This is a genomic window from uncultured Tissierella sp. (assembly GCF_902479755.1).
Lineage (GTDB): Bacteria > Bacillota > Clostridia > Tissierellales > Tissierellaceae > Tissierella > Tissierella carlieri.
In genome coordinates, this window is record NZ_CABSQO010000027.1 from 1 (window position 1) to 56,700 (window position 56,700).

57 protein-coding genes are annotated in these 56,700 nt (G+C 30.8%); 38 read left to right on the forward strand and 19 right to left on the reverse strand.

Annotated features, from left to right (window positions below):
- The first annotated feature begins 91 nt into the window (after window positions 1–91).
- From RDK80_RS13865 to RDK80_RS13900, 8 genes are all read left to right on the forward strand, one after another.
- The gene (locus RDK80_RS13865; RefSeq protein WP_308524585.1) at window positions 92–1,177 is read left to right on the forward strand and encodes a DUF5711 family protein; all 1,086 of its coding nucleotides are present in this window, start codon (window positions 92–94) and stop codon (window positions 1,175–1,177) included.
- Between the two features lie 65 nt (window positions 1,178–1,242).
- The gene (locus tag RDK80_RS13870) at window positions 1,243–1,872 is read left to right on the forward strand and encodes a hypothetical protein (protein ID WP_308524586.1); all 630 of its coding nucleotides are present in this window, start codon (window positions 1,243–1,245) and stop codon (window positions 1,870–1,872) included.
- Window positions 1,873–2,164: 292 nt separating this feature from the next.
- A complete protein-coding gene (gene yedF, locus RDK80_RS13875; protein WP_094898660.1) occupies window positions 2,165–2,767 on the forward strand; it encodes a sulfurtransferase-like selenium metabolism protein YedF in 603 nt (200 codons plus the stop codon).
- Window positions 2,768–2,776: 9 nt separating this feature from the next.
- Window positions 2,777–3,043, forward strand: coding sequence for a DUF3343 domain-containing protein (locus RDK80_RS13880; protein ID WP_308524587.1), 267 nt, complete (start codon window positions 2,777–2,779; stop codon window positions 3,041–3,043).
- A 16-nt stretch (window positions 3,044–3,059) separates the two neighbouring features.
- Complete coding sequence (locus RDK80_RS13885; RefSeq protein ID WP_308524588.1) at window positions 3,060–3,947, forward strand: mechanosensitive ion channel family protein; 888 nt, start codon at window positions 3,060–3,062, stop codon at window positions 3,945–3,947.
- A complete protein-coding gene (locus tag RDK80_RS13890) occupies window positions 3,934–4,167 on the forward strand; it encodes a DUF951 domain-containing protein (RefSeq protein ID WP_308524625.1) in 234 nt (77 codons plus the stop codon). The genes RDK80_RS13885 and RDK80_RS13890 overlap by 14 nt, the downstream gene beginning before the upstream one ends.
- A 204-nt stretch (window positions 4,168–4,371) precedes the next feature.
- On the forward strand, window positions 4,372–5,718 hold the full coding sequence (locus tag RDK80_RS13895) for a hemolysin family protein (RefSeq protein WP_308524589.1): 1,347 nt from the start codon (window positions 4,372–4,374) through the stop codon (window positions 5,716–5,718).
- A 76-nt stretch (window positions 5,719–5,794) separates the two neighbouring features.
- Window positions 5,795–6,943, forward strand: coding sequence for an AI-2E family transporter (locus tag RDK80_RS13900; protein WP_308524590.1), 1,149 nt, complete (start codon window positions 5,795–5,797; stop codon window positions 6,941–6,943).
- 48 nt (window positions 6,944–6,991) lie between these two features.
- Here the strand turns inward: RDK80_RS13900 and RDK80_RS13905 are convergent, their stop codons facing one another.
- On the reverse strand, window positions 6,992–7,747 hold the full coding sequence (locus RDK80_RS13905) for a TraX family protein (protein WP_308524591.1): 756 nt from the start codon (window positions 7,745–7,747) through the stop codon (window positions 6,992–6,994).
- Window positions 7,748–7,978: 231 nt separating this feature from the next.
- On the opposite strand from RDK80_RS13905, the gene RDK80_RS13910 reads away from it, so the two are divergent.
- Window positions 7,979–9,163 (forward strand): PLP-dependent aminotransferase family protein, encoded by a 1,185-nt coding sequence (locus RDK80_RS13910; protein WP_308524592.1) that lies wholly within the window; start codon window positions 7,979–7,981, stop codon window positions 9,161–9,163.
- Window positions 9,164–9,294: 131 nt separating this feature from the next.
- Here RDK80_RS13910 and RDK80_RS13915 read toward each other — a convergent pair whose 3' ends face one another.
- The 7 genes from RDK80_RS13915 to RDK80_RS13945 all read right to left on the reverse strand — a co-directional run bounded on the left by RDK80_RS13915 (window position 9,295) and on the right by RDK80_RS13945 (window position 15,382).
- Window positions 9,295–10,470 (reverse strand): ATP-binding protein, encoded by a 1,176-nt coding sequence (locus RDK80_RS13915; protein ID WP_308524593.1) that lies wholly within the window; start codon window positions 10,468–10,470, stop codon window positions 9,295–9,297.
- Between the two features lie 3 nt (window positions 10,471–10,473).
- On the reverse strand, window positions 10,474–11,151 hold the full coding sequence (locus RDK80_RS13920) for a response regulator transcription factor (protein ID WP_308524594.1): 678 nt from the start codon (window positions 11,149–11,151) through the stop codon (window positions 10,474–10,476).
- Window positions 11,152–11,317: 166 nt separating this feature from the next.
- Window positions 11,318–11,983, reverse strand: coding sequence for a phosphate signaling complex protein PhoU (gene phoU, locus RDK80_RS13925; RefSeq protein ID WP_094898668.1), 666 nt, complete (start codon window positions 11,981–11,983; stop codon window positions 11,318–11,320).
- 39 nt (window positions 11,984–12,022) lie between these two features.
- Window positions 12,023–12,790, reverse strand: a complete 768-nt coding sequence (pstB, locus tag RDK80_RS13930) for a phosphate ABC transporter ATP-binding protein PstB (RefSeq protein WP_308524595.1) — start codon at window positions 12,788–12,790, stop codon at window positions 12,023–12,025.
- Window positions 12,783–13,610, reverse strand: coding sequence for a phosphate ABC transporter permease PstA (gene pstA / locus RDK80_RS13935; protein WP_308524596.1), 828 nt, complete (start codon window positions 13,608–13,610; stop codon window positions 12,783–12,785). The genes pstB and pstA overlap by 8 nt, the downstream gene beginning before the upstream one ends.
- Window positions 13,611–14,468: a phosphate ABC transporter permease subunit PstC gene (pstC, locus tag RDK80_RS13940; RefSeq protein ID WP_308524597.1), complete on the reverse strand. Its 858-nt coding sequence runs from the start codon at window positions 14,466–14,468 to the stop codon at window positions 13,611–13,613. It lies immediately after the preceding gene.
- An 11-nt stretch (window positions 14,469–14,479) separates the two neighbouring features.
- Window positions 14,480–15,382, reverse strand: a complete 903-nt coding sequence (locus tag RDK80_RS13945) for a substrate-binding domain-containing protein (RefSeq protein WP_308524598.1) — start codon at window positions 15,380–15,382, stop codon at window positions 14,480–14,482.
- 222 nt (window positions 15,383–15,604) lie between these two features.
- Between RDK80_RS13945 and rpsF the strand changes: the two genes are divergently transcribed.
- The 14 genes from rpsF to RDK80_RS14015 all read left to right on the forward strand — a co-directional run bounded on the left by rpsF (window position 15,605) and on the right by RDK80_RS14015 (window position 27,746).
- Complete coding sequence (gene rpsF / locus RDK80_RS13950) at window positions 15,605–15,886, forward strand: 30S ribosomal protein S6 (RefSeq protein WP_308524599.1); 282 nt, start codon at window positions 15,605–15,607, stop codon at window positions 15,884–15,886.
- 20 nt (window positions 15,887–15,906) lie between these two features.
- On the forward strand, window positions 15,907–16,338 hold the full coding sequence (locus RDK80_RS13955; protein ID WP_094898673.1) for a single-stranded DNA-binding protein: 432 nt from the start codon (window positions 15,907–15,909) through the stop codon (window positions 16,336–16,338).
- A 15-nt stretch (window positions 16,339–16,353) separates the two neighbouring features.
- Window positions 16,354–16,578: a 30S ribosomal protein S18 gene (gene rpsR / locus RDK80_RS13960; RefSeq protein WP_094898674.1), complete on the forward strand. Its 225-nt coding sequence runs from the start codon at window positions 16,354–16,356 to the stop codon at window positions 16,576–16,578.
- Between the two features lie 107 nt (window positions 16,579–16,685).
- The gene (locus RDK80_RS13965; protein WP_094898675.1) at window positions 16,686–17,006 is read left to right on the forward strand and encodes a MazG-like family protein; all 321 of its coding nucleotides are present in this window, start codon (window positions 16,686–16,688) and stop codon (window positions 17,004–17,006) included.
- An 11-nt stretch (window positions 17,007–17,017) separates the two neighbouring features.
- Window positions 17,018–17,974, forward strand: a complete 957-nt coding sequence (locus RDK80_RS13970; RefSeq protein WP_308524600.1) for a DUF2232 domain-containing protein — start codon at window positions 17,018–17,020, stop codon at window positions 17,972–17,974.
- A 10-nt stretch (window positions 17,975–17,984) separates the two neighbouring features.
- Complete coding sequence (locus tag RDK80_RS13975; RefSeq protein ID WP_308524601.1) at window positions 17,985–19,985, forward strand: DHH family phosphoesterase; 2,001 nt, start codon at window positions 17,985–17,987, stop codon at window positions 19,983–19,985.
- Entirely contained in the window at window positions 19,982–20,428 is a 447-nt protein-coding gene (gene rplI, locus RDK80_RS13980) for a 50S ribosomal protein L9 (protein WP_094898677.1), read from the forward strand. The genes RDK80_RS13975 and rplI overlap by 4 nt, the downstream gene beginning before the upstream one ends.
- Window positions 20,429–20,441: 13 nt before the next feature.
- Entirely contained in the window at window positions 20,442–21,776 is a 1,335-nt protein-coding gene (gene dnaB, locus RDK80_RS13985; RefSeq protein WP_308524602.1) for a replicative DNA helicase, read from the forward strand.
- Window positions 21,777–21,813: 37 nt separating this feature from the next.
- On the forward strand, window positions 21,814–23,241 hold the full coding sequence (locus RDK80_RS13990; RefSeq protein WP_308524603.1) for a hypothetical protein: 1,428 nt from the start codon (window positions 21,814–21,816) through the stop codon (window positions 23,239–23,241).
- A gap of 66 nt (window positions 23,242–23,307) precedes the next feature.
- Window positions 23,308–23,901: a GNAT family N-acetyltransferase gene (locus RDK80_RS13995; protein WP_094898680.1), complete on the forward strand. Its 594-nt coding sequence runs from the start codon at window positions 23,308–23,310 to the stop codon at window positions 23,899–23,901.
- 22 nt (window positions 23,902–23,923) lie between these two features.
- On the forward strand, window positions 23,924–25,018 hold the full coding sequence (locus RDK80_RS14000) for a DnaD domain protein (RefSeq protein WP_308524604.1): 1,095 nt from the start codon (window positions 23,924–23,926) through the stop codon (window positions 25,016–25,018).
- Window positions 25,019–25,020: 2 nt separating this feature from the next.
- On the forward strand, window positions 25,021–26,001 hold the full coding sequence (locus RDK80_RS14005; protein ID WP_308524605.1) for an ATP-binding protein: 981 nt from the start codon (window positions 25,021–25,023) through the stop codon (window positions 25,999–26,001).
- A 134-nt stretch (window positions 26,002–26,135) separates the two neighbouring features.
- Window positions 26,136–26,660, forward strand: coding sequence for a transcription repressor NadR (locus RDK80_RS14010; RefSeq protein ID WP_216558046.1), 525 nt, complete (start codon window positions 26,136–26,138; stop codon window positions 26,658–26,660).
- A 66-nt stretch (window positions 26,661–26,726) separates the two neighbouring features.
- The gene (locus tag RDK80_RS14015) at window positions 26,727–27,746 is read left to right on the forward strand and encodes a PTS sugar transporter subunit IIC (RefSeq protein WP_308524606.1); all 1,020 of its coding nucleotides are present in this window, start codon (window positions 26,727–26,729) and stop codon (window positions 27,744–27,746) included.
- 160 nt (window positions 27,747–27,906) lie between these two features.
- Here RDK80_RS14015 and RDK80_RS14020 read toward each other — a convergent pair whose 3' ends face one another.
- The 7 genes from RDK80_RS14020 to RDK80_RS14050 form a co-directional block, all read right to left on the reverse strand.
- Complete coding sequence (locus RDK80_RS14020; protein ID WP_216558040.1) at window positions 27,907–28,584, reverse strand: GntR family transcriptional regulator; 678 nt, start codon at window positions 28,582–28,584, stop codon at window positions 27,907–27,909.
- Window positions 28,585–28,690: 106 nt separating this feature from the next.
- On the reverse strand, window positions 28,691–29,665 hold the full coding sequence (locus RDK80_RS14025; RefSeq protein ID WP_256310838.1) for a C-terminal binding protein: 975 nt from the start codon (window positions 29,663–29,665) through the stop codon (window positions 28,691–28,693).
- A gap of 12 nt (window positions 29,666–29,677) precedes the next feature.
- Window positions 29,678–31,342: a M20/M25/M40 family metallo-hydrolase gene (locus RDK80_RS14030; RefSeq protein WP_308524607.1), complete on the reverse strand. Its 1,665-nt coding sequence runs from the start codon at window positions 31,340–31,342 to the stop codon at window positions 29,678–29,680.
- A 32-nt stretch (window positions 31,343–31,374) separates the two neighbouring features.
- Window positions 31,375–32,544 carry a pyridoxal phosphate-dependent aminotransferase gene (locus RDK80_RS14035; RefSeq protein ID WP_256310836.1) on the reverse strand — a complete coding sequence of 390 codons (1,170 nt, stop codon included), beginning with the start codon at window positions 32,542–32,544 and terminating at the stop codon, window positions 31,375–31,377.
- A 32-nt stretch (window positions 32,545–32,576) separates the two neighbouring features.
- Window positions 32,577–33,842: a TRAP transporter large permease gene (locus tag RDK80_RS14040; protein ID WP_216558029.1), complete on the reverse strand. Its 1,266-nt coding sequence runs from the start codon at window positions 33,840–33,842 to the stop codon at window positions 32,577–32,579.
- A 3-nt stretch (window positions 33,843–33,845) separates the two neighbouring features.
- Window positions 33,846–34,331 carry a TRAP transporter small permease gene (locus tag RDK80_RS14045; protein WP_216558026.1) on the reverse strand — a complete coding sequence of 162 codons (486 nt, stop codon included), beginning with the start codon at window positions 34,329–34,331 and terminating at the stop codon, window positions 33,846–33,848.
- Between the two features lie 18 nt (window positions 34,332–34,349).
- Window positions 34,350–35,369, reverse strand: a complete 1,020-nt coding sequence (locus RDK80_RS14050) for a DctP family TRAP transporter solute-binding subunit (RefSeq protein ID WP_308524608.1) — start codon at window positions 35,367–35,369, stop codon at window positions 34,350–34,352.
- A 331-nt stretch (window positions 35,370–35,700) separates the two neighbouring features.
- Between RDK80_RS14050 and RDK80_RS14055 the strand changes: the two genes are divergently transcribed.
- From RDK80_RS14055 to RDK80_RS14110, 12 genes are all read left to right on the forward strand, one after another.
- A complete protein-coding gene (locus tag RDK80_RS14055; RefSeq protein WP_308524609.1) occupies window positions 35,701–36,492 on the forward strand; it encodes a TraX family protein in 792 nt (263 codons plus the stop codon).
- A 66-nt stretch (window positions 36,493–36,558) separates the two neighbouring features.
- Window positions 36,559–37,269: a response regulator transcription factor gene (locus tag RDK80_RS14060; protein WP_308524610.1), complete on the forward strand. Its 711-nt coding sequence runs from the start codon at window positions 36,559–36,561 to the stop codon at window positions 37,267–37,269.
- A gap of 1 nt (window position 37,270) precedes the next feature.
- On the forward strand, window positions 37,271–38,683 hold the full coding sequence (locus RDK80_RS14065) for a HAMP domain-containing sensor histidine kinase (RefSeq protein ID WP_308524611.1): 1,413 nt from the start codon (window positions 37,271–37,273) through the stop codon (window positions 38,681–38,683).
- Between the two features lie 570 nt (window positions 38,684–39,253).
- Window positions 39,254–40,528, forward strand: a complete 1,275-nt coding sequence (gene serS, locus RDK80_RS14070) for a serine--tRNA ligase (protein ID WP_308524612.1) — start codon at window positions 39,254–39,256, stop codon at window positions 40,526–40,528.
- Window positions 40,529–40,617: 89 nt separating this feature from the next.
- Entirely contained in the window at window positions 40,618–42,126 is a 1,509-nt protein-coding gene (locus RDK80_RS14075) for a M1 family metallopeptidase (RefSeq protein WP_308524613.1), read from the forward strand.
- 252 nt (window positions 42,127–42,378) lie between these two features.
- Window positions 42,379–43,572, forward strand: coding sequence for a D-alanyl-D-alanine carboxypeptidase family protein (locus RDK80_RS14080; protein WP_308524614.1), 1,194 nt, complete (start codon window positions 42,379–42,381; stop codon window positions 43,570–43,572).
- A complete protein-coding gene (locus RDK80_RS14085; protein WP_256310828.1) occupies window positions 43,569–44,294 on the forward strand; it encodes a LytTR family DNA-binding domain-containing protein in 726 nt (241 codons plus the stop codon). The genes RDK80_RS14080 and RDK80_RS14085 overlap by 4 nt, the downstream gene beginning before the upstream one ends.
- A gap of 133 nt (window positions 44,295–44,427) precedes the next feature.
- Window positions 44,428–45,018, forward strand: coding sequence for a GHKL domain-containing protein (locus RDK80_RS14090; RefSeq protein ID WP_308524626.1), 591 nt, complete (start codon window positions 44,428–44,430; stop codon window positions 45,016–45,018).
- 87 nt (window positions 45,019–45,105) lie between these two features.
- Window positions 45,106–46,941 carry an ABC transporter ATP-binding protein gene (locus tag RDK80_RS14095; protein WP_308524615.1) on the forward strand — a complete coding sequence of 612 codons (1,836 nt, stop codon included), beginning with the start codon at window positions 45,106–45,108 and terminating at the stop codon, window positions 46,939–46,941.
- Window positions 46,934–48,790: an ABC transporter ATP-binding protein gene (locus tag RDK80_RS14100; RefSeq protein ID WP_308524616.1), complete on the forward strand. Its 1,857-nt coding sequence runs from the start codon at window positions 46,934–46,936 to the stop codon at window positions 48,788–48,790. Before RDK80_RS14095 ends, RDK80_RS14100 begins: the two co-directional genes overlap by 8 nt.
- A gap of 140 nt (window positions 48,791–48,930) precedes the next feature.
- Window positions 48,931–49,188: a type II toxin-antitoxin system RelE/ParE family toxin gene (locus RDK80_RS14105; protein WP_308524617.1), complete on the forward strand. Its 258-nt coding sequence runs from the start codon at window positions 48,931–48,933 to the stop codon at window positions 49,186–49,188.
- A gap of 14 nt (window positions 49,189–49,202) precedes the next feature.
- Window positions 49,203–49,412, forward strand: a complete 210-nt coding sequence (locus tag RDK80_RS14110; protein ID WP_308524618.1) for a hypothetical protein — start codon at window positions 49,203–49,205, stop codon at window positions 49,410–49,412.
- Window positions 49,413–49,565: 153 nt separating this feature from the next.
- Here RDK80_RS14110 and RDK80_RS20120 read toward each other — a convergent pair whose 3' ends face one another.
- The 4 genes from RDK80_RS20120 to RDK80_RS14125 all read right to left on the reverse strand — a co-directional run bounded on the left by RDK80_RS20120 (window position 49,566) and on the right by RDK80_RS14125 (window position 53,155).
- Complete coding sequence (locus RDK80_RS20120; RefSeq protein WP_374041674.1) at window positions 49,566–49,775, reverse strand: LuxR C-terminal-related transcriptional regulator; 210 nt, start codon at window positions 49,773–49,775, stop codon at window positions 49,566–49,568.
- Window positions 49,723–51,225: a WG repeat-containing protein gene (locus tag RDK80_RS14115; protein WP_308524619.1), complete on the reverse strand. Its 1,503-nt coding sequence runs from the start codon at window positions 51,223–51,225 to the stop codon at window positions 49,723–49,725. Before RDK80_RS14115 ends, RDK80_RS20120 begins: the two co-directional genes overlap by 53 nt.
- A 518-nt stretch (window positions 51,226–51,743) precedes the next feature.
- Window positions 51,744–52,343 (reverse strand): response regulator transcription factor, encoded by a 600-nt coding sequence (locus RDK80_RS14120; RefSeq protein WP_308524620.1) that lies wholly within the window; start codon window positions 52,341–52,343, stop codon window positions 51,744–51,746.
- A 5-nt stretch (window positions 52,344–52,348) separates the two neighbouring features.
- The gene (locus RDK80_RS14125; protein ID WP_308524621.1) at window positions 52,349–53,155 is read right to left on the reverse strand and encodes a histidine kinase; all 807 of its coding nucleotides are present in this window, start codon (window positions 53,153–53,155) and stop codon (window positions 52,349–52,351) included.
- Between the two features lie 374 nt (window positions 53,156–53,529).
- Between RDK80_RS14125 and RDK80_RS14130 the strand changes: the two genes are divergently transcribed.
- The 3 genes from RDK80_RS14130 to RDK80_RS14140 form a co-directional block, all read left to right on the forward strand.
- Window positions 53,530–53,694: a hypothetical protein gene (locus tag RDK80_RS14130; RefSeq protein ID WP_308524622.1), complete on the forward strand. Its 165-nt coding sequence runs from the start codon at window positions 53,530–53,532 to the stop codon at window positions 53,692–53,694.
- Window positions 53,695–53,865: 171 nt separating this feature from the next.
- Window positions 53,866–55,509 carry a hypothetical protein gene (locus RDK80_RS14135; protein ID WP_308524623.1) on the forward strand — a complete coding sequence of 548 codons (1,644 nt, stop codon included), beginning with the start codon at window positions 53,866–53,868 and terminating at the stop codon, window positions 55,507–55,509.
- Between the two features lie 721 nt (window positions 55,510–56,230).
- Window positions 56,231–56,700 (forward strand): hypothetical protein (locus tag RDK80_RS14140; protein WP_308524624.1); only part of this gene is annotated, 470 nt, incomplete at its 3' end.

The window sequence follows — 56,700 nt, forward strand, 5'->3', positions numbered from 1 at the left end:
GTATAATAGCAATAATTGTTAAATTGTTATACAATTTGAGTATATGATATAATAAATTAAGATAATAACTACTGATTTAAGGAGCGGTTATATGGAAGAAAATAAGAAATCAAGTCTTAAAGGCTTTAAAATATTTATTATGGTATTCCTTATATTAAGTATATTCTTATTAAAAGAAGAAAATCAAAAACGATTGGCTAAAATATTAGACTTCATTGGGGGCAAAGAAAAGGTTTTAGAGTTAGTTAACTCTTTTGAAAATGAAGACGATATACAAAATATAAATATATATAATGAAACAGTTGTAAAATACAATAATAACAAAATATCTTTTATGGAAACCGATGGTACACTTATCTTGGAAAAGGAATTTAATTTTGAAGATCCATTTGTTCATTATGGAGATAAATATATCTATGTAATGGACAAGTCTACTGGCGACATTTATTCTTTTGATAAAGATGGAAAAACTATAGATAGGTTGCAATTTGGTAAGGAGATATTTAATTTAAAGGAAAGCCATCAAAACCTTATTTATCACATAAAAAATTCAGATGTGGAAAGTATAAAGATATTAGATAAAGATAGAGTAACGTTTGGAAATTATTCATACGAGGATAAGAATATTCTTACCTGTGTTTCAAATATAAATGGAACAAGAGCTGCTATATCCTTGTTAAATCTAAATGAAGGAATATTAAAATCACAAATAGAATATTATGGTGAAAATGAGGAAAAGTTAGGTTCACTAGATATTGAAGGAGAAATAGTGGTATATCTTAATTTTACATCGAAGAATGAGATTATTGCATTAAGTGATCGTTCTTTATACTTCATTAAAGATGATAAAATAATGTGGAAAAAAGAATTTGATTTAATAAAAGATATTTATCTTGGAAAAGATAAAATTTATATTTTATATAGTAATTACTTAGAGACCATAGATTTCAATGGAAATACAGAAGAAAAAATTGGATTTACAGAGGATTATAAGAAAGTATTGCCATTTGAACAAAGGTTTTTACTCTATGGAGACGATAATATAATTATAGTAGAAGGAAAAAAGGAGATATTAAAACATAATGATAATATAATTGAAGTATTTACTTCCAAAGATCAGATACTAATATGGGGACCAGAAGAAATAAAGACATATAGGATATCAAATAAAAAATAAGGTGAAAAATGTCTAATTATGGGTATATTCATTAGTATAATGAGTAATTAAATGGGAGGGGTAAAATGACTAGAAAAAATTATTCTTTAGGTGTAATATTAATATTTATAGGTTTAATGTTTTTACTTATGAATTTAAGTCTACTTACTTTTGATTGGCTATTATTTATATTGGCAGTGGGACTAATAGTATGGGATTTAATAAAAGGTAATATGGTCTATTTAATAGCAGGTTTACTTCTCCTTGGAATATCATCTGTAGCTCTTATAGATGAATACTTATTTACAGCTATTAGTGTAAAATCCTTTATATATCAATTGACATTTGGTATCATATCTTTAGTACTATATGGAAAGCATGGAAATAAAGGTTTTCTAATATTAGGAACTTTACTATCTGCCATGAGTATTAACAGTTTAATTGAGGAAACAGCTACAACTGATGTAAGCTGGACAAGGTTTTTATTGTTTGCTATTGCTTTCTTTATTTCATATGTTATAGGATATAGAAAAGAAAGCGTAGATTGGCCAAGAAATATATCTGTTATAATGTTAATTGCTTCTGCTATATCTTTATTAGGATCTAAGGATTTATTAAAAATTGGATTTTGGAAATTTATATCGTATTTAGTACCTGCCATCATTATATTATTTGGAATTAAGATAATATATAGTGGAATAAAGGAATCAAGATAATCCCAGAACAACGGGATTTTCTTTCTTATAATGAATAGAAAAGTTCTATTTTTATAATTTAATTTTAAGAACTTGACCTAAATGAGTTTTAATCAGATTGCCGAAATCTTTGATTCTGTGCAAGTTGCTTATACAGTAATCAATAAAAGCCGTCTCTAATGCTTTAATTAGGAAGCTTTTACTATTAATTATATCTATACTAAATAAGAATATATAACATTTATAAATACTTTTATGGTCAATATATAAAACTAGTATAATATAATTAATTGAAAATATAGGAGGAATAATAATGAGAATAGAAGTAGATGCAAGAGGACAAGTATGTCCAAAACCAGTTATAATGACAAAAAAGGAATTAGATAATTTATCTAGTGGAATAGTAACTACTATTGTAGATAATGAAGTAGCTAAAGATAATGTTTCAAAACTAGCTGCATCCTACGGATATAGTTTTATAATTGATAAAGGAAAAGAAAATGAATATTACATCCATATTACTAAAGGCGGTATAGGAGAGGAACCAAATTCAAATGTATGTATTCCAGATACATTTAAGGATTTAACTATTGCTATTGGTTCAGATAAGATGGGTGTTGGCGGAGAAGAATTAGGTAAGATTTTAATGAAGAGTTTTATCTATACAGTGAAAGAAACTACCCCTTGGCCAGCAACTATAGTTTTCTTTAATTCAGGAGTTTATTTAACTTGTGAAGGCTCAGAAGTTCTAGAGGATTTAAAAGCATTGGCTAATGAAGGTGTTGAAATTATATCCTGTGGAACATGTTTAGATTATTATAATATAAAGGATAAACTTCAAGCTGGAGAAATAGGAAATATGTATAGCATATATGAAAAAATGAGAAATGCAAATAATACCATAAACATTGGATAGGAGACAGCAATGAGAAAAGAGACTTACGGAGTAACTACCTATAAATCTACTCATCACACAATACAGGCTGAAGGAGTATTTAAGGAAAAAGGAATAAGTTTTAGAACTATACCTACGCCTAGAGAAATTACAGTTAGCTGCGGATTAGCTATTATTTTTGCACTAGATGATCTTCCTAAAGTAAAGGAAATGGTAAATAGTAATGAAGTAAATATAGACGGCATATATAAATATACTAAGGATGGACAAAAGAATAGTGCTGAAAGGATAATATGATATTGAGGTTGATTATATGGAAAAGGTCAGACATATAACAAATACTATCAGGTATTTTACTGATGATTACTTGAAAACTAGTAATGGACAGTTGAATATCTTAGGAAAATTATTGAAGATATTGATAATAATAATAGCAATAAAGATAGTTATCTCCTTAACTAATAAACTTATAGATAAGGCTCTAAGAAATAAAAAGGGAAATAATATTTTTATAAGTAATTGGAGAGCTAATACCATCGGTGAGGTACTAAAAAAGATTGTTAAGTATGTCTTATACTTCATAGGTATAATGATGATTTTAGAAATGTTCAACGTCAATACTACATCAATATTAGCTACAGCAGGGATCGGGGGATTAGCTATAGGTTTTGGTGCTCAATCCTTAGTCAAAGATATTATCACTGGATTCTTTATTTTATTTGAAGATCAATATGCTGTAGGAGATTATGTTAAAATAGAATCTTTAGAAGGCACTGTGGAGGAATTAGGTTTAAGAGTTACAAAGCTTAGGGATTTTTCTGGAGATTTGCATATAATTCCTAATGGAAGAGTTCAGGTTGTAACAAATAAAACTAGAGGAGCCATGAGGGCATTAGTAGATATATCTGTGACATATGAAGAAAATATAGATAGGGTAGTTAAGATACTGGAAAAGGTTTGTGCAGATATTAAATCTAGTAATGATGCTATATTAGATGGACCTACTATATTAGGCATTACTGATTTAGGAGAATCTAGTGTATCAATTACAATTATAGCTAAGACTAAGCCCATGGAACAATGGGCCGTGGAGAGAGAGATTAGGAAAAAGGTAAGAGAAATCTTCCATAGGGAAAATATTGATATACCTTATCCAAGAAGAGTAATATTTGGAGGGAAAGATAATGATACTAAAATATGATGTAGGAGATGTAATAACTTTAAAAAAAGGGCATCCCTGTGGAGAAAACAAATGGGAAATCCTACGAACTGGTGCAGATATAAAGCTCAAATGCTTGGGATGTGACAGACAAATTTGGATACCTAGAATAGATTTTGATAAACGGATTAGAAAGATTTTAGTAGATGATAAGTGGATTAGTATAGTTCATTACAAGGGGAAAGAGAATGAAGAAGAATGAATAGTATAAAAACAAACTATACAATTAATTGTATAGTTTGTTTTTTAGAATATATATTAGTAAATAATAATAAAATAGGTCATAATTAAAGTGTAGAAAATCCTTATTTGACTTATTTGAATTGACAAACAATATAAAATATGATTTTATATTATTATATATAATATTTACATAGATATTTTACTTAAAATTAGGAGGAAAGAAATGGGAGATGAATCTGGGGCCCCGATAACAGGACAATTGCTTTTAATTTTAGTGTTGACACTATTAAATGCTTTTTTCGCTGCATCGGAGATGGCAATGGTATCAGTTGATAAGAAAAGGTTAAATGTACAAGCAGAAGAGGGTAATAAGAAGGCGAAAATGTTAATAGAACTTTTAAAAGAGCCTTCAAGATTTTTATCTACAATACAAGTAGGAATTACATTTGCAGGATTTTTCTCATCTGCATCTGCAGCTGTAGGAATTTCAGATGATTTTGGAAGGTTGTTGGCAAGCATTGGAGTACCTTTTGCAAAGGATGTTGCTTTTGTATCAGTGACTTTAATATTGTCATATATCACTCTTGTATTTGGAGAGCTTGTGCCAAAGAGAATAGCTCTTCAAAATGCAGAAAAATTTTCAATGTTTGCAATTAAAACTGTAAGTATAGTAGCTAAGATAATGAGTCCTTTTGTTACTTTCTTATCTTTTTCTACGAATGCAATTATGCGTCTTTTTGGATTTAGTACTGTTGGTGTAGAGGAAAAGATTACATTAGAAGAGATTCGTTCAATGGTAGAGGTTGGACAGGAGCAGGGTGTAATTAATTCAATAGAACGAGAGATGATAGATAGTGTAATAGGCTTCGATGATAAACTAGCAGAAGAGATTATGACTGCCAGAACTGAAGTTTTTATGATTGACCTAGAGGACCCGATAGAGGAATATCTTAGTGAATTACTAGAACTGAAATATTCTAGAATCCCTGTATATGAAGGGGATGTAGATGATATACTAGGTATACTCTACATTAAAGATTTCCTACTAGAAGCATATAAGGCTGGATTTAATAATGTAGATATCAGAAAGATTCTTCGTCCAGCATATTTTATACCTGAACGTAAGAATATTAATGATTTATTTAACGAGCTTCAAAGTAAAAGAAAGCATATGGCTATTTTGATAGACGAATATGGTGGATTTTCAGGAATCGTCACTATGGAAGATTTGATTGAAGAAATAGTGGGAGATATAGATGATGAATATGACCATGATGAGCCAGATATTAGAAAAATAGACGATATGACTTTCATAGCTAAGGGAGCAATATCGATTAAAGAGTTGAACAGTAACCTTGGTACAAAATTAGATGAGGATTCAGAAGATTATGATACCCTTGGAGGTCTGTTAATAGATATAATAGGTTATATACCTGATGATGGTGAAAAGGTAGTTGTTGAATATGAAAATATTGAATTTCATATAGAAGAAATTAACGAGAAAAGAGTACAAATGGTACGTATAATGCTTACAAAAACGGAAGAAAATTGTTTTGAAGAAGAAAAATAATTATAATTAGTCAGGTACAATATTAATGTTGAAGTACCTGACTTTTTGGTATATTAAGCTAAGGGAAGGTGTCTTAATGGATATTAAATCGAAACATATGAAGAATGCTGTATTTTTAATTTCTTTTGCAATTATATTGATGTGGTTATTAGAAAATATTTCAGTAGTTTGGATGGGAATATCTAGGATGTTTGCAATATTTTCTCCATTTATAATAGGATTTGCAATGGCAGTTGTACTTAATAATCCAATGAAATTTATTGAGACAAGGTTATTTGGAAATAAGGGAATATTTAGAAAAACAAAAGAAAAATTTAAGAGACCAGTAAGTTATTTACTTACACTACTTATATTTATAGCTATTATTTTTATTGTCTCATTTATTATAGTTCCAGAACTAGTTAATACAGCTCAAGATTTGGCTGAAAAATTTCCTTCCTATTGGGCTAATTTACAAGTCTTTATAAAGGAAAATCTTGAAAGTAATAAACAAATAGTTGAGTGGGTAAATAATATAAATATCGATTGGGAAGCCATTGAAGAAAATATTATATCATTTTTTAAAAGCAGTGCTTTGGATTGGGTTAGTTCTACATTTACATTTGCATCTTCAATAATAAATGGAATTGTTAAATTTGCATTAGCCTTCATATTTTCTATATACATTTTATTACAAAAAGAAACTTTAATTAGACAAGCAAAAAAATTCATAATTGCATTTTTTCCAGAGAAAGTTGCCAATAAGATATTTTATATTGGGAATTTATCAAATAATATATTTTCAAGTTTTCTAACGGGTCAATTATTAGAAGCCTTAATAATAGGCGGATTATTCTTTATTTCAATGAATATATTTGGATTTCCTTATGCTCTTATGATAAGCATAATTATAGCTATAACTGCGCTTATTCCAATGATTGGTGCATTCATAGGATGTGCAGTAGGTGTTTTTTTAATTTTAGTTGTAGATACCAAAATGGCATTTTGGTTCATAATAATGTTCTTGATAATCCAACAAATAGAGGGAAATCTTATATATCCACATGTTGTTGGCAAGGCATCAGGTCTTCCGTCTATATGGATACTTGTTGCTGTAACAGTAGGAGGAAGCTTATTTGGAGTATTAGGAATATTGCTATTTATTCCAATCGGTTCAATAATATATACATTATTAAGTGAATCTATAAACTACAGATTAAAATTGAAAAAAGTAAAAAAAATATAGCGTTATAAATAATAATAACCGTCCAAATTAACTTGGCGGTTATTATTGCTAGAATCCATATTTTATTATACCAATTATTAGTAAATGCAAGGGATAAAATATATAGAATATCCATTTAGAATTTTTACTTCCTCCAGGTTTTCCATTATATTGTTTAAGAATAGGAATAGCTAAGAGTATTCCTATTTGGAATATCTGATAATACCAATTGTTATTATTACTAGTAAACATTAAAAAAGGACTAATTATTACAGGACTTGCTATAGCAATAAAATTCCATACTTGTTTTTTAAAGTTATTGGTATTTATTCCGAAAAATAATATCCATAGAACGGCAATAAAACTCCAATCACCTGGGGTCGCTATAATACAGAGACCAAATATTAGAATTATTTTTATTGTTTTGCTTAATTTTTCATGGTTCCAAACTATAAGAGACATTAATCCGAGAAAAAGAGTATACATAACAGAGGTTTGAAGCTTAAATTGAATGCCATTGTTGAAGGTAATAGGTAATTGACCATTCATAAAGTAATAAAATGGAATATGTGAAATAATAGCAAAAATCCCTAATCTTAAGGTATACCTTTTCAAATTACTAGTATGATGATAGCCTTCTGCTATAAAATAGCACATAATAGGTGCTGTAAGTCTACCGATCAAATGCATTATTTGACCTAAAACACTGCCTGTTGGAACAAATGCCCAAGCTATATGGTCAATAAGCATTGCAAAAATAGCAATTATTTTTAGGCTATAACCTGACAACCCAGTCTTATTAGGCTCTGTAATTAAATCTTTCATGCTAAAATCCTCCTAGTAATATAATAATTTGATTTTATAACATTTATTTATAGCAAACAAGGTCAAAATAAAATAAATGTAAAAAATTTATCTATTTTCGCAATATTCCCAATAGATGAACTTTGTGTTTTTCCCCTCAAATTGTATTAAAATGTTAGACAATTGCATAATTAAATAGTAAACTATAATTAAGGTTATAAGCGAAACCTAAATTTAATGGAGGTGCGTGTGATGTCATTAAACTATGCAAAGCGTATGGACAGCATCAAGGCTTCAGAAATTAGAGAATTGTTAAAATTAACTCAACAACCTAATATTATTTCATTTGCTGGTGGTATGCCAGCCCCAGAATCATTTCCAATAGAAGAATTCATAAAAATTGGAAGAGAGGTTTTAGAGAATACAGGAGCTCAAGCATTACAATATGGGCCGACTGAAGGTTATCAACCACTTAGGGAAGCTATAGCAAAAAGAATGGCAAAAGTAAAGGTAGATGTTAAGGCTGAAAACATATTAGTGACAAGTGGGTCCCAGCAAGGACTAGATTTTGTGGCTAAGATATTTATTAATCCAGGCGACATCATAGTTTGCGAAAGCCCCACATACCTAGGTGCTATCAATGCATTTAAGGCTTATGAACCCAAATTTATAGAAGTATCTACAGACAAAGATGGTATGAATATGGAAGAGTTAGAAGAAGTGCTTAAGAGTAATGATAATATTAAATTTATTTATGTTATTCCAGATTTCCAAAACCCATCAGGCAAGACTTGGTCTGTAGAGAGAAGAATTAAATTAGTAGAATTAGCAAATAAATATAATGTTGCAGTAGTTGAAGATAATCCATATGGAGAATTAAGATTTGAGGGTGAAATATTACCAGCAGTTAAACATTTTGATACAGAGGGAAGAGTAGCTTTCTTAGGTACTTTTTCAAAAATTCTTTGCCCTGGTTTAAGACTTGGATGGGTGGCGGCTGCACCGGAATTTTTAAGCAAATTTATACTTGTGAAACAAGGAGCTGACCTTCAATCAAGTACTATTTCACAAATGGAAGCAGCAAAATTCTTAGAACTTTATAATATAGATGAACATATTCAAAAAATAATTGATATATATAGAAAAAGAAGAGATGTAATGATGAAAACCATAGAAGAAGAATTTCCAGAAGGTGTTAGTTATACCTATCCTGAGGGAGGATTATTTACATGGGTAGTGCTACCTGAGTATATGAATGCTAGAGAATTAGCATTAAAGGCTTTAGAACAAAATGTTGCATATGTTCCAGGTGGATCTTTCTTCCCGAATGGTGGAAATGAAAATACCTTTAGATTAAATTATTCAAACATGGATGAAGAAAGAATAGTTGAGGGTATTAAGAGACTTGGAAAAGTAATAAAAGATGCTATAAGATAGTTATAAATTTTGTAAATGGTATTTAGCCATAAATTTTAAATTAGAAGATTAATAAATAAAGATAAAACCTTCATTTTACTTAGAGAGATAAACTTTAAGGAATGAAGGTTTTATTAATTTGATATTAACAATTAAACATCAACCTTAGGCAGTCTTATTTCTATAGTAGTTCCTTTACCTTCAATACTCGAAAGAGATAGTTGACCATCATGGTATTCTACAGTATGTCTAACTATGGATAAGCCAAGGCCAGTACCATTTACCTTTTTTGATCGAGATTTATCTACTCTATAAAATCTTTCAAATATTCTATTTTGATGCTCTGAAGGAATACCTATACCAGTATCACTAACTTTAATAACTCCCCATATATTATCGGAAAATATCTGTACATCTACTTTACCATTGGGTTTATTATATTTTATAGCATTATCCACTAGATTAAAGACCAAGTCTTCAATCATTCTCTGGTTTCCTTTAATCAATGTATTTTCTCCAGTTACATTTAGAGATATATTTTTTTCCCTTGAATTAATTTCTAGATTGGAGCACACAAATTGTGCTATAGAAAATAAGTCTATTGAAGAAATTTCTCTTTTAATAGATACATCATCGAGTTGAGATAGTTTAATAATAGAATCTATGAGCCCTAAAAGCCTATTACCTTCTTTTCGGATAATTGCAGCAGATTTTTGAATATCGTCTCCTTTAGCTATTCCAGTTTCTATCATTTCTGCAAAGCCGTTAATAGAAGTGAGAGGAGTTTTTAATTCATGTGATACATTAGCAGTGAATTCTCTTCGTATTTTTTCTGCTTCTTTTAGACTCTCAATATAATGTTCAATTTCCTTTTTCTGTATTTCAATAGTTCTAACGAAGGGCTCCAGTTCTTCATATATTGTAGCCTCCTTAACATTTTCCCCAGATAATATACTCTCTATATTATGAGAGGCTAGTTGTATAGGCTTAATTATCTTTGATGTTAAAATAGATGAGATAATATATAAAAATATTAAGATAAATACTAAGAGTCCTGCCATGGCAGGTAATATACCTATGAAAACATATTTTATATCTTGTATAGGTCTAGATATTCTGACTATCTTATTATCTACTTTCAAATCATAAAAAGAAGAGGAATGTTTCTCTGGTGGTACAGAATTAGATTCATAGACATGGATATCGATACTACTTCTAATATCCTTTGGATTATAATATCCGTAGAATAAAAAGACTAAGACAATGGAGGTGATAACTGCCGTTATGGTAGCTATAGCTGCCAAATTATAATATATTTTTTTATCCAAGTCCTAACCCCCTATCTTATATCCTACATTTCTTATGGTTTGAATAATTTTACCAGCATCACCAAGTTTTAATCTTAAAGTTCTAATATGAACATCTACGGTCCTGCTTTCGCCTTCAAAATCAGTTTCCCATACTTCACTCATTATTTTATCCCGAGATAAAACAATATTTTTATTTTTTAATAAATAATGTAGAAGTTCAAATTCTTTAAAGGTTAAATTTACCTCCTTTTCATTTACTGTTACAATTCGTCTTTTTTCATCTAAACAAAGATTACCTATAAATATTAAACTTTGTTTATCTTCTAATCTAATACTACGACGAAGAACAGCATTAACTCTAGATATTAATTCCATTACTCCAAAAGGTTTGGAAATATAATCATCGGCTCCCATATCAAGACCCTTTACCTTATCATACTCGCTGGTTTTTGCAGTGAGCATAACTATGGGTATATCTTTAGTACTATTATTTCTTCTTATATTGGCAAGTACAGCATATCCATCTTCGCCGGGTAGCATTATATCGAGTACAATCAAATCTGGAAGTTTAAATTGGAGTTCATTATATAAGTCATCAGCACATTCAAAACCTTTAGCTTCAAATCCATTATTTTTTAATGCATAAATAACTAATTCTCTAATACTTTCATCATCTTCAACACAGTAAATTGTCTTCATAAAATCACCCCTTCATACAATGCACAATTCACAGTTCACAATCAATTCGTACAATTCAATTATATCATTAAACATAATATAAGATATATTATAAAACCAAAGAAGAGTAAGATTTCTTCTTTGGTTTAACTTTTCTAATTCATAATTTTAAATTTATAGCCAAATGTCACTTAGGTAATTCAAAATTTCTCACATAATGTTCTCCAGTAATAGAATAATAAACCCATTCTGCAATATTTTCTGCGTGATCTCCGATTCTTTCTAGGTATTTAGCTATCATAAGTAAATCAACAGCTTGCTCGCCGTTTTCTACACTTTCTCTAATAAGCTCAATTAATTCATTCTTAACAATGTGAAATAACCCATCAACCTCATCATCATAGTCTATAACAGTTTTTACAAGTTCTAAGTCTTTCCTTACAAATGCATCTACACTATCTCTTACCATTTTTATTGTAGCTTTAGCCATTTGAGGAATATGGTTAAGTTTCTTTATATATTTTTGCCCAACAAGTCTTATTGTTATTTCAGAAATATCAGCAGCCTGATCTCCAATTCTTTCCATATCTGTAATCATCTTTAATGCTGATGATATCATTCTTAGATCACTAGCTACAGGCTGTTGCTGTAGCAATAGCTTTAAACATCTTCTTTCAATACTTTTCTCTATATCATCTACTTCTTTATCATTTTCCACAATCCTTCTTGCAAGCTCGGCATCTTGCTCTATAAGAGCGGTAACTGCTGCCTCTATGGAACTTTCAACTATACTACCCATATCTGTAAGTTCTTCATTTAATAAATCTAATTCCTTATCGAACCTACTTCTCATATACATCACCCCTTCTATAATTGATAATAAAAATATATTTTATCCAAATCTTCCAGTTATATAATCTTCAGTACGTTTATCCCTTGGCTTAGAGAATATATCATCAGTAGCTCCAAATTCTATTAATTCTCCTGATAGGAAAAATGCAGTTTTATCTGAAACACGAGTCGCTTGCTGCATATTATGAGTTACCATAACGACAGTATAATTATCTTTTAATTCTTGAACTAAGTCTTCAATCTTAGCAGTAGATATAGGGTCAAGGGCACTAGTGGGCTCATCTAGTAGCAATACCTCTGGATCAACAGCTAAAGCTCTTGCTATACAAATTCTCTGCTGTTGTCCTCCAGATAATTCAAGGGCATTCTTTTTTAATCTATCCTTTACTTCATCCCATATTGCAGCATTAATAAGGCTTTTCTCTACAATTTGGTCAAGAATATTTTTGGATTTTATACCATGTGTGCGAGGACCAAAGGCAATATTATCATATATACTCATAGGAAATGGATTTGGCTTTTGAAAAACCATACCGACACGTTTTCTTAGAAGATTTACATCTATATTTCCATTTCCGTTACCATTACTATATATATTTTTTCCATCTAATAGAACACTTCCTTCTATCCTACATCCTTCAATTAAGTCATTCATTCGATTAAGAGTTTTGAGAAATGTAGATTTGCCACAACCAGATGGTCCAATAAAAGCAGTTATTAAATTTTTCTCTATATTAATATTTATATCTTTAAGAGCGTGAAAGCTCCCATAATATAAATTTAAACTTTCAACTACAATTTTATCCATTTAAATCCCCTTTCGATAATTTTTTAGCTATTAAGGATGATAATCCATTAATTCCTATTACAACAATTAAAAGCACTACAGCAGTTGCATATGCTTGATTAGTATATAATCCTTCACTGGAAAGGGAATACATATGAATTGCTAAAGTCCTACCTGATGAAAATAAATTTTTTGGTATCTGTGGAACTGTACCAGCAGTATATATAAGTGCTGCAGTTTCACCTACAATTCTACCTATTGCAAGGATAATCCCAGCAAGTATTCCAGGCATAGCCGTAGGTAAAACTATTTTGAATATAGTTCTTAATTTACCTGCACCTAGACCAAAGCTTGCTTCACGAAGAGTATTAGGAACTGCTAGGAGGGCTTCCTCCGTTGCTCTAATTATAAGGGGGAGGATCATAATTGAAAGAGTAAAAGCCCCAGCAGCCATTGAAAAACTCCAACCTAAAGTTGTTACAAAGAATAGCAATCCAAATAAACCATATACTATGGAGGGAATTCCCGACAATGTCTCTGTTGTTAATCTTATTATCTCAACTAATCTATTGTCACTTTTTGCATATTCAACAAGATAAAATCCAGTGAATATGCCAATAGGACAAGCAATTAATAATGCTAAAAAAGTCATTATAAGAGTAGTGATTATTGCTGGAAATAAAGAAACATTTTCTGTAGTATATTCTAAAGCAAATAGAGAAGGCTTTAGATAAGGAATGCCTTTGATTAATATATAGCCAATTATAATAAACAATATAGAGAAGGTTGCAAAAGCTGAAAATATGACAAGTCCCTTAATCAATTTACTTAATTTATTCAATTAGGCCACCTTCCTTTTAAGAACAGAGAATAATCCATTTATAAGTAGTATGAATACGAATAATACTACCCCAGTTGCGATTAACGCTTCTCTATGAAGTTCAGCTGCATAGCCCATTTCTATTACAATATTAGCAGTTAAAGTACGTACTCCTTTTAATAATCCTTTAGGCATACGAGCTTGATTTCCAGCTACCATAATTACTGCCATGGTTTCTCCTATTGCTCTGCCAATTCCAAGTACTATAGATGAAAGGATTCCAGATTTTGCTGCAGGCAGCATTGCGAAAAATATTGAATATTCATGGGTTGCACCTAAGGCAATAGCCCCTTCATAATAACTGCTAGGTACCGATTTAATAGCTGCTTCTGAAAGCCCTATTATGGTTGGTAAAATCATTATGCCAAGAAGTACAGAAGCTGTTAGTATACTACTTCCTGTACCACCAAATAAATCTCGAGTTAAAGGTACTAAAACAACAAGACCGAAAAATCCATATATTATAGATGGAATTCCAGCCATTAGATTTACTGCAGGTTTTAAGAATTTATAAATCTTCTTTGGACAGAACTTTGCTAGATATATAGCAGTTAAGATTCCAATAGGTACTCCAAGAATTATAGCACCAGCCGTCACATAGATGCTTCCCACAATCATAGGAAATATTCCAAATGATGGTGGGATATTTGAAGGAGACCAATCTTTACCAAGTAAGAAATTAAATGCTCCGATTTTTCCAATCGCTGGTATTCCATTGGCAAACATAAAATAACATATTAAAATTACTGATACTATAGAAGCACAAGCGGAGATAAAAAATATTATCTCCATGAGCTTTTCAAAAAATTTTGTTTTCATCTAATCACCCTCTATTCAATGTCGCCCCAGTTAATAAGTTCACCTATAAATATATTTTTTACATTTTCTAAAGACACATCAGCTAAAGTATTTGCTGGATGAGTAATTACTGCGATACCATCTAATGCTATAGCAACATCTTTAAGCTCCGCTTTTTCACTGTCTTTTAAAGCTCTCGAAGCCATTCCTATATCAGCAGTACCATCTATAGCAGCTTGCATACCAGCTGATGAGTCAGATTGTTGTACCTCTATTTGAGCATTTGGATTAATTGCAATATAAGCTTCTCTAAGCTTCTCCATAACTGGAGTAACAGATGAAGAACCAGCTACTACTATCTTACCACTTGGTTTAGAACCGCTATATGGGGCTGCATTATCATCTATAGCTATATAGTTTTTTGAAACAACTTCTTGTCCTTCTTTGCTCATTATAAAATCTATAAAATCCTTAGCTACTTCAGAAATTTCACCTTTTGTTGCTATATTAAAAGGTCTGGCTATTTTATAGCTTCCATTTTTGATATTCTCAGTTGTAGGAGCTATACCATCTATATTCAACGCTTTTACTGTATCATTAAGAGAACCTGTTGATACATAGCCTATTGCATATTCGTTTCCAGCAACTGTTGTAAGTACAGTATCTGTTTTCATTTGAGTGATAGCTTCTTTTGTAGTTCTATCAACTTTTTTGCCACTGCCATCTTTTTCCTCTACTCCTGTTAACTCTACAAATGCACCTCTAGTACCAGAGCCTTCTTCTCTAGTAACTACTACGATTTCATTTGATGTATCAAATCCATTTTTATTATTATCAGTATTTACATTTTCTCCGCCTTGATTATTTGATTTACATCCTGCAAGAAGTGATGCCACTAAAACAAATGATAATGCTAAAATAACTATCTTTTTCACTTTATTTCCTCCCTTTAATTTCTTTATTTGTTTTCAGTATATAAGGAGAATGTTAAATCTATTGTTATGGTAATGTTAATTCTATGTAAAATCTGGACATAATTATTATATAAAAGGTATTTAAAATTTCTTGCATACTTTATTTATTAATGATATAATACTTTGGTAAATCCTTGCTCTATCTTTAGGATAGGGCCGACAGTCCATAGGGAGGTGAAACATATGAGAAAGTACGAAGCAGTGTTTATCTTTTTACCAAATGAAGAGGAAAAGAGAGTTCAAGTTCTTGACAGATTCAAGGGTATAATTGAAAAGGAAGGAACTATTACAAACATTGATGAGTGGGGAATTAGAAAGCTTGCATATCTAATTGATGATATTGGCGAAGGATACTATGTACTTATGAATTTTGAAGGTACACCAGAGGCAATAAAAGAATTAGATAGGGTTGCTAGAATTTCTGACAGCATTATGAGACACATGATCATTAGAGAAGATGAATAATCTAAGGGTAGGTGAGAATATTGAATAATGTTGTATTAATAGGAAGATTGACAAGAGACCCTGAACTAAGGTATATACCTGGAAGTGGTACTGCAGTTGCTAGATTTAGCATAGCAGTTGACAGGGGGCTTTCTAGAGAGAAAAAACAAGAAATGGAATCTAAAAATCAACCTACAGCAGATTTTATCAACATAGTTGTATGGGGTAAACCTGCTGAAAACTGTGCTAATTACTTAGTGAAAGGTAGATTAGTAGGTATTCAAGGCAGAATTCAAACGGGTTCTTATGAAAAAGATGGTGTTAGAAGATATACAACAGATGTTGTAGCTAACAATGTTGAATTCTTAGAATGGGGAGATGCAAATAGATCTCAGAACTTTAATGATACTAGCCTGGATTTTGGCGGTATAGAAGGCTTTCATCCCACTGATAATGATGACATTCCATTCTAGAAGGAGGGTAAGAAGATGCAAAGAAGATTTAAACCAAGAAAAAGAGTTTGTAGCTTTTGTGTAGACAAATCAACTCATATAGATTATAAAGATATAAATAAGCTTAAAAAATATATAACAGAAAGAGGAAAAATTCTTCCTAGAAGAATCTCTGGAAACTGTTCAAAACATCAAAGAGAGCTTACAACAGCTATAAAAAGAGCAAGACAAGTAGCATTATTACCATATAGTGCAGAATAAGAGAGGATACCCTCTCTTTTTTATTTAGACTTTTTATTTGACTTATGTCCCCATACTTTGTATTATTTTAATAAGGCCAAAATATAAAATTAAAGGATGGGAATGGGATGAAAAATAAAGACATAGATATTATAAAGAATATGAAAACTGTAGAATGGCTTAAGGCTCAACTACTTACTACTGTTGCTAATCTTTATACTACTTTGGCAAATGGAGAGGAAAATACAAGAGAAAATCTTGAAGATATTATTTCTAATCTTATATTAGAATCTTTACTTTTAGGTAAAAGATTAGGATTGAGTTATGAAGGGATAGAAGCCGCATTAAGAGATAATATTAAACTCAACTTAATAGAGGAGCACAAAATAGAAAGATGGTATGGAGATTTAAGTATATTGCTTGAATTTATTGATCAACATAAAGATTAGAGGTGAAATTTTTGAATAATAATGATAAGATAAAGAAAAGTACTGTTGAGAGTATAGTGGTAATATCTATTATGGCTTTATACATAGTCTATGGAATTCATTTCGTGCCCTTACTAATGTTATTTATCCCGCTGCCATTTGTAGTTTTAGGTGTAAGAAATGGTATATATACCAATATAATAAGCATAATAGCATCATCTTTAATAGTGGGTGCACTCCTTGGATTTTCATCAGCAGCTTCGCTTATTTTAATATTCGCACCGCTGAGCATTGCCATAAACTATTGTATCAACAATAGAAAAAGTGGTTTTGATACCATTTTAATTTCTACTGTAGCATTCTTTCTTTCCTTTTTAATTCTTATATCTTTTGAAGGAACAATATTAAATCTAAATTTTGTGAAACAATTAGAAGAAAATTTTAGACAGATATTAGCTATGCAAATAGATATGTTGAATGAAATGGGAATGACAAAGTATGAAATTCTTCAAACAGCAGATTTATTGGAAAGTACTTATAAGACAATAATCGTACTGATTCCATCATTAATGGCGATTTTCTCCTTGAGTGTAAGTTATGCTAATTTGTTTTTTTCATCAATAATACTTAGGAAAATGGGATATGGCACTGTTAACCTCCAAAGATTTTCTAGGTTTAAATTACCTAATAATATTATTCCTGGAATTGGAGTAATGCTTTTAACAGCATTTATAATAAAAAAATTAGAGATACAATACCATGAAGCATTGTTATTTAACCTTACGTTTTTAGTTGGTTTTATATTTTTTATCCAAGGATTGGCAGTATTAGATTTCCTTTTAATTAAGGCTAAAATGCGTTTGATATTCAGGATTTTAATCTTATCTTTAAATATCGTATTTATACCTATAAGTAGTATAATATTTTTTATAGGTATATTAGATACAATCTTTGATATAAGAAAAATAAGGAGACCAAAATCCTTATAGGAGGATAAATATGAAAAATAAAAAGATATTTGAATGGCAGGATAGCTATATTTACCTCATAACAATTGGTTTATTAATCATTGTTTTATCATTCTATCAACCCATACTTTCTGTAATAGGCATTGTTTTAATAGGTTATTTGATTTTCTATAATATAAGAAGTGTTGGTAGGAGAGAAAAGGAATTTAAAAAGTATGTAGAAGGATTGGGAGATGAATTTGAATCTGCAACCAAACATGCGATATTTAATATGCCTTTTCCTCTAGTTATGTTAGATGAGAATAGAAATATATCTTGGTATAATACGCCTTTTCTAAAGATGATGGGTGAAACAGATTTATTAAACGAAAAAATATCTGATCTAATACCAGGACTTAATTTAGATGGCATATTTAAAGAGAATGATATGAAGCCATTGGATATAAAGTATGGAGAGAAGAATTATAAGGTATATCCAAATCTAGTGGATACCAAAAAAACAAATAGCACCAATAGTATGATAGTAATGCTTTATTGGGTAGATAATACAAGCTTAGTAAGTTTAGAGCAAAGATATAATAGGGAAAAATTAGTAGTAGTATTAGCATATGTAGATAATTATGATGATGTAAAAAACAATACTCCAGAAATAAATAGACCATTAGTAATGGCAGAGATAGATAAAAATATTAACTCTTATTTTGCTAAATATAATGGGATTATAAGGAAATATGAGAACGATAAATATTTTATTATTATAGAAAATAATGGATTTAGAAATATAGAAAGTAAGAAATTTGACATACTTGATCAAATAAGAGAATTGGATTTAGGAAATACAATACCTATTACATTAAGTATGGGGGTTGGAGCAGAAGGGAATAATCCATTTGAATCCTATCAGAAAGCAAGAGCAGCTATAGACATTGCCTTAGGTAGAGGAGGAGATCAAGCTGTAGTTCAGGCTGGAAATCAATTGAGCTTTTATGGTGGAAAAACAAAGGCTATAGAAAAACGAAACAAGGTAAAGTCTAGAGTAATAGGATATGCACTAAGACAACTTATAGACCAAGCAGATAAAGTATTTGTAATGGGGCATAAAAACCCAGATATGGATTCCTTTGGTGCAGGTATAGGGGTGTTACGTGCGGTGAAGGATAGGAATAAGGAAGGATATTTGATTTTAAGCGGTGAAAATCCTTCTATTAAGAATATTTATGATAAAATGGTAAAGGAAGAGCCTCAAATTTTAGATCAGATAATAACTCCAGAAGAAGGCCTACTATTAGCAAATGATAGCTCTTTGATGGTTGTAGTAGATAACCATAAACCAAGCTTTACAGAGGCACCAGAGATACTAGATATCATATCTAAAGTAGTAGTTATTGATCATCATAGAAGAGGAGTAGAATTTATCAAAGATCCAGTTTTAACGTATTTAGAACCCTATGCATCTTCTACTTGCGAATTAGTTACAGAGGTATTGTCTTATATGAGTGATAAAATTAATTTGACAAAATTTGAAGCAGAGGCATTAATGGCAGGTATTACAGTAGATACGAAGAACTTTAGTTTTCAAACAGGAGTTAGAACCTTTGAGGCAGCTTCTACATTAAAACGGGCAGGAGCAGATACTACAGTAGTAAGACAATTATTTAGAGATGATTATAATACATTTATATATAAGGCAGAAGTAATAAAATCTTCAAAGATTATTTTTGATAAAATAGCTATAGGTAGGCTTGAAGCTCAAATGGAAGATTCACTCCTAATAGCTGCACAAGCTGCAAATGAATTACTTAATATAAATGGTGTTGAGGCTTCATTTGTAATGACTTATGTAAATCATAAACTTCATATTAGTGGAAGGTCTTTAGGAAATATTTCTGTACAATTAATACTTGAAAGCCTTGGCGGTGGAGGTCATCTGACTAGTGCTGGTACTCAATTAGATAATGTAAACATGGATGAAGCGGAAGATATACTTACAGAAACCATAGATAAATTTTTAAGGGAAGGTGAGGAAGAATGAAAGTAATTTTATTAAAGGATGTAAAAGGTTTGGGTAAAGAAGGAGAGTTAGTAAATGCAAAGGATGGCTATGCTAGAAACTTCCTGTTGCCAAAAGGAGATGCAATAGAGGCTACACCAGCTAATCTAAAGAAATGGAAAGAAGAAAAGGCAAAAGAAGAAGAAAGAAAGAAGAATGAGCATAATGAAGCTTTAAAGCTTAAAGAAAAAATAGAAAATATTACAGTAGTAATTCAAGGAAAAGCTGGAGAAGGTGGGAGACTTTTTGGTTCCATTACTTCTAAGGATATAGCTGATGCATTAAAGTCACAACATAAAATAGACATAGATAAAAGAAAAATAGAGCTAAAGGATAATATTAAATCCCTTGGTGTGACCAGTGTAGATGTAAGAGTATATGCTGAGGTGTTAGCAAAATTAAATGTTAGCGTAAAAGAACAATAATGAGGTGGGAAAAGTGGAAAACCAATTAATTGGACGCATTCCTCCCCATAGCTTAGAGGCAGAGCAATCTGTTCTTGGAGCTATGATTTTAGATAAAGAAGCTATAAACACTGCAATAGAAATAATTAGACCAGATGACTTCTATAAAGAAGCTAATAGAGAAATATTTGAAGCGATATTAGTCTTATTTAATAAAAATGAACCAGTAGACTTAATTACGTTATCAGAGGAACTTAAAAGGAGAGGAACATTAGAGAATACTGGAGGAGTTACTTATCTGGCAAATCTATCAAGTGCAGTAGCTACCACTGCCAATGTTAAATATTATTGTAAGATAGTGGAAGAGAAATCAATACTTAGGAGATTGATTAAGTCTTGTGATGATGTAATAGCTAAGTCTTATGAAAACTCTGATGAAGTAAATTCCATAATAGAAAAGGCAGAAAAATCTATATTCGATATTACTCAAGGTAGGCATAGAGAAGGATTTTCACCTCTTAACGAAGTGTTATTATCTAGTTTCTCTCAAATAGAAGAAAGGGCTGCAAATCAAGGAAGTTTAACAGGTTTAACAACAGGGTTTATAGATTTGGATAATAAACTATCAGGACTACAAAAATCAGATTTGGTTTTATTGGCAGCTAGACCTTCCATGGGAAAAACTGCCATATCTGTAAATATCGTGACTAATGCTGCCTTAAAGGCCAATGCTAATGTAGCAATATTTTCTTTAGAGATGTCCAAAGAGCAATTAGTACAAAGAATGATTTCTGCTACAGCACATGTAGATCTTCAAAAGATAATTTCAGGAAGATTATCCGAAGAAGAGTGGATTCAAGTTATAAACTCCATGGGTCCTTTATCTCAAGCAAGTATTTTCATAGATGATACTGCTGGAATCTCCTTAATGGAAATGAAAGCAAAATGTAGAAGATTAAAGATAGAGAAGGGTCTAGATCTTGTAATGATAGACTATTTACAGTTGATGCAACTGGATGGACATCAAGAGAGCAGACAGCAGGAAATATCAGCTATATCTAGGGGATTGAAAGCCTTAGCTAAGGAAATGGAATGTCCTGTAATAGCTTTATCACAGCTTAGCCGTGCACCAGAACTTAGAGCTGATCATAGACCTATATTATCTGACTTGAGGGAATCTGGAGCTATAGAGCAAGATGCTGACGTTGTATTATTTTTGTATAGAGATGAATATTATCATGACGATTCAGAAAAGAAAAATATTGGAGAAGTGATTATAGCAAAACATAGAAATGGACCAACTGGAAGTATAGAGTTGGTATTTAAGAAAGAATTCACGAAATTTGTTAATATGATTAGAGAAGGGTAATAATATAAATAAATAGTAATCACAAAGGAGGGTTTTGATGAAAAACCTTATTGTTAAGATTATTTTTATATTTATAATATTATCATTGTTAAGTTGCAGTAAACCTCCCTTAGTTAATAGTGAGTCATATATAAATAATGAATTTGAAAATGTTTCTGATATAACAACTAAATATAGGATAAGAGATATTTCTTATGAACAAAGAAATATTAGTTATACAGGTGAAGGATATTTCTTTATAAGAAGAGTAGATTTTAATTCAGATAAAGGGAATTATACTACATCCTATCTTATTCCAGGAGATAAGGGCAAAATAAATTATTTTGATGAAAATAAGGAACTAATATCAAGAGAGTTAGAAGATGGCAAATTGCCATTAAAAACCATATTAATAGTAGATACAGATAAATACAGTATGATACTTTCCCAAGCTTACTCTTATAAGGATTTAGGAAATGGTACAAAAGATAGCTATCCAGAAACATATCCAGTTGAAATTGAAAAACAAGAAGGATACTGGAAAGTAACCTATAACTATAAAAACATGAAAGATTATCATGGTATAATGTGGGGAGTAGGCTCTGATAAAAGATTAGTAAATTTAGATGATAAAAACCAAAGAAAAATATGGAGTAACTACGATATAAGTAATAACTCAAGACTTGCAGAGGATGGTTATTATTATAAAAGCCCAGACTCCTATAGACCAGCTACTGAAAATTCATTTTGGAGAAATCCTTCCATGTATATAGTTCAATCTTGGATAAAAACTGGAGGAAGCCTTGCGGCAGATATATTAGGAAGATCCTTCTTGCTCATAGGCTCAGATAATATAAATGAAGAAGGATATTTGCCAACTTTACCTGAAAGTAATTGGCTAAAGACTGATTATGACATAGGAGCAGGTTTTTTTGATACAAGGTTTAATGCAGATATTGGAGACACTTATCTAGAAGCGTATAAAAAGTTTGGTTATTCTAAATTTAGAGATTCGTATTTAGAATTAGCCAATTATTATTCAAATCATATTTATAAGAATCATTATAAGGTTTTTAATACAGATGGAGAAGAAGGATGGTTGGTACAAGATTATGCTTATAAAGCAATGTATAAGCCCACTCATGTATCTCTAAATCATCATATTCATGCAGCAAATTGGTTTTTAAAGATGTATGAAATAGAAAATGAAAAATCCTTTGAAGATATAGGATTAAAAATGTTAAAAGGGGTAAAAATTACTAGAGATAAATGGATAAAAACAGATAGAAATCTGCACTATTCCTACAGACCTGATGGAACAATGGGTGGAAATGACTATCCTTATTTAACATATAATGATTTGTTGCTTTTTCAAAAGACTTACTCTAGAATATATGGTAAATTAGATGATGATATAGAAATATTGATGGAATCTAAGAAACAATGGATGGATAATAATGGAGTAGTGGATTATTTGAAATTTTAAACTAGACTTATTTTACTTCGGGAGGTCAATTCTCGAAGTAATAATTTTATCAAGAAGGTGATAAAGTTGGAGATAAAGGGGAAAAGAGTTATCATTAGAGAGCTACAACTTAAAGATGTATTTCTTATGAGGGAATGGGGAACTCACGAAAATCCTTTAATAGAGGACTATAATTTTCCACCAATGAATGATAAGGAAATAAAGATATGGTATGCAATGAAGGCAAATAGGCTATTTAACAAATATTATGGTATAAGAAATGAAGAAGGAAAATTGATAGGCTATATGGGGATTAAGGATATAAAAGTAATTAAGAGAGAATCCACACTAGGCATAGTTTTAGATCCAAATCAGGTAAATAAAGGATATGGAACAGAAATTTTAGATACATTTTTAAGGCATTATTTTACCGATATGAAAATGAAGAAAATGATATTAGAAGTAGCTGAATTTAATAAAAGAGCTTACAGAGTTTATCAAAAGATTGGATTTAAACCTATTGGATACTATTTAGATGAATTTTTTGACTCTGAATTGGATTTATCTAGCACCTATTACTTAGAAGAAAAATCTTCTTTTGTAATAACAGATAAAAAGATATATAATTATATTTACAAAATGGTCTTAAACAAGAAAAGATTTTTTGAACTAAGGAAATAATGATATTATTGGAGCTGATAATATGAGTTTCACCCTTGAAACTACAGATATGGATTTAGGAGATACTCCTATAGAAAATATATTTATAAATGATTTTATGCCAATGGCGAATGGAACCTATGTTAAAGTATATCTATTAGGATATAAATATGCTCATGACAGAGATGAGAAGATAGAGGTAAATAATCAGATAATAGCAAAACATTTGGAAATACCTTTGGAAGATGTATTAAGAGCTTGGGACTTTTGGGAAAGTAAAGGAATAATAAAAAAGATAGTAGTGAACGAAAAAGATAAATATAATTACAAGGTAAAATTCTTGAACCTAAAACAATTGTACATAAAAAATAACCTTAGTTTATTTAATAATAAAGAAGAAACCATTAAAAAACCAAAATCAATTACGCCTCAAGATTTAATAGACGCAAATCAAATACCTGCAATAAATAAAATGTTTAATCGTATAGATGATATAATGAGAAGGCAAACTCAAACTACGGAGAAACAAAAAATATTATCTTGGATACAAGATTATAATATGAATCCTGATGTAATTGAAAAAGCCTTTTCCTATGGAGTTGAAAGAAAAGGAGTTAGAAATGTAAATTATATAGAGGGAATTATAAGAAACTGGTATGATAGTGGATTTACAAACAAGGAAGCAGTAATAGAACATTTTAGAACTCAGGATGAAAAGTTTTATAGATATCAAAAAGTTATGAAGGCTTTAGGATTTGATAATAGAACTATTTCACAAGGTGAGATGAAAGTTATCGATAAATGGTTTGAAGAATATAAATTCTCTTTAGAAATGGTCCTCAAAGGGTGTGAATCTTCATCTAAGACTGCAAATCCTAGTGTTAATTATATTGATGGAGTATTAAAATCTTGGAATGAAAAAAATATAAAGACCTTAGAAGATATTGAAGAAAAAGATAAGCCTAAAGAGAAAAAAGAATATAAGGTAGCAAAACCTTCTCAAATAAAGAATGTTCCACTTAAAACAAGATTTCATAATTTTGAGCAAAGAACTGATAAATATACCTCAGAAGAATTGGAAGGTATTGCAAGAAGGAAGAGAGAAGCCTATAATCAGAAGGCAAAAGGAGAAGTATAAGTATGTATAAGGATATATTAAAAGAGTTATCAATTGAATATGAAAGAAAAAGAGATAGACAACTACATGAACAGAGAATAAGAAAAGAAAAAGTCTATAAAAAGATACCAGCAATTAAAAGAATAGATGAGGATATTTTAAGAACTGGACTTTCTGTGTCTAAATATATAATAGGCAATCCTGACAACTATAAAGAAAGTGTAGAAAAGGCAAGGAAAACAATTGAAAAATTGAAGATGGAGAAAGCTTATTTAATGACGGAATCTAATATTCCTGTAGATTATATGGATATAAGGTATGATTGTGAAACTTGTAAAGATACAGGGTATCTAGATAATGGCAATCAATGTAATTGTTTGAAACAGGCATTAGTATCTCGTGCTTATAAGATGTCTAATATAGAAAATGTTCTCCAGAAAGAAAACTTTAAGACCTTTGATATTAATATATTTAAAGATGAGCCCTTTGGAAATGAAAGGATGACACCTAGGGAAAATATGATAGATATAGTAGGAATTGCAGAAGGTTTTATTAGCAATTTTAATGAAAATAATGGGGATAATCTGTTATTCTATGGAACAACAGGACTAGGAAAGACCTTTCTATGCAATTGTATGGCTAAATCCCTGCTAGATAAAAATAAAATAGTAATATACCAAACCGCCTTTACAATACTGGAAATAATAGAAAGACATAGATTTGGGAAAGATGCTAAAGATAATAATGATTATCAATATAGATTACTATTTGAAGCAGATTTACTAATTATTGATGACTTAGGTACAGAAGTAGCTAATACCTTCACAAATGCAGAAATATTTAATATTGTAAATACTAGAATAATAGCAGGTAAGAAGACAATAATATCAACTAACTTGACACCAAAAGAAATATCTGAGACTTATACAGATAGAGTATTTTCAAGGATATTGGATAAGTTTATTCCACTTAAGTTTTATGGACATGACCTTAGATGGGAATAATTATAGCAATTCACAATGCACAGTTCACAATTGTTGGGGTCTAGCTTTGAAGCATTTCTCAGTGACTGGAGATCGATTTTTAAATTGTGCATTGTGAATCGTGCGTTGTGAATTGTAAAAAGGGGGGAAAATCTATGGATGCAAATGAGAGAAGACAGGAAATACTTAATATCCTTGAGTTAGCAGAAGGACCCATTAAAGGAACAGATTTATCTGAACAGCTAGAAGTCAGTAGACAGGTAATAGTTCAAGATATTGCAATATTAAGGGCCAGAGGAGAAAATATACTTGCTACCCCTCAAGGATATTTAATACCTAAAATCCATGAAAAAAGAAGATTAACGAAGACCATAGTTTGTACTCACAAAAATAATATTGAGCTAGAAGAGGAACTTAGAACAATAGTTGATCTAGGGGGAAGGGTTATAGATGTAATAGTAGAGCATCCCTTATATGGAGAAATAAAGTCTCAATTACAAATAGGATCTAGACATGATTTAGAATTATTTATAGATAGTTTAGAAACTACTAAAGCAGAGCCGCTATCCTCTCTGACAGGTGGTGTTCATCTACATACTATAGAAGTAGATGATGAAGATACATTAAGGAGAATAAAGGAAGTCCTTTTAGAAAAAAAATACTTGATAAAAGAAGATTAGGATGGTATATTTATAGTTACAGGTGACAAGACAGCTGTAAATACAAGTGAGCAAGGGGATGTTCAAATGGCAAAATCAAAGGGTGGCATACAGAATTATTTTGTTAAGGTATTAAATGGCATGGCTTGGGGACTTTTTTCATCTTTACTTATTGGACTAATAATTAAACAAATAGGTATATTATTTAATATGGAGCAACTCATTAATTTTGGTTCTATAGCACAAAAATTGATGGGGCCAGCAATTGGTGCAGGGGTAGCATATAGTGTAGGTGCTCCACCTTTAGGCATTTTTGCTTCTGTAGTAGTGGGAGCAATTGGTGCAGGAAGTATTACATTTGACGGTGCTACAGCAATTATGAATACAGGAGAGCCTGTGGGAGCTTTCATTGCAGCCTTAATAGGTGCAGAATTTTCAAAGCTAATTAGCGGAAAAACTAAAGTTGATATAGTATTAGTTCCGTTAGCTACTATTATAATAGGTGGATTTGTTGGTCAATACGTAGCTCCATATATGACTATGATAATGAATTTCTTTGGAGGGATTATCAATAAAGCAACAGAAATGCACCCTATACCAATGGGAATAATAGTATCAGTAGTAATGGGAATAGTTCTTACACTTCCTATAAGCTCGGCAGCTCTTGCAATATCCTTAGGGCTGTCAGGACTTGCAGCAGGAGCTAGTACTGTGGGATGTGCAGCTAATATGATAGGATTTGCAGTAGCATCCTATAGGGAGAATGGATTTGGAGGACTTATTGCTCAGGGCTTAGGTACATCGATGTTACAAATCCCAAATATAATAAAGAATCCAAGAATTTGGATACCAGCCATAATTTCATCTGCCATATTGGGACCTATATCCACTTATATACTCAAAATGCAAGGAACTAGTATGGGTGCCGGTATGGGAACTAGTGGCCTAGTAGGTCAATTTTCTACCATAGATGCAATGGGCGCTACACCAAAGACATTAATTCTAATTATTATAATGCATTTTATATTACCAGGAGTAATATCTCTTGGTGTATCAGAATGGATGAGAAAAAAAGGATTTATAAAACCTGGTGACATGAAACTATAAAAATTTAAAAAAATTAAAAGTTAATGTTTTAACATACCGTTGAGGGGTATAAAGAGAATAAGAGGACAAACCTCTCCACACAAAAGATAAAATTTGCAAGATACAAAAGATGAAAATATCCATTAGAAAATCTAATAGCTTAGGTTTCCTAATGGATATTTCATTTTATATCATCATAATTTAAATTCTCAATCATACGGGTTCTGATATTATCAATGTGTTTTTGCATACATAACTTTGCTTTTTCTACATCTTGATTTTTAATCTGCTCATATAATTCTTTATGTTCTTTCAAGACATCTGGCATAATTATATCTATGGTTGTAGCATTTAGATAACGTCTACAGTTATTTAGGATTTGCAATAATTGTTTTTCTAGATATTTATTTTGGCTAATTTCTGCTATCAAACAATGGAACTCTGAATCAAAGGTCAAAAAATCTTGTTGACTCTTAAATTGTCCAGTAAAAGATTGTTCCTGTTTATATAATATATACTCGATTTTTTCTAAATCTTCCTCTGTCCTTAGAGTAGCAGCTAATTGAATAGAAAGGCTTTCTAGCAATTCTCGAATACTTAGCAAATCATCAATCTGTTTTTTAGTTAATTGTGCTACAAAAGTTCCTTTTCCAGGAATCATTTCAATTAATTCCTCATGTAAAAGGCGATTAAGGGCAGACCTAATGGGTGTTCTGGAAACACCAAGTTGTTCTGAAATATCTTCTTCCGTGATCAATTCCCCTGGCTTTAATTCCAGCTCTACAATGGCATTTTTTAATATATCATATGTTCTTTCAGCCAAAGTACCTTTCGACTTTATTTGAGGTAATTGTCTCATATAAAACCTCCTCCAACCTCTTATATATATATATTATCTTTTCTTTCCTATTCAGTCAAGAAGATTAAATAAGCTGTACAATCAAGATGTACAGCTTAACTTTACTTTATTTATTTACCCTATTTTCTGGTTCTTGTCCACTTAAAACTCGAATTACTTCTTCACATGCCCTTCTTCTCAATTCTTCCAAGGAATCAGATGTAAAGAAAGCAGCATGAGGTGAAATAATTAAATTGTCTAATGTAAACAACTTGTTATCAACTGGCAATGGCTCAGTTTCAGTTACGTCGATTGCTGCTCCTGCAATAATTTTATTTTTCAAAGCTTCATACAAATCATCCTCTTTAATAAGTGGACCTCTTCCTGTATTTACAATAAATGCAGTTGGTTTCATTTTCTTAAATACTTCAATATTAAATTGGTGTCTTGTTTCTGATGTCAAAGGAGTGTTGATAGACATGATATCTGATTCTCTTACTACAGTATCAAAATCAACCAATTGTACACCCATATCTTCTGCTACCTTAGGATCAACATAAGGATCTGTTGCAATTATCTTAAATCCAAAAGGTCTTGCCTTTTTTGCAACTAATTTTGCAATCCTTCCAAAGCCAAATATTCCAAGTGTTTGTGTTGAGAATCTTCTCATCGCAGGGAAACCACTTACTGTATGGACGCTTTGTATATCCCATATACCTTTCCTTGTGTGTTGATCATAAACATTAGTGTGTCTTAATATTGTTAACATTAGAGCAAGAGTAAAATCTGATACTTCCTCTATGCTATAGTCAGGAATATTGCATACTGCAATACCCTTTTCTTTTGAACTTATAAGGTCTATAGTATCATAACCAATACCTTGTCTAACAATGACTTTACAATTTTTCATGGAATCAATGATTTCCTTTGTAATTGGCTTATCTGCTGTGATAACTGCATCTGTATCTACGACTTCTTTTAAGAATCTTTCCTGATCGCTATTTGGTACAAATACTAAATTCAGCCCAGCGCCTTCGATCAGTTTTCGTTCATAGGTTGGGTCGTCTATTAATACACTACTTAGAACAACTTTTCTTTTCATTTTATATTCCCCCTAATAATTTTCCAATAGTCTTGATACAAATAAATCGATCAATTTTGGTGTTTTGTAAAATAAGTCTTCTTTATATACTCTCTCTGTATATTTGTGTAAATCTCTACCCCAAGGACCTATATTTATTACAGGCATGGAGATTTCCTTAATCACCTCTAGAGGAATATAATATACATCTTTCCACATAAGCATATTATTTGCTATATAATCAATATTGCTTTGATCTGATACAAACATAGAATAACTTAAATCTGAAATACCGGTAAAATAGTTTTGCACTATATACTCCTCATGGAAATGATCCTTTGCATATTTTTTTATATCCTCTATAATTTCATAAATTTGGGTTGATTTTTCTCCCAGCATATTATTGTTTGTACTTGGATAATATGGTGGTGTGAGTGCAAGAATAACACATGGAGATACATCTTTTACATATTCTAAAGTCTTTTCAATGATGGTATTTGCTGCTTCTATTGTTGTAATTTTATTTGAATTAAATTTTTCCTTTATTTCTACCATGAGGTTTTCATAGGCATTCTCAAAATCTTCACCTGAATCCTTTATAGCTTCACTATATAATTCAGAATAAAATTTAACATCGGGTTCCCAAGTAAATTTTTCAAATTCCAAGCCTGCTATATTTGTATATAGCTTATAACTTGCATTCATATCTTCAATTACTTTTTGAAATGATTCGATGCTAATGTTTTTCAACTCATCCATTATTGATTTTGGAGTTCTTTTCAATGGAAGTATACTCATATATCCACAGGAAGCAATTGGTAATGATACATCATAAACCATTTTTCTATCTTTATGATATAGCCACGTTGGTGGTGGATTAGTAGTATTGCCAACCTTCTCTATAAAGTTTGGATTTAATTCTGTTCTACGAATAATCTCAGATAGTAAATTAATTGGATTTAACCCTGAATATACTTGACCAACATGCGCAAGCTTTCCACGGACATATACAACAGGCATAATCTTGCCAATAGAACCATCATATAGGGTAGGTCTCAAATCATCTCCTCGCTCATGAGGTTCTGAGTTTAACATCAATTTATATTCTAAATCATATTTATCCTTTAGTGCTTTTAGATGAAGAGCAGCACCCCTCATACCTGCGGATAAATTTTCTTCGTCTGGCACAGAAATTAGAACAATATTACCTTTAAAGCTTGAATCTTTGCTATATTCTTCAATCAATGATAGTTGAATAGAGCCCCCACCTTTCATATCACTAACTCCACGTCCAAAAATCCATTTACCACTTAAAAGGTCCTCCTTTGCCAAAGAAGGAAGTTGCATTTTCCCTACCTTAAAAGACTCCATTAATTCATAGGGCTTCAAGCAAAGAGGTTCTAAAGTCCCATAATCTTTTGTTTCAACGATGTCATTGTGATGGATAAATACAATAGTGTCTTTACCTTTTCCCTTTAATAGACACCAAGGTACTTTTCTGCCTAAGTAATCATCTGGTATTTCAAATAATCCATAGTGCTCAGGGTTGTTTTGAAAGTATTCTATTTTAGAAAACCATTGTTTAAAGAACCCCTCTATATTTTTTTCTTCTTTAGAATTAGTATCACTTCTAGTTCCTACAAAGTCTAATAAATTCTTTTCGATTAAATCCTTCATAACTTCTTTATCAAATCTCATGGATATACCTCTTTCTATATTTAAGTTATTGCCTATAGTTTTCCTAAAGCCGCTTTGATTTTATCACATGCTTCTACTATATCTTCATAAGAACGACAATATGCTAGTCTAACATGCCCCTTTCCATAATCTCCGAAGGCTGTCCCTGGAACACCTACAACTCCTGCTATTTCCATTAAATAGCTACAAAAATCTGCTTCTGTCATGCCAAAGGATGTAATATCAGGAAATGCATAAAAAGCACCTTTTGGTTTTACCATCTTTAACCCATCTATTTTTGATAGGGATTCATACAAATAGTCGCCTCTTCTTTTGAATTCTTTTACCATATCGTCTATAAAGCTATCTCCGTGATTGAAAGCTTCCACTGCTCCCCATTGTGCAAATGCTGTACAACATGTAGAGAAGTTTTGATGCACTTTATTAATATATTTAATTGCATTTGCAGGCCCTAGTACATATCCAATTCTCCAGCCAGTCATTGAGTATGATTTTGAAGTGGATTTTACAACTAAGGTTCTATCCCTCATATCTTCTAAGGTTGAAATGGAGACATGTTTTTCTCCATAAATAAATTCATCATAGCATTCATCTGAAATGACTATTAGATCTCTTTCTTTAACAAGGGATGCGATTTTTTCTAAGTTTTCTTTGTTTAATACATAGCCAGCTGGATTATTTGGTGAATTAAGTAATAGCATTTTTGTCTTTGGAGTGATTCTTTTTTCTATCTCTTTTACATTTAGCTCCCAATTATCTGACATGAGTACAGGCACTTCTACTAATTTAACTCCTGCGATAAGAGCTTGTTCTTTATATGCAGAGAAAAATGGGCTAGGCGAAATAATTTCATCACCGAAATCCATCATGGTTGCCATAATGACGCCAATGGCTTCTGCTGCTCCAGCCATTACAGATATTTCTGAATTATAATCATATTTGAGTCCAAAACGTCTATCTTCCTTTTCACAAATCGCCTTTCTTAGAGGTTCAATTCCATTAACATCAGTATAATGTACTTGTTGGCTATCTAATGCTTTTTTAACTGCTTCCTTTGCAATGATAGGTGAATCAAAATCTGGTCTACCAATTTCCATATGAATTATTCTTTTGCCCTGTTCTTCTAATTTATTTGCTTTTGCAAAAATTTCATACAAGCCTCCAAATGGCATAGATTCTAATCTTTTATTAGATGATCTCATTTATTATCTCTCCTTTAATATATAATATTACTTTAAACTAAAATCATGGATAATGCTGGAATAAAGGTTGTAAGTAGCAACACAACGATAATGGCACCAATCAGTGGCCATACATGTTTAATAATACGGTTCATAGGGGTCTTTCCTACTGCAGATGCAATGAAAAGATTTGCTCCATATGGAGGTGTAATAAATCCAACGGATAGATTCATAGTCATGATTATGCCAAAATGTATTGGACTAATCCCAAGGGCTGCTACAACTGGTAAGAAAATAGGCGCTAAAATAGTGCAGCTTGAAATATTATCAATGAAACATCCAACTATCAATAAGAAGATATTAATTAACAATAGAATGACTATTTTGTTATTTGAGAAATCCAATAATGTTTTGGCAATAGTACCCGGAACTTGCTCCATAGTCAATAAGAATGCGAAACTCATTGAAAGTCCAATCATGAAGGATGTTGCACCTGCAATGACTACAGTATCTTTTAAACAATCAAATAATTCTTGTTTTCCGATTTCCTTATATACAAAGGTTCCGATAAACCAAGTATACACACAAGAAATGGCTGCTGCCTCTGTTGGTGTAAAATATCCACTATAAATACCGCCGAGTATGATAACCGGACTTAATAAAGCCCAGAAAGCATCCTTTGTAGCTTTCAAGACAGATTTTATTGTAGGTCTTTCTCCAGAGCCAGTATATCCATTTTTCTTTGATGTTCTGTAGTTTACAATCATTAGTGCAAGACCCATTATTATCCCCGGTATAATTCCGGCTAAGAAAAGAGAACCTATGGAAGTACCCGTTACAACACCATAAATAACAAATGGAATGGATGGTGGAATAATGACACCGATGGTTCCTGCTGCGGCTGTTAATGCTGCAGCAAATCCCTCATCATAACCTTTTTCCTTCATTGCCGGCATCATAAATGATCCAACAGCCGAAACAGTTGCAGGACCGGAACCAGAAATTGCAGCAAAGAACATACAAGTTAGAGTTGTTACCATACCAAGTCCACCGGTTACATAGCCTATAATATGGTCAGCTAAGTTTAACAATCTTTTTGAAACACCACCATATCTCATAAAGTTTCCTGCTAACATGAAAAATGGAATCGCCATCAGGGTAAAAGAATCTAATGCTGCAAAGGCATTTTGTGCAATCATAATAGGCTCTATATTAGTCATGAATATTAAGGTCAATAGAGTAGCTAAACCTAATGATATACCTATAGGTATACTAATAGTTACAAATAAGGCCAATAAAAGGAATAAGACAATAATCATATTCTATACCTCCAAGCTTTCTAGTTTTTTAACTTCATGGAAAAGCTTTTGACATAATCTAATAACCATGAGACCACAACCAAACGGAACTGAAGCATAGGCATATGCCATTGGAATTTGCATAGCAGGAGATACTTGTCCTCTGTTTAATAATATATCAACCAATTGCCCAGATTTAATAGTTAGGAAAGCTGTAAATACTGTCCACAAAACTATAACAGCTATTTCAAGCTTAATACGTCCTGATGGTGATAAACTATCTTTCACAGATGTGATTCTCAAATGTGCATCTTCCTTAACTGCTAAAGAAGCACCTGCCCATATTTGATATAGCATTATGTAACGGGAAAGCTCTTCAGCCCATGTCAGTGAATAATGAAAGAAAGTCCTAAGAAAAACTTGTACTGAAATAATAACAACCATAAATACTAAAGTAGCAATTAGAAAATAAGTTTCAAAATGTTTATCTAATGCTTTTAATAATTTCAATGTTTTCACCCTCTCCAATTAGTTATATCTTTTAGCTAGTTCTATTAAAGATTCTCCTAACATTTCTTCAAACTGCTCATAAACAGGTTGTGCCGCTTCGATAAATAAGTCTTTTTGTTCAGGGGTTAATTCATTTATTTTCATTCCGGCATTTCTTAATTCATCAAGATATTCTTTTTCCATTTTTTGTGTAAGCTCTCTTTCATATGCGATCATTTCTTTAGCACATTCATTTAAAAGTTTATTTAAATCCTCTGGAAGATTATCAACAAATTCTTTATTAAATAATAAACTACCTGATGCAAAGAAATGTCCAGTTAGAGATAAATAATCTTGTACTTCATAAAATCTAGAAGAAGATATAATTTGCAATGGATTTTCTTGTGCATCGATGGTATTTTGTTGTAATGCTGTAAATAACTCTGAGAAACTGATAGGTGTAGGATTTGCCCCCCATTGTGAGAAAGATGCCATATGGATTTGGTTTTCCATAGTCCTAATTTGGGTACCTTTCAAATCATCAGGAGAGGTAATGGGTTTCTTATTATTTGTTATATGTCTATAACCTGTCTCTCCATATCCTAAGTTAACCAGATCAAGTGGTTCAAGTAATTTGTTGAGTTCTACACCTAGTTCATTATCAAATGCTTCGTATGCTGCTTCACGAGTTTTAAATATAAAAGGCAAATCTCCCACCATAAACTTAGGCTCAAACCCAGCTAAAACTGCTGTCCCAGGAAAAGTTGCGTTTAAGGATCCGATACTTACTGCTTCTACAGCTTGTCTATCCCCGCCTAATTGACTATTAGGAAATACCTGTACTTCGAATTTGCCCCCAGATCTTTCTTCCAAAATCTCTTTGAAATAAACGGAAGACAAATGAATAGGGGATACTTCATTAGTAACATGGACAAGTCTAATGACAATAGGACCCGTTGAACTTGGGTTTTTTCTATTATGATTTTCTTTATAGAAAATACCTCCTGTCATAATTGCAATAGCTAATAACAAACATGGAAATACATATTTCTTATTCATTAGTAAGCCTCCTTGATATTCAGTTTATAAGTTTGTTCTTCCAGAAATCTAAACTGCCCTCCTTTACTCTGGCAATGTATACATGTATACGTATACATTAATTATATTAAGGCGAATTGAATTTGTCAATATATTCTGTAAATTAAAAATTTAACAAAGATTTTGTAACTAATGGAAAATAGTAAATATAAATTTTAAATTATTAGAATTAGCTTTTGAGTCAGTACACTTACTGGCCTTATTGAATTAAGGTTTAATTAAGGTTTTTGTTAATAAGATTTAAACTTAATTTGTTATAATCATGATGAAAATAAAAAATGAGGTGAATAATATGCTTAAAAAAGGATTAACAGGATTTCAGATAAAATTAATTGCACTTTTTTTAATGATTTTTGATCATGTGTACTACTTTTTTGCCTTTACTGATAAAGTACCGCTATGGTTTAAATGGATAGGGCGTTCAGTGGCTCCAATATTTATTTTTATGGTGGTAGAAGGATTTATCCATACACGAAACCGCACTAAATATATGACTAGACTTTATATAGGTTCATTAGTAATGACTTTTGGTAATCAATGGATTACAGAATGGTTTCAACGTAACGATAATGTTGCTCTTATGGCAAATATATTTGCGACTCTATTTTTGATTACGGTTTATTTAACCATAATTGAATATTTGGGAAAAGGTATTAAAGAAAGACGAATAATGCCTGTAGTATTAGGGATTTTGGGATTAGTATTGCCTATTGCCCTTGGTATATTTATGATGATGAACCTTCATATTCCAGGGATGATTCATGCAATTTTCCTATTACCAACCCCAATGTTTGTTGAAGGCGGTCCAGTATTTATAGCATTGGGCATATTGTTTTATTTAACACATGACAAAAAAACACTTCAACTGATTTTATATGCTTTGGTATCTATTGCTCTAATACCGTGGCAAAATTTTTCCTTGCAAGGTTTATTTTATGATAATTTCCAATGGTTGATGATTGGTGCTCTACCCCTTTTAGCACTTTATAATGGACAAAGAGGGAAGGGCATGAAGTACTTGTTCTATGTATTCTATCCAGTTCATATCTACGGTTTATACATTTTATCTACTTTTTTCGTGTAAATCATTTAACACATGGCACTGAAATTGGGTATACTATACCTATATTAAGAATAAGGGAGCGGTATTATGGATGTGCTATTCAATAAAAAGATACTTGTTGTAGATGACGAAGTTGAGTTGCTGGAGATAATTGAACATGCTTTGAAATTAGAAGGTTTTACCCATATTAAAGCCACAAACACCGGTGTTAAAGCTTTAGAAGACTTTCATAGCTGGCAACCAGATATCGTGATTTTAGATGTAATGTTGCCTGATATCCAAGGACATAGCCTGTGTAAGACCATGAGAGAGACTTCACAGGTCCCTATTATTTTTTTATCTGCAAAAACACAAGAAGTGGATAGAATTGTAGGTTTTGCAATTGGAGCAGATGATTATGTGACAAAGCCATTTAGTCCAAAGGAGCTTGCATATCGGGTCAAAGCACATTTAAAACGCTCAGAGCCTGTAGTTGATACACAGGACATTGAAACCATTAATTTTGGACCATTTAGGATGATGCCTTTAAAAGGAGAACTCTTTAAGGGAGAGAAAGAAATTCTATTGCAGCCTAAGGCGTATAAACTGCTTGAATATTTTGCAAAACATCCTAATTTGATTTTAAGTAAGGAACACTTATGTAATGCAGTCTGGGGAGAGGATTATATTGGGTTTGACAATACGATTATGGTGCACATTCGAAGAATAAGAGAGCAAATTGAAGTAGATCCATCAAATCCAGAGTATTTAATAACAGTAAAAGGTCTTGGTTATAAGCTAGTAGTAAAGGATAAATAATATGAGATTACATTTAACCCTTAAATATTTAATGAGTATTATTATGGTTATCATTGTAGTGGGATTGGTCAACGGACTTATAGCCTTTGGCTTATTTCAATTTGGGCCAAGAGAATCCTATTCCTACGGTATTGCCAATGAAAGCTATATTAGCCCAGAAGATTATGTCAGACAGTTTTCTAAGTATATTAGCTTAGAAGAAGGGCGGTTTTCATTAGATAAAAATGCACAACGTTCTTTAATCCAAAACGATGCTTGGATTCAGGTGCTTGACACAAATTATAAGGTAAATTTTCAATTCAATGGGAATAAAGAACTTCCACAGATATATACACCAATGACTTTGGTGCACAATTATAAGTACGCCAATCCAGACACGATGTTTGTAAGCGAGGTATCTTTTGAGGAGGAGACGTATACCTATTTAATTGGTATGCCATATAACGACATTCAAAGGACGTTTTTTACGTTTAATAAAACTTATTTTGCCAGTATTATAGGTGGACTTGCGCTACTTGTTTTTGCTGTGGATCTAGTTCTAGGTTTACTCTTTGGAATGGGTTTTAGTAGGGGGCTAACAAAACCTGTAGGAGAAATAATCAAAAGTATAGAGGACTTGACTGTCGGATATTACAATCAAGTTCTGCCAACAAACGGCTTATACGGCTCAGTATTTTCTAATATCAATAAGCTGTCGGACCAACTACAAGCCAATGAAAAGGAACGTGTTGCCATAGATGCCATGAGAGAAAATTGGATTTCTAATATATCACACGATATAAAAACGCCACTGGCGTCTATTCGTGGATATGGAGAATTGCTTCATAGTGATGAAAAGATGTCAGTAGAAAATATACGCCGTTATGCAAAAGTTATTGAGGATAAGGCTCTTTATATCTCTAATCTAGTAGATGATTTAAATCTAAGTACAAGACTGGAAAGTGGATATTTTGTATTAAACTTACAGATGGTAAATATAGTGACTTTGTTAAGAGATATTGTTATCGATGTGCTTAACGGTGTAGATATGTCTAATGTTTATTTGGATTGGTGCTGTGATGAAATACAGATTTTATGTCAGCTTGATCCAGTACTTTTTAGGCGGGCTATAAACAATATTTTATACAATGCTATTATACATAATGACAAATCAGTAAATATTAAGGTGAAGTTAACTTATGAGGAAAATAAAATTTGCATATGGGTGGCTGATGATGGAAAGGGAATTTCACCAGAGGACTTGCCATATATTTTCAATAGACATTATCGAGGTACAAACACTTCCAATATAGTTGAGGGAACAGGCTTAGGCATGGCTATAACTAAGCAGATTATAAAAGCACATGGGGGTGAAATCAGTGTAAATAGTGAGCTTGGGATTGGTACATGTTTTGAGGTTGTTCTTTTTAATTAAGGGAAATTCGTATGATTTTTGCTGAATATATTTTCATAAATATAAAATATATTGAGATAATAGGATTGGTTTATCTTATAAATTGTTTGAATCTATTAATAGTATAATTAGATAACTCTATATTCTACTATAATTTTAATTGTGCTATTTTAAGAAAGGATTAAAAAAATATCCTTGACAATAGCAATTATTATGCTATAATATCTATAATTAAATACTTGGCGAAGATGGGAAATAGTAAATATGTAGCTTTTTTAGAGAGTCAATGGATGGTGAAAATTGACAAAGTGAACTATTGAATCCAGCCCTGAGCTAATAAATTTCGAGTGAGCCTTTTGGCTAACTAGGGTGGCAACGCGGGAATACTCTCGTCCCTACTATTTGTGGGACTGAGAGTTTTTTTTATGACCTAACTTAGGGAACGTTAGTGAGCTTTAGTAGGTCAAACGCAATGAACGCCAAATTCATGCGAGTGACGACGAGCAAATGAATTTGTGCAGTGAGACTGTGGAAGATGACCTAATCCGATTTGTGTTTAGAGACTGTGGAAAATTTAAGGAGGTTAGAGAGATGTTAGATATTAGAAGAATAAGATCAAATCCAGAGGAAGTAATGAAAGCTTTGCAGAAAAGAAAGGGCGAATTTCCAATTAACAGAGTCCTTGAATTAGATGAAAAAAGAAGAGCTATTCTTGTGGAAGTAGAAGAGATGAAAGCAAGGCAAAACCTTGCATCAAAAGAAGTCCCTAAACTTAAGAAAGAAGGGAAAGATGCATCTCATATCTTTGCTGAAATGAAAGAACTATCAGAGAAAGTAAAGGAATTGGATATTGAAGTAAAAGAAATAGATGAAGAGCTAAAAAATGCTTTACTTCAAATACCAAATACACCTCATGAATCTGTAGTAGAGGGTAGAGATGATACTGATAATGTAGAGATAAGAAAGCTTGGAGAACCAAGAGAATTTGAATTTGAAGCAAAAGCTCATTGGGATATAGGCACAGGTCTGAATATCTTAGATTTTGAATCTGCCACAAAGATTACAGGAGCTAGATTTACAGTATTCAGAGGATTGGGGGCAAGACTTGAAAGAGCTATTACACAATTTATGCTTGATCTACACACAGGAGAGCATAACTATACAGAGATGGCAACTCCATTTATGGTAAATAGAGACAGTATGACAGGTACAGGTCAGTTACCAAAATTTGAAGAGGATATGTTCCATTTACCAAGTAAAGACTATTTCCTTGTACCAACTGCAGAAGTCCCACTTACAAACTTACTAAGAGACGATATATTAAATGAAAAAGATTTACCAATATATTATACAGCTTATACACCTTGCTTTAGGCAAGAGGCGGGAGCAGCAGGTAGAGATACTAGGGGCCTTATAAGAAATCATCAGTTTGATAAAGTAGAATTAGTTAAATTCGTAAATCCAGATAACTCCTATGAGGAACTAGAAAAACTAACTAACAACGCTGAAGAGGTATTAAAAAGATTAGGTTTACCGTATAGGGTAGTAGCACTTTGTAGTGGAGATTTGGGCTTCTCATCTGCAAAAACCTATGATATAGAGGTATGGATGCCATCCTATGGTAGATATGTAGAGATTTCAAGCTGTAGTAACTTTGAAGACTTCCAAGCTAGGCGTGCAAATATTAGATATAGGAAAGAAGATACAGGCAAAGTAGAATTTGTCCATACATTAAATGGCTCAGGTTTAGCAGTGGGCAGAACTTTTGCAGCAATTCTTGAAAATTATCAACAGGCAGATGGGACGGTAATTATCCCAGAAGTATTAAGACCATATATGGGTGGATTGGAAAAGATAGAAAAATAATAGTGAATAGTTAATGATGAAAAGTGAAAAGCTAAAATAACTATTCACTTTTCACTATTAGTTATTAGTTAAAACTGGGGAGGTTAGGGATGAAAAGATTTAAGATATTACCCATAATACTATTACTAATCATTATACTATCTTTAACGAGTTGCAAAGAAGGAAAACCATTAAATGCAGATGCTCTTATAGTCAAAGATCTTAACGAAATAAATGAATCTAAGATAAATGAATATAAGATCGATGTAGATCTGGAAACTGACAATATGACATATAAGGGAAAACAAACAGTATCCTATGTAAACAATACAGGTATAAACTTAGAAGATATATATTTTCATTTATATCCAAACGCTTTTAAATCTTTAGCAGATGCACCTATATTATTTAACATGGAAGAAAAAATGAGTTCTTTAAGTTATGAATCAGGGTATATGGATATTGAGAAAGTTATACAACATGGAAAAGAGTTAGTATGGAGCATAGAAGGAGATAAAGATACTATACTGCATATTAAACTTGATAAGTCACTAGAAAAGGGTAAGGGTACTGAGTTATATCTAGAATATAAAGTAAAACTGCCTACGACTAAGGATAGGTTTGGGTATCATGATAAAGGTATAAATTTTGGAAACTGGTATCCTATATTATGTGTATATGATGAGAATGGATGGAACCTAGATCCATATTATAAAGTTGGGGATCCATTTTATAGCGAAGTTTCTAATTATAAAGTTTCTATAACTACTCCAAAAGATATAATAATAGCTTCTAGTGGAAATATTGTGTCAGAGAACAGAAAGGGAGATAAGAAAATATATGAAATTGAAGGACCTTTAATAAGAGATTTTGCTTGGGCTGCTAGTAAAGATTTTATAATCAAGGAAAAAAAGGTAGAGGACACTATGATTAAGGTTTATTCTATAACTAATGACTCAAATCTTATAAATGAAAGTTTAAAAATAGGGGAAAATTCTATTAAAACCTTCAATAAGATTTTTGGTAAATATCCTTATGGTGTATATACAATAGTTAATACAGAGTTTCCATCAGGAATGGAATATCCAGGTATAGTATTTATATCTAATGACTATTTTCATAAACATTTAATAAGTATATTAGAAAAAGTAATAGTACATGAAACGGCACATCAATGGTGGTATGGAATTGTAGGAAATAATCAAGTAAAGGAACCTTGGTTAGATGAAGGTTTAACCACATATTCAGAGGTAATATACATTAATGAAGTTCATGGAAAGAAGAAAGCTAAAGAATATTATGACCAAGATATAAAACTAGGATATGAATATGCAGTACAGTATTTAGGTGAAAATGAAGTAGTAAATAAACCTTTATCAGAGTTTATAGGTTGGGATGATTACGGGCTTTTAGTATATACTAGAGCAGCTATGTTTGTAGATAGAATAAAAGAAGACTTTGGAGAGGAAACATTATATAAGATATTAAATAAATACTATGAAGAATATAAATTTAAAAATGCAAGAACAGAAGATTTTATCAAAATATGTGAAGAAGTAACTAATACCTCCTTTAATGGATTGGTTAAGGAATACCTAAATGGAAATAAAAATAGATAAAAGCAGAGAACTTTAAGTCCTCTGCTTTTATCTATCTTTCGCAACCTAAGCCAAACCCTCCACAGAATAGAATTACTAATAGCAAAAAGAAGAATAATAGACTAGAATCATTTTCACAACAACCTTTACGTTCACCCATTTTTAAATCCTCCTATAATGTATTAGATATTCCTAGTAAAACTTCTCGGAATCCCTAATACATTATATAAATATATATATAAATTTGTTACAATATAATGGGAGGAGATTTTTTTGAGAAAAATATCAGCTATACTATTATTAATAATAATTATTATGACTAATACCATAGTATATGGAAATATAGGAATAGAAGAAAATTTAAGATCCTATATTCTAGCAGATTCTGAGACCGCTCAGATATTAGAAGAATATAAAATAGATGAAATAGTTGAAATTGCCAGTATCTCAAAATTAATGTCTTATTTGATTGTCATGGATGAAATATCAAAGGGCAATATCTCCTTAGGAGATATTATTACCATAGACAAAGATACTACTAAAATAAAAGGATCTAGTTTTAATTTGAAAGTAGGAGAAAATTTTACTGTTAAAGAACTTTTAGAAGCCTCCATAGTAGTATCTGGAAATGATGCTACATATGCATTGGCAAAATACATCGCAGGAACTGAAGATAACTTTGTAAAAATGATGAATCAAAAGGCAAAAGAAATAGGGCTTGAAAATGCTGTGTTTTATAACTCTACAGGGCTTCCTATAGGAGAAAAGGGCATACAAAATAAGATGACCACTAGGGAAATATTCAAATTAGCTCAGTATATAATAGAAAATCATCCAGGAGTTTTGGAAACTGCTAAAATTAAATCAATAGAAATGGTTAGTAGAGATTATTTTCAGAGAAATACCAATCCATTGCTCAACGAAATAAAGGAAGTAGATGGGCTAAAGACAGGATTCACGAATAAAGCCGGATACTGCTATGTATCTACATTTAATATAAGAGGGAGAGAAACCCAAACGAAAGATTTGAGGCTTATAGCCATAGTAATGGGTGCAAAGGATTTAGAGATAAGGGATGCTATGGCTAAGATATTAGTAGAATATGGACTTGATAATTACTCCCATAGGATATTTTTAAATCAAGAAATTCCTTTAAAGACTTTAGAATTTCCTCAAGGTGATGTAACAGAAGTGCATGTTTTTGCTGAAAGTGGATTTTCAAAACTAGTTAAAAATGATGAAGATATAGTAGTTAATATAGACATAAATGAGGATATAACTTTGCCGATAAAAAAGAATACAAAAATAGGCAAGGCAACAGTAGAAAAAGAAGGGGAGGTAATTTTTGAATCAGATATTTTAATTAAGGAAAGTGTAAATAAGGCTAAGTGGTATGTTTTAATTGGAAGATTTTTTAATAGATTGGCTAATATGGTGATAGGATTTTTCGGGGGGATAACTAAATGATTGGGAGAATCAATATAGCCATATGTGATGATGAAAAGATACATGTAGAATTATTGGAAAAATATGTAGATAATTGGGCTAAGAAAAACAATATAAAACTCGGAATTGAATTTTTTCATAGTGCAGAAGCCTTCGATTTCAGCTGGAGTATGGATAAAAGATACCATATACTTTTGCTAGATATTCAAATGCCGGGAATAAGTGGAATTGAACTAGCAAAAAGAATAAGAAAAAGTGATAATCTGTTGAATATAATATTTATTACTGCTATTCCTGATTTTATAGGAGAAGGCTATGATGTATCAGCAATTAATTATTTAATTAAGCCAATAGAAGAAAAAAAGCTATATGAATGTTTAGATAAAGCTGCACAGAAAATTCCTAAGAAAGAGAAAACAATACTTATAGATGTAGAAGGAGAAACTATTAGAATAAAACAAGAGGATATAATCTATATTGAGGCTTTTTCTCATACAGTAGATATAAATACTGTTAGTGAAAAATATGCTACTCGTAAAAATATTGGAATTATAGAAAATGAATTAGAGCAAAATGCTTTTGTAAGATGCCATAGATCTTACATAGTGGGATTAAAACATATAAAAAGAATAGGAAAAACAGATATAGAACTAGATAATGGAGATGTAATTCCTGTAAGCAGGAGGCTCTATACTAATACAAATATGGCTTTTATAAAATATTTTAGGGGTGAGATAAATTAAAAGTAAGGTATTTATTATACTTGGTATTCCTCTATTACTGGTAGGCATTTTCTTTATAATCAGATATATACTAAATAAAATAGTAGATAGGCGAATTGCTAACTATCAAAATGACCTTACATCAAAGTATTATATCGAAGTAGAAAATATATATAAACAGATGAAAGGCTGGAGACATGATTATCATAATCATATGCAAGTAATGAAAGCTTATTTAGAGTTGGGAAAGTATGAAGATATGGATGAGTATCTTAATGAATTAGACAAAGACTTGACTAATATAGATACCGTTCTAAAAACAGGGAATTTAATGGTGGACGCAATCTTAAATAGTAAATTATCCATGGCTATTAGTCAGGGCATAAATATAAATGCAAAGGCAATTGTCCCTAAAAACCTTCAGGTATCAGATGTAGATCTTTGTATAATTATTGGGAATCTAATGGATAACGCTATGGAAGCAGCAATAAAGTTAGAGAATCCAGAAGACAGGTTTATCAGAGTATATATAAGAGAAATGAAGAATCAGCTTTATATTTCCATAACCAATTCTGTAGGTGGAGAAGTTAAGAAGATCAATCTAGAATATATATCTACAAAACTAGGATTAAATCATGGACTTGGTTTGAAGAGAATCGATAGTATAGTTAACAAATATAATGGCTTCATCAATAGACAAAATGAAGAGGGAGTATTTGCAACAGAGATAATTTTACCCATATAGTACCATTGGTGTCATAAAAATGACCATTGGTGCTATTTTTGTACATAAAATTGGATTTGTTGCTATAGTATGGTTGAGGTGATAAAAATGGCAATTAAAAATGAAGAAAAGCCTAAGTATGGAGTATTAGAAAATATGATTTATTTAATTAAGAATATGTGGAGCTGGGATAAAGGATTATTTCTTTTCTTTGTTATTCAAATTCCTTTAATTGTAATAGGTCCTTTACTCAATATATATATGCCTAAAATATTAATAGACTCTATCTCTCAAGGAGTAAGTATAAGGCAATTTCTTATAAATATAGGGATACCAATAATAGGAATAATAATAGTAGAAAGTATGTTGAAAGCATCCTATTTCAAAGCTCAAATAGGTGGAATGAAGTATAGACATATATATACACTTAAACACGCAGAAAAATCCATAGATACAGATTATGAAAATATAGATGGTCCTAAAGGTCAGGATAAGCTTATGAAGGCAATTATGGCAACAATAGGCGATGAAGCAGGAACACAGGCAATAACCGCAGTATTAATAGGTTTAATCTCCAATATGGTGGGAATGGCTTTATATGGAAGTATAATATTTACTATTCATCCACTTCTTATAGGATTTTTGACTATATCCTCATTAATTAACTATTTTATAGGGGATTATGCAAATAAATATGAGTATAAAAATAAGGATAAGCTTTCACCAGTAGGAAAGAAACTGGAGTATATAAGAACTAAAGCAGGAGATTTTAAATCTGCTAAAGATTTAAGACTATATAATATGACTTATTGGTTTCAAGATATGTATGATGTGTTTTTAAAGGATGGAATAGAATTACAAAGACAGAATATTTACAGAAGATATTTAGCTAACTTTGCAGATGGTGCATTGGCTTTTTTAAGAGATGGTATTTCCTATGGTTTTTTAATTTACTCGGTTTTATACAGAAATATGAGTATAGGTAATTTTGTACTATATTTTGGAGCAATATCTGGATTTTCAAATTGGCTGTCAGGCATAGTAAAGAATTTAAATGAATTAAACAGGATACATTTAGAAACTTGTGATTTAAGAGAATATTTTGATATGGAAGATAGGATGAATAGAGGAAAAGGGGTAGAATTGCCTAAGGAGTTTGAATTACCCTGTGATATAGAATTGAGAAACCTCTATTACAAATATCCAGGTACAGAGGAATATACTATTAAGGGAATCAATCTCCATATAAAGAAAGGTGAAAAACTAGCATTAGTAGGAGTAAATGGTGCAGGAAAAACCACGTTGGTTAAGTTGATTTGCGGTTTATATACTCCTACAAAGGGTGAGATATATATCAATGGCAAAAATTCCCGTGAATATAATAGAGATGAATATTATACATTGTTTTCTGTAGTATTTCAGGATACTCATCTTTTACCTAAATCCATTGAAGAAAATATTTCACTTCAAAAAAAGGAAAATATAGATGAAGAAAAATTAAGTAAGGTTCTTTATATATCAGGATTAATGGAAAAGATAAAATCCTTGCTTAGGGGTAAAGAGACATTATTGATGAAGTCTATATATGAAGATGCCATAGATTTATCAGGAGGGGAGCTGCAAAAACTAATGCTAGCAAGGGCATTGTATAAAAATGGACCTATTATAATCTTAGATGAACCTACAGCAGCTCTAGACCCCATAGCAGAAAATGAAATATATCAGAGATATAATGAATTAACTAAGGAGAGAACATCCATATTTATTTCTCATAGATTAGCTTCTACCAGATTTTGTGACAGAATAGTATTTTTAGATGAGGGACAGATAAGGGAATACGGCAGTCATAATGAGTTGATGAGTAAAAATGGAAAATATAATGAGATGTATACTATGCAGTCCTACTATTACAAGGATAAAATCGGAGGTGAGGAAATTGCATAAGAAGGGTTTGATGTATGATTTAAGACTTATAATTAAGGGATTAAAGGAAATTCATAAATTGCAGCCATGGGTATTGCCTGTTGCTGTACTGGAATCATTTTTTAAAGCTATAGCACCTTTTGTGAATATATATATGTCTGCTAAAATCGTAGATGAACTGATAAATTTTAGTTATTTGAACAGACTTATAGTATTTGTAGGCATTACCATAGGATTAAATCTAATTATTTATCTGGCATCTACAGGATTTGAGCATATATTGAATTTGCTTATAATTATAATGGTGCAAAATCGAGATATGGTATTAAATAGAAAGATAATTGATATGGATTATGAGCATATAGAAAATCCAGAGGTTCATTTACTGCGTACAAAGATACAAGAGGCTCAAAATCAAAGTGGAGGAGGTATATATTCTTTAATTAAATATTTTGGAGTGCTGATTAAATGCTTAGTTATAGTGCCTATAAGTTTAGTTATGATAGTGGACATATTTAAAGTCACATCTAATGAAAGTTCCATAAGGTTTTTAAATTCAAATATATTAAATTTTATTTTTATAATTCTATTATTGATTGGTACAATTTATAATATGAGATTAAAAGAAAATTCTGAGAAGGAATATTTCAACTCCCTCAATAAAATAGTAGATTATAACAGAATAGCGAATTTTTATTTTGAAAAAATCGTGGACTATAATTCAGGGAAAGATATAAGGTTGTATAATCAGAAGAATTTGTTTAATACTGCCTTTGGAGAGGTTATAGGTGAAGTTAACAAAATTGCAGATGAAATTTCCTTAAATTATATGAAATATGGGGGAGCCAACGGATTTATTTCATCATTACTAACAGGATTGATATATATTTTCATAGGATTAAAGGCAGTTATGGGCTCTATTACTATAGGAAATGTAGTTAAATATACGGGAAGTATAAATCAATTTATAAGCAGCAGCAGTATGCTTTTAGTAACTATTGCAGCTTTAAAGATCAATAATCAGTATATACAGCTATATCTAGACTTCTTAAATATCGAAGGAGAAAAGTATAAAGGAACATTGCCAGTAGAAAAAAGAAATGATGATGAGTATGAAATTGAATTTAGAAATGTGTCATTTAAATACCCAGGAACAGATAATTATGTATTAAAGAATATCTCCATGAAATTAAATGTAGGAGAACGACTTGCTATAGTAGGCATGAATGGTTCTGGAAAGACTACCTTTATTAAGCTATTATGTAGGCTATATGACCCTGATGAAGGAGAAATACTTTTAAATGGAATAAATATAAAGAAATATGATTATGATGAATATTTGAATCTATTTTCCATAGTATTTCAAGACTTTAAACTATTCTCATTTTCATTAGGGCAAAATGTAGCAGCATCTGTAGATTATGATGAAGATAAGGTAAAATATATTTTAGTTAAAGCTGGGCTAGGGGAAAGGTTAAATAATATGCCTAAAGGAATTCAAACTTCATTATATAAAGATTTCGATGAGGAGGGTGTAGAGATTTCAGGTGGAGAGGCTCAAAAGATAGCATTAGCTAGGGCATTATATCGTGATGCACCAATTATTATTCTAGATGAACCAACAGCAGCCTTAGACCCAATAGCCGAATTTGAGATATATTCAAAATTTAACGAAATAGTAGGTACTAAAACAGCTTTCTATATATCCCATAGATTGTCCTCCTGTAGATTCTGTGACGAAATAGCAGTATTTCATGAAGGAAGGATAATTCAAAAGGGAAACCATGATGAGCTTTTAGAGGATAGAGATGGAAAATACTATGAACTATGGCATTCACAGGCACAATATTATAATGAAGAAGCAGTATAATAGATAGTAAGTATCATTAATGAGAGCCATCTCTACTGATTTTTAACCTATGTTGAATTTATATTAAGTTTAGAATATAATATAATTAAAGGGATAGTAGGAAACAATAGCATTTCCTATAAGATATGGTGGTGAGGTTATTGGAAATAATTTATTCTAAGTCTGCTGTAAAGCTAATTAAGACATTGGATGAAGATATTAAACAAAGAATCAAAAAAGGTATAGAAGGTTTAATGGAAATTCCCCCTAAAGGAGATATTAAGCAATTGCAAGGAGCAAGCCCAATAACTTATAGACTAAGAATAGGTAAATATAGGGTGATATATGAATATATTAGAAAAGAGAATAATGTTTTATTTATTAAGGATATAGGGTCAAGGGGAGATATTTATAAATAAGGAGATGTGATATCATGACTCAGATAGTTAGTGAAATAGGGAGAATGGTAGATATGCTACCTGAACAGGAACAATTACTTGTATTTGAATTAATTAAAAGAATGGTACTTGCTTGGGATAGTGATTTTACAAAATTAACCCCATCAGAGAGAGAGGTCTTAGAAGAAGCAGATATGGACCTAATAAATAATGAAGTTATAGAGCATAAAGATGTTTGGAACTAAAATTACTAAAATTCAATATAAATAAGGCATTAGGGAGGATTAACGAGAACCGTACCTAGTGCCTTGTTTATAATAATAAATAAATGGAAGTTAAGTTCTATCTCTCAAAGATAGTCCCTGTAATATATTGGAATTACTATTTCTTACAGTGCCTTAACTTAAAAATAATTTTTCAGCAATTTCCTTATTATTAACTCCTTTTGCAACTAAAAGTAAAATATTGAACTTCCTATCAGTTAAATCTATATCTACATCTTTCTTAGAATATTTTAATATATTAGATACTATCTTTGAATCAAATACATGATTATTAGAGTAAACTGTATTTATGGCAGGGATAGTTGCTTGAATATTTTGTTTCAATTTTTGAGGATATTGGTGTTGCTGTTAAATTTGTCTTTTGTTGTTTTGATAAAGGTTTTTGAAGAATACCCCATTTTCCATTTAGTTTCACAAAGGCTAATCCTTCACTAAATGATCTTGCATCATCATATTTTATAGGTACTACTTCTTTACCTGTCTTATCTATATATCCATATTTATCATTTGATCTTACATAAGCTAATCCTTCCTCAAATATGCCTGCATCATCATAATTTAGAGGTATTACTTCTTTGCCTGCTCTGTCCACATATCCCCATTTTCCACCTTCATAAACAACACCTTGAAACATATTCCTACCACCCATGTTTACACGTGCCAACCCTTCTTCAAATTTATCTACGAAAGTATACTTTGTTGGTGGTATTACTTCTTTGCCTGTATTATCTATATAACCATATTTACCATTTAACATTATATAAGCCAATCCTTCTTGGAAAATCAAACTATGCGCACCAGAAAAACTATATTCTTTAGATACTACTTTTTTGCCTGTTTTGTCTATAAAGATATATTTATTGAATTCATTCATTTGTACTGGTGCTAATCCTTCTGCAAATGAAGATAGAATAGTACATTCTAATGATATTATTTTTTTACCATTTTTATCTATGACATCCCAATTTCTAAGAAAACTAGAACTTTCTCTAATGATAGCTAATCCATCACTGAAATTATCTGCACCATAATATTGTATAGGTATTATTTCTTTACCTGTCTTATCAATATATCCCCATTTATTATTTAGTTCCACTGCAGCTAATCCTTCACTAAATTTCTTTGTATCATCATATTTTAGAGGTACTACTTCGTTACCTGCTTTATCAATATATCCCCATTTTTTGTTTAACTTTACTGCAAATAACCCTTCACTAGATTCTTTTATATCATCATATTTTAAAGGGACTACTTCTTTACCTGTTATATCAAAAAAACCATACTTACCGTTTAGTGACATTCTAATTAATCCTTGGAAATCTGATGATGTGTCAAAAAAAGTTTTATCATATATTATAGGGATTACTTCTTGGCCCTGTTGATTTATATATCCTAGTTTATTATTTAAATTTACAAGAGCTATTCCATTGACGAACCCATTTGTACCGTCATATTTTAATTGTATTATTTCTTTACCTGTTTTATCAACATAACCCCATTTATCATTTAATTTCACCGAAGCTACTCCTTCATTAAATCCCCATGTACTATCGTACTTAATAGGTACTACTTCTTTACCACTTTTATCTATGTATCCACATTTATTTTTTAATTCTACTTTAGCTAATCCTTCTTTGAACCCGTAGACTCTATCATATTCCTTTTCTAGCCAGATAATATTTGGGTTTTCTGCATACACAGTATTACCTTTAGTTATTATTACTAAATTTAAAATCATAATAACAGATAAGAATAATATTATTATTTTTTTCATAGTATTTCTCCTCTCTAATTTAAATTTATTTTTTTGTTGTTATCTAAATATCAATAACATTATCAACATAATACCATAGCCCAATGAACTAAACAATATGAAAAGCCATAAACTAATTAGATTAAGATGAAACAGTAAATTTAATTCAAGCAAAAGATTATATTCTTGTAGGTTTTGTGACGAAATAGCAGTGTTCTATGAGGGAAGGATAATTCAAAAGGGAAACCATGAAAGTTTATTGAAGGATATAGATGGAAAATACTATGAACTATGGAATTCTCAAGCACAATTAGATTGTTTCTTCTACTTTTTCTCCCAAATAGTAGAGGTAGCAAATGGACGAAAGCCAATACTATAATAGAACTGCTGAGAAGAGCCTACCAAGGCTATTTTTGCTCCAAGCTTTCCCATTTGTAGTGACAAAATCAGGATTGGCCGCAATATCTTGAAATTCTAAATCTGTGTCTGCAATAGTGATACCAAATTTCTCATCAGACCCTCATATATAATTATCCACTTTATAACTTATAATAATAGATTGCAAGTTGAGTTCTATCTCTGAGGGACAATTTTTCAAGCATACTAGAGATATAGTTTCTTACAGTACCTTCACTTAAGAATAGCTTGTCGGCTATTTCTTTATTATTTAATCCCTCAGCTACTAAAAGTAAGATATCAAATTCCCTATCCGATAAGTCAGCATTTATATTCTTTTTAGAGTATTTTTGAATGCTAGATACTATCTTAGAATCAAAGACCAAATTACCAGAATAAACTGCATTTATGGCAGGGATGATACCTTGAATATTCTGCTTTAATATATAACCTTTACAGCCTAAGGAAAGGGCAGCAGATATATATTCATCATCTTGAAATGTTGTAATCAACAGTATTTTAGCATTGGGATCTCTATCTAAAATTTCTTGAGTCGCTTCTATTCCATTCATTTTTTCCATCCTTATATCCATAAGGATTAAATCTGGTTTGTGAAGGGAATAAAGTTCAACTGCTTCTATACCATTATGACCTACGGCCAAAACTTCTATTCCACTGGCATTTACGATTGTTTTTAAAGAATTTACCACTAAATAATCATCATCTACGATTATAACTCTCATATACATCATCCCTTCATTAAAGTCAGGTGTATTTTAAATCCATTATCAAATTCATGATTTAAAAAACCATTATATTTACTAGCGATTTCATTCATAGAAATAAGACCTATTCCTTTAGTTAAGAGATCATCTGTTTTATTAAATTTGTTGCCATTATCCCTCACTATAATAGAATAGAACTTAGGTTGACTTAGAAGGCTGATTCTAAGCTCTGTAGCATTAGAATGTTTAGCACAATTGGTAATAGCTTCTCTTATAATAGATAATATATCAAATTTTAAATCATATGGTAAACTATCTTCTAACTTATATATAAGTTGAATGTCTATAGTAGGAACTTCCCTGCAAAGGTTTTCGATTCTACTTTCCAAATCAAGAGATTCATTATATAAATTATGGATACTGTTCCTAATATCATTCATTCCATTATTTAAGGTGTTTTGAAGTAAATCTAAACCTTCTACCATGGTATTATCGGAGACTATCTTTAAGGCTTCTACCTGTAATATACTACTACTTATAGCATGACCTATTGAATCATGGAGTTCTCTTGCAATTCTATTTCTTTCTGTAAGTATGGCAATATGAATATTCTTTTCTCTATCAATTTTTAATTGCTCAGTATATTTTTTTAAATAAATGGCGTCCTCTTTCAATCCATCCCTTACTATTTTGTTTTGATTTAAAAATACATTGAACCTTTTTGTCATAATTGAAAAATAGATAGATATGGAGAAAACTAAAAGATTAGCTATAGAGAAATCCCTTAGAATTAATATCATGGCGAAAAAAGCATATATATTGAAATCCAAATACATATTATACAAAATCAAAGGCAAGTAGTAGATAAATAAGGGATCATAAAGATAAAATATTAAAAAGATAAAATAAATAAAAACCCTTACTTTTTTAGGGTGAAATAAATCTAAGCACAAGGAAAGAATCAGAGATATAAGAAAATAAAAAACCAAGTCTCTTGTTGTATTTATTTTATAAGTATTATATAAACAAAAAAGAACTATGAATGATTTTTCTATAAATCTTCTCATTAAGAAACTCCTTTATAAGCTTTCTATTATCTGTATAATCCAATTATACTAATATTTATTAAACTATACAAATATATTGTAATTTTATCTTGTAATATATAGCTTCTTTGGTCAGATAAATGCCGGTGGTCAGATTTGTGTATAATTATTTAAATAGAATCGACAAAATATGTCAAAAATTGAGCGGAATCAATAGGTTGACAGGCTTTTCTATGAATGATATGCTGATTTTAGTGAAAACTTTGAAAATATGGAATATAGTACCAATTTTAGCAACAATATATGATTCAGATATTGAATAATGACATAAATATAATATATATTAAAGAACCCATATTTGTATATTATTTTCAAATTGTATTCTTAAGAGGCATTATTTTTCAAAAAATTAATTAGTAGAATTATGTAATTTCAAATTTACTAGCACTAGAGGTTGCTTTAATATAAAAGTATAAATAAGGAGGACATACAAAATGAAAAATAGAAAAATCATACTCTTACTTATCATCACGATATTACTTATAGGATGCAGTGAAAAAAAAGAGCCAATTAAATTAATAGAGGTTAGTGGTGAAGGCTCTACAATCTATGAAAACGATAATATAAAAATAAAAATAGCTGATAATGTAAATGAAAAAGAAACTATATATACATCTATACTGAACGAAATACAGAAAATAGGTGAATTTTCTCCTATAGAAAATCTTGAAGTACAAATATCAAAGCAATATATAGTTCCAAATATAGATAAGATAATAAAATGTGATGCTAAGTTTATAGAAACAGAAGAATTTAAAAAAGAACTTATAAAAAAATCCTATGGGATATATGATAATTGGATATCAGAAGGACTATATGCAAAGATATATGATATAGAGAAAAAGGAAGTGGACTTTACCACATATTATTCAAATAATGATTTTTCATTATTTGGAGCAAGATTTTTTGAGCCTTTTTCATCTATAGAGGAAATAGAAAGTGTAAAATCTGCATCTATAGATTTAGTGGAATATCTATTAGAAAACAATAAAAAGATGGAGCTTATAAAAAACAATATAGAATTATCTGATATAGAAGCTTGGGCAAAGGAAAAGGATATAGATTTATCTTATCAAAGGGAAATAGAAAGTTTAATGAATAGGATGGAAGCATATGCAATAATAGGTAAATTTATATTAAATACTAGGGAAGAGATAAATGGATTTAAAATAGATATGAATTTAGAAGGAATAAAATCCAAAATGAGGGGAACAGATCAATATGATACATCAAAGAAAATAGAACAGATAATATTAAACTTTGATAAGGAGATACTGTCTATAAAAAGGGAAATAAAAAAGGAGGCGCCAAAGTTTTATGCAGAGTATAAGGAAATATTAAATAATTTACCAAAGGCGAATTATATATTTGAAGTACAAGAAACAAATTATTTTGGTGGTTACTTTAATTTAGACACTCATAAAATACATTTAATTAGTGTAAATCTTCATCCCCATGAATATAGTCATTTCATGTTTCATGTAGGATTTGCTAATGTAGAACCGTACATTAAGGAACCATTATGGTGGAGTGAAGGAATGGCTAGTTACGCACATATGATAGAACCAGACATATACGAAGTATGGATACAAAGAGAGTTTTATGCAGCCAAAAACCCTATGTACAGTTATGATGACTTGGAAAATGCTACTGATGATATATTAATAAAGGTAAATAGCATCTGTGAGGAAATATTAGAAATATATGAAAAAAATGATATTAGATTAGATAATATAGAAGAAGTATCTAGGGACAGGAATAAAAGGCAAAAATTAAACCTTTTTAGAAGTAGCTATAAAGATAGAATTATTGAAACGATTTATGGAGAAGTGTTTAATAAAGGGGAAGCACCAAATGATTTAATCATGGAGAGTAATAGCATGGATCCTTATTTACATTATGGTTTTGGGCAATATCTAATGATTGAATATGGATTAGAAAAAATGCTTTTCTTAAAGGTATCAGATTATGAGAATTTAACTTTCAAAGAATATTTTGGAAAGACTTTTGAGGAGTTAAAAGTAGATTGGATGAATTACTTAAAAGAAAATATCAAAGGTATTGAATCGATACTATGATATCTTGCAAGTTCTTGGGATTGAATAGATGTTGAGTGTATAATTAAATAGTTTTAAGATATTGCAAAAGTCAGTTGGAGTTAAAACACATAATTCTGACTGACTTATATTTATTCGACAAAAGATACTGAATTATGTTGAAAAATGTCGGGAAATAAGTGGTACCAACGGGTTGATGGAATATTTGAGTGATAGTACAATGAACTTATGAATTGGCTAATGGAAGTATTTGGTATGGTAAGATGCTAATATGTCTATAGCTCTCTATGGGGAAAGAGGAATAGAGTAGTCTCTCATTTTTAAGCATATATATGATTAGTTAATTATGTCTAAAATGGGAGAACGGTAGCCACTTCAATTAAAAGAGTAGTATTTATGCCAATTACATGATTTTGTAATTAGCGACGAATACTTACAGAAAGGCGGATGAAAATATGAAATCACTAAACGATATTATCTGGAATGAAGATATTGATTAGAAGAGAAAAATGGCGACATTCAATTCGGAGATGACCCAAACTTAGAGCAAAGTTGCAGTGGACTTACTCGTAGCTGTAGGGACATAAAATATTCATATAATATGTTTCTAAATTGTTAGGTAATAATTTTCAAAATATAGAAATAGGTGGAACTAATTTCCATCTATTTCTATATTAAGTTTATTTAATTATTTTGTCTTTAAATTGTTAAGATATATCTTTATCAAAGGAGGACATACAAAATGAAAAATAGAAATATTATATTATTACTTATCATCACAATATTTCTAATCGGATGTAGTGAAAAGAATGAACAAAATAATCAAATTCAATTGGTAGAAGTTAGTAGTGGAGGTTCTACAATATATCAAAACGATAATATAAAGATAAAAATAGCTGATAATATAGATGAAAAGCAAAGTATATATGCATTTATACTGAACGAATTACAGAAAATAGATGAATTTTCTCCTATAGAAAATATTGAAATAGAGATATCAAAGCAACATATGGCCCCAAAGGTAGATAAAATAATAAGATGTGATTCTAAGTTTATAGAAACAGAAGAATTTAAAAAGGAGCTTATAAAAAAATCCTACGGAATATATGATAACTGGATATCAGAAGGGATTTATGCAAAGATATATGATATAGAGAAAAAGGAAGTAGACTTTACTACATATTATTCAAATAATGAATTTTCATTATTTGG

Excerpts from the sequence above, each read along its gene's own strand:
- RDK80_RS13865 (WP_308524585.1), top strand. The coding sequence starts at position 92 with ATGGAAGAAAATAAGAAATCAAGTCTTAAAGGCTTTAAAATATTTATT.
- RDK80_RS13870 (WP_308524586.1), top strand. The coding sequence starts at position 1,243 with ATGACTAGAAAAAATTATTCTTTAGGTGTAATATTAATATTTATAGGT.
- yedF (WP_094898660.1), top strand. The coding sequence starts at position 2,165 with ATGAGAATAGAAGTAGATGCAAGAGGACAAGTATGTCCAAAACCAGTT.
- RDK80_RS13880 (WP_308524587.1), top strand. The coding sequence starts at position 2,777 with ATGAGAAAAGAGACTTACGGAGTAACTACCTATAAATCTACTCATCAC.
- RDK80_RS13885 (WP_308524588.1), top strand. The coding sequence starts at position 3,060 with ATGGAAAAGGTCAGACATATAACAAATACTATCAGGTATTTTACTGAT.
- RDK80_RS13895 (WP_308524589.1), top strand. The coding sequence starts at position 4,372 with ATGGGAGATGAATCTGGGGCCCCGATAACAGGACAATTGCTTTTAATT.
- RDK80_RS13900 (WP_308524590.1), top strand. The coding sequence starts at position 5,795 with ATGGATATTAAATCGAAACATATGAAGAATGCTGTATTTTTAATTTCT.
- RDK80_RS13905 (WP_308524591.1), bottom strand. The coding sequence starts at position 7,747 with ATGAAAGATTTAATTACAGAGCCTAATAAGACTGGGTTGTCAGGTTAT.
- RDK80_RS13910 (WP_308524592.1), top strand. The coding sequence starts at position 7,979 with ATGTCATTAAACTATGCAAAGCGTATGGACAGCATCAAGGCTTCAGAA.
- RDK80_RS13920 (WP_308524594.1), bottom strand. The coding sequence starts at position 11,151 with ATGAAGACAATTTACTGTGTTGAAGATGATGAAAGTATTAGAGAATTA.
- phoU (WP_094898668.1), bottom strand. The coding sequence starts at position 11,983 with ATGAGAAGTAGGTTCGATAAGGAATTAGATTTATTAAATGAAGAACTT.
- pstB (WP_308524595.1), bottom strand. The coding sequence starts at position 12,790 with ATGGATAAAATTGTAGTTGAAAGTTTAAATTTATATTATGGGAGCTTT.
- pstC (WP_308524597.1), bottom strand. The coding sequence starts at position 14,468 with ATGAAAACAAAATTTTTTGAAAAGCTCATGGAGATAATATTTTTTATC.
- rpsF (WP_308524599.1), top strand. The coding sequence starts at position 15,605 with ATGAGAAAGTACGAAGCAGTGTTTATCTTTTTACCAAATGAAGAGGAA.
- rpsR (WP_094898674.1), top strand. The coding sequence starts at position 16,354 with ATGCAAAGAAGATTTAAACCAAGAAAAAGAGTTTGTAGCTTTTGTGTA.
- RDK80_RS13965 (WP_094898675.1), top strand. The coding sequence starts at position 16,686 with ATGAAAAATAAAGACATAGATATTATAAAGAATATGAAAACTGTAGAA.
- RDK80_RS13975 (WP_308524601.1), top strand. The coding sequence starts at position 17,985 with ATGAAAAATAAAAAGATATTTGAATGGCAGGATAGCTATATTTACCTC.
- rplI (WP_094898677.1), top strand. The coding sequence starts at position 19,982 with ATGAAAGTAATTTTATTAAAGGATGTAAAAGGTTTGGGTAAAGAAGGA.
- RDK80_RS13990 (WP_308524603.1), top strand. The coding sequence starts at position 21,814 with ATGAAAAACCTTATTGTTAAGATTATTTTTATATTTATAATATTATCA.
- RDK80_RS14000 (WP_308524604.1), top strand. The coding sequence starts at position 23,924 with ATGAGTTTCACCCTTGAAACTACAGATATGGATTTAGGAGATACTCCT.
- RDK80_RS14005 (WP_308524605.1), top strand. The coding sequence starts at position 25,021 with ATGTATAAGGATATATTAAAAGAGTTATCAATTGAATATGAAAGAAAA.
- RDK80_RS14010 (WP_216558046.1), top strand. The coding sequence starts at position 26,136 with ATGGATGCAAATGAGAGAAGACAGGAAATACTTAATATCCTTGAGTTA.
- RDK80_RS14015 (WP_308524606.1), top strand. The coding sequence starts at position 26,727 with ATGGCAAAATCAAAGGGTGGCATACAGAATTATTTTGTTAAGGTATTA.
- RDK80_RS14020 (WP_216558040.1), bottom strand. The coding sequence starts at position 28,584 with ATGAGACAATTACCTCAAATAAAGTCGAAAGGTACTTTGGCTGAAAGA.
- RDK80_RS14025 (WP_256310838.1), bottom strand. The coding sequence starts at position 29,665 with ATGAAAAGAAAAGTTGTTCTAAGTAGTGTATTAATAGACGACCCAACC.
- RDK80_RS14030 (WP_308524607.1), bottom strand. The coding sequence starts at position 31,342 with ATGAGATTTGATAAAGAAGTTATGAAGGATTTAATCGAAAAGAATTTA.
- RDK80_RS14035 (WP_256310836.1), bottom strand. The coding sequence starts at position 32,544 with ATGAGATCATCTAATAAAAGATTAGAATCTATGCCATTTGGAGGCTTG.
- RDK80_RS14040 (WP_216558029.1), bottom strand. The coding sequence starts at position 33,842 with ATGATTATTGTCTTATTCCTTTTATTGGCCTTATTTGTAACTATTAGT.
- RDK80_RS14050 (WP_308524608.1), bottom strand. The coding sequence starts at position 35,369 with ATGAATAAGAAATATGTATTTCCATGTTTGTTATTAGCTATTGCAATT.
- RDK80_RS14055 (WP_308524609.1), top strand. The coding sequence starts at position 35,701 with ATGCTTAAAAAAGGATTAACAGGATTTCAGATAAAATTAATTGCACTT.
- RDK80_RS14060 (WP_308524610.1), top strand. The coding sequence starts at position 36,559 with ATGGATGTGCTATTCAATAAAAAGATACTTGTTGTAGATGACGAAGTT.
- RDK80_RS14065 (WP_308524611.1), top strand. The coding sequence starts at position 37,271 with ATGAGATTACATTTAACCCTTAAATATTTAATGAGTATTATTATGGTT.
- serS (WP_308524612.1), top strand. The coding sequence starts at position 39,254 with ATGTTAGATATTAGAAGAATAAGATCAAATCCAGAGGAAGTAATGAAA.
- RDK80_RS14075 (WP_308524613.1), top strand. The coding sequence starts at position 40,618 with ATGAAAAGATTTAAGATATTACCCATAATACTATTACTAATCATTATA.
- RDK80_RS14085 (WP_256310828.1), top strand. The coding sequence starts at position 43,569 with ATGATTGGGAGAATCAATATAGCCATATGTGATGATGAAAAGATACAT.
- RDK80_RS14095 (WP_308524615.1), top strand. The coding sequence starts at position 45,106 with ATGGCAATTAAAAATGAAGAAAAGCCTAAGTATGGAGTATTAGAAAAT.
- RDK80_RS14110 (WP_308524618.1), top strand. The coding sequence starts at position 49,203 with ATGACTCAGATAGTTAGTGAAATAGGGAGAATGGTAGATATGCTACCT.
- RDK80_RS14115 (WP_308524619.1), bottom strand. The coding sequence starts at position 51,225 with ATGAAAAAAATAATAATATTATTCTTATCTGTTATTATGATTTTAAAT.
- RDK80_RS14120 (WP_308524620.1), bottom strand. The coding sequence starts at position 52,343 with ATGAGAGTTATAATCGTAGATGATGATTATTTAGTGGTAAATTCTTTA.
- RDK80_RS14135 (WP_308524623.1), top strand. The coding sequence starts at position 53,866 with ATGAAAAATAGAAAAATCATACTCTTACTTATCATCACGATATTACTT.